This window comes from Nevskia sp., assembly GCF_051860985.1.
Lineage (GTDB): Bacteria > Pseudomonadota > Gammaproteobacteria > Nevskiales > Nevskiaceae > Nevskia.
The window spans coordinates 1-57,671 of sequence record NZ_JBIMKV010000020.1; the positions used below are offsets into that span (position 1 = coordinate 1).

The 57,671-nt window shown below is 64.9% G+C and carries 42 protein-coding genes (1 of these 42 running past the window's edge); 22 read left to right on the forward strand and 20 right to left on the reverse strand.

Going from position 1 to position 57,671, the window contains the following annotated elements:
- Nucleotides 1-1,709, forward strand: a 1,709-nt coding sequence (locus ACTIGJ_RS16750) for a TnsD family Tn7-like transposition protein (protein ID WP_439641464.1), incomplete at its 5' end; no start/stop codon positions are given.
- Here the strand turns inward: ACTIGJ_RS16750 and ACTIGJ_RS16755 are convergent.
- Nucleotides 1,698-2,669, reverse strand: a complete 972-nt coding sequence (locus ACTIGJ_RS16755; RefSeq protein WP_439641465.1) for a hypothetical protein — start codon at nucleotides 2,667-2,669, stop codon at nucleotides 1,698-1,700. The two genes, ACTIGJ_RS16750 and ACTIGJ_RS16755, sit on opposite strands and share 12 nt — an antisense overlap.
- A 948-nt stretch (nucleotides 2,670-3,617) precedes the next feature.
- On the opposite strand from ACTIGJ_RS16755, the gene ACTIGJ_RS16760 reads away from it, so the two are divergent.
- The 6 genes from ACTIGJ_RS16760 to ACTIGJ_RS16785 all read left to right on the forward strand — a co-directional run bounded on the left by ACTIGJ_RS16760 (nucleotide 3,618) and on the right by ACTIGJ_RS16785 (nucleotide 23,403).
- Nucleotides 3,618-6,701, forward strand: a complete 3,084-nt coding sequence (locus tag ACTIGJ_RS16760; protein ID WP_439641466.1) for a BPTD_3080 family restriction endonuclease — start codon at nucleotides 3,618-3,620, stop codon at nucleotides 6,699-6,701.
- Nucleotides 6,701-8,638: a GmrSD restriction endonuclease domain-containing protein gene (locus ACTIGJ_RS16765; RefSeq protein ID WP_439641467.1), complete on the forward strand. Its 1,938-nt coding sequence runs from the start codon at nucleotides 6,701-6,703 to the stop codon at nucleotides 8,636-8,638. The genes ACTIGJ_RS16760 and ACTIGJ_RS16765 overlap by 1 nt, the downstream gene beginning before the upstream one ends.
- A gap of 10 nt (nucleotides 8,639-8,648) precedes the next feature.
- Nucleotides 8,649-11,465, forward strand: a complete 2,817-nt coding sequence (locus ACTIGJ_RS16770) for a site-specific DNA-methyltransferase (protein WP_439641468.1) — start codon at nucleotides 8,649-8,651, stop codon at nucleotides 11,463-11,465.
- Between the two features lie 76 nt (nucleotides 11,466-11,541).
- A complete protein-coding gene (locus tag ACTIGJ_RS16775; RefSeq protein WP_439641469.1) occupies nucleotides 11,542-13,620 on the forward strand; it encodes a 3'-5' exonuclease in 2,079 nt (692 codons plus the stop codon).
- A 98-nt stretch (nucleotides 13,621-13,718) separates the two neighbouring features.
- Entirely contained in the window at nucleotides 13,719-17,132 is a 3,414-nt protein-coding gene (locus tag ACTIGJ_RS16780; RefSeq protein ID WP_439641470.1) for an STY4851/ECs_5259 family protein, read from the forward strand.
- Between the two features lie 31 nt (nucleotides 17,133-17,163).
- A complete protein-coding gene (locus tag ACTIGJ_RS16785) occupies nucleotides 17,164-23,403 on the forward strand; it encodes a DEAD/DEAH box helicase (RefSeq protein WP_439641471.1) in 6,240 nt (2,079 codons plus the stop codon).
- A gap of 340 nt (nucleotides 23,404-23,743) precedes the next feature.
- Here the strand turns inward: ACTIGJ_RS16785 and glmS are convergent, their stop codons facing one another.
- Nucleotides 23,744-25,579: a glutamine--fructose-6-phosphate transaminase (isomerizing) gene (gene glmS / locus ACTIGJ_RS16790; protein ID WP_439641472.1), complete on the reverse strand. Its 1,836-nt coding sequence runs from the start codon at nucleotides 25,577-25,579 to the stop codon at nucleotides 23,744-23,746.
- Between the two features lie 89 nt (nucleotides 25,580-25,668).
- On the opposite strand from glmS, the gene ACTIGJ_RS16795 reads away from it, so the two are divergent.
- Both ACTIGJ_RS16795 and ACTIGJ_RS16800 read left to right on the forward strand, forming a co-directional pair.
- Complete coding sequence (locus ACTIGJ_RS16795) at nucleotides 25,669-26,010, forward strand: hypothetical protein (protein WP_439641473.1); 342 nt, start codon at nucleotides 25,669-25,671, stop codon at nucleotides 26,008-26,010.
- Complete coding sequence (locus ACTIGJ_RS16800; protein ID WP_439641474.1) at nucleotides 26,000-26,533, forward strand: hypothetical protein; 534 nt, start codon at nucleotides 26,000-26,002, stop codon at nucleotides 26,531-26,533. The genes ACTIGJ_RS16795 and ACTIGJ_RS16800 overlap by 11 nt, the downstream gene beginning before the upstream one ends.
- 128 nt (nucleotides 26,534-26,661) lie before the next feature.
- Here the strand turns inward: ACTIGJ_RS16800 and ACTIGJ_RS16805 are convergent, their stop codons facing one another.
- The gene (locus tag ACTIGJ_RS16805) at nucleotides 26,662-26,970 is read right to left on the reverse strand and encodes a hypothetical protein (RefSeq protein WP_439641475.1); all 309 of its coding nucleotides are present in this window, start codon (nucleotides 26,968-26,970) and stop codon (nucleotides 26,662-26,664) included.
- 248 nt (nucleotides 26,971-27,218) lie between these two features.
- On the opposite strand from ACTIGJ_RS16805, the gene ACTIGJ_RS16810 reads away from it, so the two are divergent.
- Together ACTIGJ_RS16810 and ACTIGJ_RS16815 are read left to right on the forward strand one after the other, a co-directional pair.
- Nucleotides 27,219-27,470 (forward strand): GlsB/YeaQ/YmgE family stress response membrane protein, encoded by a 252-nt coding sequence (locus ACTIGJ_RS16810; RefSeq protein WP_439641476.1) that lies wholly within the window; start codon nucleotides 27,219-27,221, stop codon nucleotides 27,468-27,470.
- A gap of 81 nt (nucleotides 27,471-27,551) precedes the next feature.
- On the forward strand, nucleotides 27,552-28,928 hold the full coding sequence (locus ACTIGJ_RS16815) for a sodium:solute symporter family transporter (RefSeq protein ID WP_439641477.1): 1,377 nt from the start codon (nucleotides 27,552-27,554) through the stop codon (nucleotides 28,926-28,928).
- Here the strand turns inward: ACTIGJ_RS16815 and ACTIGJ_RS16820 are convergent.
- Both ACTIGJ_RS16820 and ACTIGJ_RS16825 read right to left on the reverse strand, forming a co-directional pair.
- Nucleotides 28,925-29,533 carry a thioredoxin family protein gene (locus ACTIGJ_RS16820; protein WP_439641478.1) on the reverse strand — a complete coding sequence of 203 codons (609 nt, stop codon included), beginning with the start codon at nucleotides 29,531-29,533 and terminating at the stop codon, nucleotides 28,925-28,927. The two genes, ACTIGJ_RS16815 and ACTIGJ_RS16820, sit on opposite strands and share 4 nt — an antisense overlap.
- A gap of 40 nt (nucleotides 29,534-29,573) precedes the next feature.
- The gene (locus ACTIGJ_RS16825; RefSeq protein ID WP_439641479.1) at nucleotides 29,574-31,703 is read right to left on the reverse strand and encodes a protein-disulfide reductase DsbD family protein; all 2,130 of its coding nucleotides are present in this window, start codon (nucleotides 31,701-31,703) and stop codon (nucleotides 29,574-29,576) included.
- 342 nt (nucleotides 31,704-32,045) lie between these two features.
- Here ACTIGJ_RS16825 and ACTIGJ_RS16830 point away from each other — a divergent pair, with 342 nt between their 5' ends.
- Both ACTIGJ_RS16830 and ACTIGJ_RS16835 read left to right on the forward strand, forming a co-directional pair.
- The gene (locus ACTIGJ_RS16830; protein WP_439641480.1) at nucleotides 32,046-32,417 is read left to right on the forward strand and encodes a DUF423 domain-containing protein; all 372 of its coding nucleotides are present in this window, start codon (nucleotides 32,046-32,048) and stop codon (nucleotides 32,415-32,417) included.
- Between the two features lie 51 nt (nucleotides 32,418-32,468).
- Nucleotides 32,469-32,768, forward strand: coding sequence for a YciI family protein (locus tag ACTIGJ_RS16835; protein ID WP_439641481.1), 300 nt, complete (start codon nucleotides 32,469-32,471; stop codon nucleotides 32,766-32,768).
- A gap of 19 nt (nucleotides 32,769-32,787) precedes the next feature.
- Here ACTIGJ_RS16835 and ACTIGJ_RS16840 read toward each other — a convergent pair whose 3' ends face one another.
- The 4 genes from ACTIGJ_RS16840 to ACTIGJ_RS16855 form a co-directional block, all read right to left on the reverse strand.
- Entirely contained in the window at nucleotides 32,788-33,426 is a 639-nt protein-coding gene (locus ACTIGJ_RS16840; protein WP_439641482.1) for a DUF6438 domain-containing protein, read from the reverse strand.
- 111 nt (nucleotides 33,427-33,537) lie between these two features.
- Nucleotides 33,538-37,971 carry a M36 family metallopeptidase gene (locus tag ACTIGJ_RS16845; protein ID WP_439641483.1) on the reverse strand — a complete coding sequence of 1,478 codons (4,434 nt, stop codon included), beginning with the start codon at nucleotides 37,969-37,971 and terminating at the stop codon, nucleotides 33,538-33,540.
- Between the two features lie 384 nt (nucleotides 37,972-38,355).
- On the reverse strand, nucleotides 38,356-39,363 hold the full coding sequence (locus ACTIGJ_RS16850; RefSeq protein ID WP_439641484.1) for a hypothetical protein: 1,008 nt from the start codon (nucleotides 39,361-39,363) through the stop codon (nucleotides 38,356-38,358).
- A 37-nt stretch (nucleotides 39,364-39,400) separates the two neighbouring features.
- The gene (locus tag ACTIGJ_RS16855; protein WP_439641485.1) at nucleotides 39,401-40,426 is read right to left on the reverse strand and encodes an AI-2E family transporter; all 1,026 of its coding nucleotides are present in this window, start codon (nucleotides 40,424-40,426) and stop codon (nucleotides 39,401-39,403) included.
- 71 nt (nucleotides 40,427-40,497) lie between these two features.
- On the opposite strand from ACTIGJ_RS16855, the gene dusB reads away from it, so the two are divergent.
- Nucleotides 40,498-41,487: a tRNA dihydrouridine synthase DusB gene (dusB, locus tag ACTIGJ_RS16860; RefSeq protein WP_439641486.1), complete on the forward strand. Its 990-nt coding sequence runs from the start codon at nucleotides 40,498-40,500 to the stop codon at nucleotides 41,485-41,487.
- A 63-nt stretch (nucleotides 41,488-41,550) separates the two neighbouring features.
- Here the strand turns inward: dusB and ACTIGJ_RS16865 are convergent, their stop codons facing one another.
- Nucleotides 41,551-41,817, reverse strand: a complete 267-nt coding sequence (locus tag ACTIGJ_RS16865) for a hypothetical protein (protein WP_439641487.1) — start codon at nucleotides 41,815-41,817, stop codon at nucleotides 41,551-41,553.
- A 737-nt stretch (nucleotides 41,818-42,554) separates the two neighbouring features.
- Between ACTIGJ_RS16865 and ACTIGJ_RS16870 the strand changes: the two genes are divergently transcribed.
- Both ACTIGJ_RS16870 and ACTIGJ_RS16875 read left to right on the forward strand, forming a co-directional pair.
- Nucleotides 42,555-42,764: a cold-shock protein gene (locus tag ACTIGJ_RS16870; protein ID WP_439641488.1), complete on the forward strand. Its 210-nt coding sequence runs from the start codon at nucleotides 42,555-42,557 to the stop codon at nucleotides 42,762-42,764.
- 102 nt (nucleotides 42,765-42,866) lie between these two features.
- Complete coding sequence (locus tag ACTIGJ_RS16875) at nucleotides 42,867-44,009, forward strand: fatty acid desaturase (RefSeq protein ID WP_439641489.1); 1,143 nt, start codon at nucleotides 42,867-42,869, stop codon at nucleotides 44,007-44,009.
- Nucleotides 44,010-44,089: 80 nt separating this feature from the next.
- On the opposite strand, the gene ACTIGJ_RS16880 is transcribed toward ACTIGJ_RS16875, so the two are convergent.
- Entirely contained in the window at nucleotides 44,090-45,079 is a 990-nt protein-coding gene (locus tag ACTIGJ_RS16880) for an NAD(P)H-quinone oxidoreductase (RefSeq protein ID WP_439641490.1), read from the reverse strand.
- A gap of 107 nt (nucleotides 45,080-45,186) precedes the next feature.
- Between ACTIGJ_RS16880 and ACTIGJ_RS16885 the strand changes: the two genes are divergently transcribed.
- Nucleotides 45,187-46,434, forward strand: a complete 1,248-nt coding sequence (locus ACTIGJ_RS16885; protein ID WP_439641491.1) for a serine hydrolase domain-containing protein — start codon at nucleotides 45,187-45,189, stop codon at nucleotides 46,432-46,434.
- Nucleotides 46,435-46,478: 44 nt separating this feature from the next.
- Here ACTIGJ_RS16885 and ACTIGJ_RS16890 read toward each other — a convergent pair whose 3' ends face one another.
- The 6 genes from ACTIGJ_RS16890 to ACTIGJ_RS16915 form a co-directional block, all read right to left on the reverse strand.
- The gene (locus ACTIGJ_RS16890; protein WP_439641492.1) at nucleotides 46,479-46,946 is read right to left on the reverse strand and encodes an SET domain-containing protein; all 468 of its coding nucleotides are present in this window, start codon (nucleotides 46,944-46,946) and stop codon (nucleotides 46,479-46,481) included.
- A gap of 106 nt (nucleotides 46,947-47,052) precedes the next feature.
- Complete coding sequence (arfB, locus tag ACTIGJ_RS16895; RefSeq protein ID WP_439641493.1) at nucleotides 47,053-47,466, reverse strand: alternative ribosome rescue aminoacyl-tRNA hydrolase ArfB; 414 nt, start codon at nucleotides 47,464-47,466, stop codon at nucleotides 47,053-47,055.
- An 11-nt stretch (nucleotides 47,467-47,477) separates the two neighbouring features.
- Entirely contained in the window at nucleotides 47,478-48,089 is a 612-nt protein-coding gene (locus ACTIGJ_RS16900) for a PqiC family protein (RefSeq protein WP_439641494.1), read from the reverse strand.
- A gap of 7 nt (nucleotides 48,090-48,096) precedes the next feature.
- Nucleotides 48,097-49,758, reverse strand: coding sequence for an intermembrane transport protein PqiB (locus ACTIGJ_RS16905; RefSeq protein WP_439641495.1), 1,662 nt, complete (start codon nucleotides 49,756-49,758; stop codon nucleotides 48,097-48,099).
- On the reverse strand, nucleotides 49,755-50,411 hold the full coding sequence (locus ACTIGJ_RS16910) for a paraquat-inducible protein A (RefSeq protein WP_439641496.1): 657 nt from the start codon (nucleotides 50,409-50,411) through the stop codon (nucleotides 49,755-49,757). The genes ACTIGJ_RS16905 and ACTIGJ_RS16910 overlap by 4 nt, the downstream gene beginning before the upstream one ends.
- The gene (locus ACTIGJ_RS16915) at nucleotides 50,401-51,036 is read right to left on the reverse strand and encodes a paraquat-inducible protein A (protein ID WP_439641497.1); all 636 of its coding nucleotides are present in this window, start codon (nucleotides 51,034-51,036) and stop codon (nucleotides 50,401-50,403) included. Before ACTIGJ_RS16915 ends, ACTIGJ_RS16910 begins: the two co-directional genes overlap by 11 nt.
- A gap of 60 nt (nucleotides 51,037-51,096) precedes the next feature.
- Between ACTIGJ_RS16915 and ACTIGJ_RS16920 the strand changes: the two genes are divergently transcribed.
- On the forward strand, nucleotides 51,097-51,336 hold the full coding sequence (locus tag ACTIGJ_RS16920) for a SlyX family protein (RefSeq protein ID WP_439641498.1): 240 nt from the start codon (nucleotides 51,097-51,099) through the stop codon (nucleotides 51,334-51,336).
- Between the two features lie 16 nt (nucleotides 51,337-51,352).
- Here the strand turns inward: ACTIGJ_RS16920 and ACTIGJ_RS16925 are convergent, their stop codons facing one another.
- Nucleotides 51,353-52,192 (reverse strand): NAD-dependent protein deacetylase, encoded by an 840-nt coding sequence (locus ACTIGJ_RS16925; protein ID WP_439641499.1) that lies wholly within the window; start codon nucleotides 52,190-52,192, stop codon nucleotides 51,353-51,355.
- A complete protein-coding gene (locus ACTIGJ_RS16930) occupies nucleotides 52,185-52,349 on the reverse strand; it encodes an oxidoreductase-like domain-containing protein (protein ID WP_439641500.1) in 165 nt (54 codons plus the stop codon). Before ACTIGJ_RS16930 ends, ACTIGJ_RS16925 begins: the two co-directional genes overlap by 8 nt.
- 98 nt (nucleotides 52,350-52,447) lie before the next feature.
- Here ACTIGJ_RS16930 and ACTIGJ_RS16935 point away from each other — a divergent pair, with 98 nt between their 5' ends.
- Together ACTIGJ_RS16935 and ACTIGJ_RS16940 are read left to right on the forward strand one after the other, a co-directional pair.
- Nucleotides 52,448-53,482 (forward strand): hypothetical protein, encoded by a 1,035-nt coding sequence (locus tag ACTIGJ_RS16935; RefSeq protein ID WP_439641501.1) that lies wholly within the window; start codon nucleotides 52,448-52,450, stop codon nucleotides 53,480-53,482.
- A gap of 93 nt (nucleotides 53,483-53,575) precedes the next feature.
- Nucleotides 53,576-54,262 (forward strand): hypothetical protein, encoded by a 687-nt coding sequence (locus ACTIGJ_RS16940; protein ID WP_439641502.1) that lies wholly within the window; start codon nucleotides 53,576-53,578, stop codon nucleotides 54,260-54,262.
- Here ACTIGJ_RS16940 and ACTIGJ_RS16945 read toward each other — a convergent pair.
- The gene (locus ACTIGJ_RS16945) at nucleotides 54,231-56,006 is read right to left on the reverse strand and encodes a DUF885 domain-containing protein (RefSeq protein WP_439641503.1); all 1,776 of its coding nucleotides are present in this window, start codon (nucleotides 56,004-56,006) and stop codon (nucleotides 54,231-54,233) included. The genes ACTIGJ_RS16940 and ACTIGJ_RS16945 overlap by 32 nt on opposite strands.
- A gap of 214 nt (nucleotides 56,007-56,220) precedes the next feature.
- Here ACTIGJ_RS16945 and ACTIGJ_RS16950 point away from each other — a divergent pair, with 214 nt between their 5' ends.
- Together ACTIGJ_RS16950 and ACTIGJ_RS16955 are read left to right on the forward strand one after the other, a co-directional pair.
- Complete coding sequence (locus ACTIGJ_RS16950; protein WP_439641504.1) at nucleotides 56,221-56,760, forward strand: hypothetical protein; 540 nt, start codon at nucleotides 56,221-56,223, stop codon at nucleotides 56,758-56,760.
- A 166-nt stretch (nucleotides 56,761-56,926) separates the two neighbouring features.
- Nucleotides 56,927-57,671, forward strand: the 5' portion of a protein-coding gene (locus ACTIGJ_RS16955; protein WP_439641505.1) for an LLM class flavin-dependent oxidoreductase. The gene runs 266 nt beyond the window's last position; only the first 745 of its 1,011 coding nucleotides appear in the window; the start codon lies at nucleotides 56,927-56,929; its stop codon lies beyond the right edge, outside the window.

Consider the following 57,671-nt stretch of genomic DNA (forward strand, 5'->3'; position numbering starts at 1 on the left):
CAGCCACCCATCTGAAGGGTTGGTTTGAAGGTGAAACCCTGTACAGCCTGTGCGCCCGGCACCATCACATTGCTGGGAACGCCGCCGCGTCTATGACGTCGCGCCAGCTCACCGGCAACCCTCGTGCGGCTGCGCACGACTTCCCATTTCATGCCCATGAAATCGCGGCGCGGCTCGGGCCCGCGTTCGGCACCGCTGAGGAGATCGCCGAGCGTCGCACGATCCTGCCGTTTTACCTTCACCTCCGTTCGGCAGCGGTACGTCGCGACGCACTCGCGACCGTGGGATATGGAGGCTGCGGAGGGCTCAAGGCGCGACTTGGTCTCCTCGCAGGTCGGTTCGGTGCGGCGCACCCGTTGAAGACCTGTCCGCACTGCAACGATGCGCAAAGCTTTGCTCCCGCCAAGGGTATATGGCGTATCGAGCATCAATGGCCAGGTATTTGGACGTGCTTCCGCTGCGGGAAGGCGCTGCACTGGACAACGGAGCGAACGAATGGCGGCAATCGATTCGCATGGCTACTACCTGCGGATTGCCAGTTCCGGCCGGGGGTTTCAGATGCTGCATCGGATTCCGACGTAGCGGTTCTGAGGTCGTTTTCCGCCAGCATCCTCGCGTACGCCAACCGAGGGCTTGATCGGGACATTGATCCTGAACGATTTTCTGATGTTTATCGCGAGCGACTCGCGGCAATGTCCTTGGTCAGTCGATCCGGTCGAATCGATGTTTTGGGCTTCACCTCGCACGTGGTCATGACGACACGCGCGCTTGCCAAAGCTCACGACTTGGCTGCATTGCCGATCACAACGGCGCAGGTCGAAGCTCAGCTGCTCAAGCTGGTTCGGAACACGTTCCGGCCGGTTCATGTGCTTCGCCACCTCGCATTGATTCAAGCGCTTTTCGGCGACTGGGAAGCTTGGTTGAAAGCGCTCGGCAACCCTTCGACGGTAAACACTTCGGAGGAGGGGGATGCCCGCGTGCAAGATGGCCGACCTGATCATCCGGACCCACGACGGCGAGAGCAGTTTCTACGTCTGCTGTCGGAAGGCGGCTCTGTGACGAGCGCTTCCCACGCAACGGGGATTGCGATCGGAACCGGCATTTCCTGGGCCGCCCAAGTAGGTGTTGCGGCGTCGCGGCGGCCGAGCTTGCTGACGCCCGGGCTCAGAGCGGCTGCCATCGAGGTACTTCGTGGCGGAGGGAGCAAGGAAACTGCATCCAAGACGTCCGGGGTGTCGATATCCACCATCAACATGCTGCTGAAATCGGACCCTGGCCTTCGGCGCAACTGGCATTCCTGCAAATTCGAGCAGGCGAGGCTCAGTAACCGGCAAGCCTGGGCGGGGACCGCCGGGCGCATGAGCCGTCCTGACCAGAAGCAACTGCGGAACTTACAGCCTGCTGTGTTCGCGTGGCTTTACCGGAACGACCGCGATTGGCTGGAGGCCTTTAATACAAACCTTGCGTTGGCCCCGAGGCAGGGCCGTAATCGTGTCGATTGGGACTGCCGCGATCACGAACTCGCTCATGCGATTCAGGTCGCGCGGGCCTCGATCGCGATTGAGCGACCGGATCGTGCCGTGCGCATCGCCGACCTTTGCAACAAGGTGCCGGGTTTGAAAGCGAGGCTCAGCCAACTCGATCAGCTTCCCTTGACCCGGAAAGCCATGAGACAGCGGCGTCGAGCGGCTGGACGTCTAAGCGATTGATTCTGAGGGGGCTATGCGGGTCGGTTCCTCAGGTACGCGGCCGTGGCCTGCAGACTGGTTCGCGCGCATCGACTTGGTCCAAGGGTCCCCTTGATCGAAGCACGCCCAGACAGCCGCATGCAGGATGGATGACCGCGCTGTCCAGGGATTGTCCCCGAAACCGTCAAAACGCGTGGCAAATGTTCCGTTCACCGCTTCACCACGGACGGGGAGGTTCTCGGCAATCCACCGAGTGCCGGCCTTGGCACTTAGCAGATCGCTGACAAGCGGCTTCGGTCTGCGGATACTGGTCGAGAAACCAGCCCCTTCCAACGCTATCAGGAGGGCCTTGTTGGCTTCCGCGCTCGATACTGGTTTGTCGGCACTCAACATCGCCATGCTGATGCTGGTGTAACGGTGCATCCATCGGGTATCTGGAACGTCCGCCTCGATATCCGTCACCAGATCGACCTTTTGGCGCGAAACCCATTCGTTCGGCCTTGCATTTAAGGGCAGTCGATCTCGAACCGCGTGGAGGCGACAGCCGTGCCACGGGCAGCGGCTAGTCCCGCGGATGTGGTGACGCCGCCGATACGATGAGACGGTTCCTTGAAGATCATCAAACCTGATGCATTCAACGCAGATCCGAACATCCTCAATAGGCCGATGTAGCCCCAAATGAAAGGATGAACACAGCCAATCGTTGATGGATGCCGTCGGCCGCGACAAATATGCAGGTACGGCCGCCATCAGCGGGAGCATGGTGTGTCGTCGCACGTACTCCTCAACAGGCTTGTCGCCTACGACGGCGAGCAGGTTCGTCGTTGGATACTTGCAGCCTAGTCCCTTCTCGATCCCGAACTGCCTGCGTAACGATCGGATCTGCTGGCTTTGGCTTTCATACCCTTCGATGTGCTGATGCCGAAAGGCATGCGCCTCGGCGAGTTCATCGTCCAGCGGCCGCACGATGATCATCGGCACCTCGTTGACAGGGCGAGGGGCAATCCCGAGCCGCAGTTGCGCTGGATCTGCGGGAAGTGAGTTACTCACGGCTCCTCAGCCGCCGAGGGCGGCCTTTGTTGGGAAGCGTGATCGAGATCGTTCACACCCTGAGATCGTCCCGCGCCTGTTGCGCGCTCTAGGGCCGAGACGACCTCGCGGGCACTCAGGAGCGCATCGGATAGATTGGGGAGACCGGGTGCGGCAGTGTGCAGTTGTTGCACAACTAGACGCAGGCACGCGGTGATCACCGACGGCGGCGCTCCGAGGACCTCGCGCTCGTAACGCGAGAGACACGAACGATCGACATCCAGCTCCCGGGCGAACTCGGCTTGGCTGCGGACACCCCGAGCTTTTCGAATGAGTTCCGCTTGAGAAGCTGGCAACGAGATCATGTGCTTTTATAGCACTATCTGTGCATCAGTTGCACAGTCGACTGACGCGAAATCAGCTTTGCTGGGCGCTACTGCGGGCTGTCGTCAAATGAAAGTTGGCCATCAGAATTCACGAAATTATTACTTTTTGCTGGTGATTTCTTTTGCATCACACAAGCGCGAGAAAGTCACCATGAATCACGGCGCACGGGCAACCAACAAGAGATCAATCCTGTTTGCGCCGCCAAATGACTCGCGATGGGCGAAGTCGGTGCGTTACATCACCAAACGAGTGGCAAACGCATCGTCTTCCAACTCGATATTGACCTCGAATGTGTTTAACTTTGAGTCGTTAGCGGACTAAGCGTGAAAACGCTCATGCAGATCTAAGTTGATGAATTTATTGATCGGGCTGCGCTTCTTCTGACGCGGAGGCACTGAGGAGTGCCCCGGCTTGCCTGATTCGTCGAGCCGAATAAAGCCTGCTCCAGACACATCGCTATCGCTGCGAATCTGGAAGCCGGCAACCATAAAAGAAACAGGAACGCGGGCCCACATGACAGATGCTTTTTTCGAACGGCCGATCCTGAACTCGCCGTATGACTATCCAGGGCGGCACTGGGAGCTCGACTCAAGCGGCCAGCCGACGCAGCAAGTCGTCGACCGTCGCCGGGCAGCCGAATTCATTACGCCGATCCCCGCGCCTCGAAAACAGAAGGGCAAGGCCAAGCAGTCGGATCTGATCTTTGATGAGGGGGAAGGGCTGTCCACCAAGGAACAGCAGTACGCCCATACCGCTGTCATCAACGGTGTTCGCCGCGAGGTCGATCGCTGGCGGCAAATCCCTAACGCTGCCGACTGGCGGGTTACGCCGGAGACCGCCCGCCTGTTGAAGCACTGGCGCCATCACGCGTTCAGCGGCGTGCGGCCGTTCTTCTGCCAGGTAGAAGCCGTCGAGACTGCCATCTGGCTTACCGAAGTTGCGCCTCAAATCGGCAAGGCGGGCGACAAATACATCGAGCATCTAGCCAATGCCAACGCCGCCGCCAATCCAGAATTGTCGCGCCTCGCGCTCAAGCTGGCCACCGGAGCCGGCAAGACCACGGTCATGGCCATGCTCATTGCCTGGCAGGCCATCAATGCTGTCCGGAGACCGACCAGCAAGCGGTTTACACGCGGCTTCCTCATCGTCGCTCCGGGCCTGACGATCAAGGATCGCCTTCGCGTTCTGCAGCCCAGCGATCCCGACAGCTATTTCACGAGCCGCGAGCTGATCCCGGCCGACATGCTGGACGATCTACGCAAGGCCAAGATCGTCATCACCAACTACCACGCCTTCAAGCTCCGCGAGAAGGTTGATCTGTCCAAGGGTGGACGGCGACTCCTGCAAGGCCGGGGTGGCGATGATCTGGAGACCACCGAAACCGAGGGGCAAATGCTCCAGCGCGTGATGCCCGAATTGATGGCGCTCAAGAACGTCATGGCCATCAACGACGAGGCGCACCACTGCTACCGGGAAAAACCCGGCGCCCCAGACGACGAAGACCTCACGGGCGACGACAAGAAGGAGGCGGAGAAGAACGCAGAAGCCGCCCGTCTCTGGATCACCGGCCTTGAGGCGGTCAACCGCAAGCTCGGCGTGGCGCGGGTGATGGATCTGTCCGCGACGCCGTTCTTCCTGAGCGGCTCCGGATACGCCGAGGGCACCTTGTTCCCGTGGACCATGAGCGACTTCTCGCTGATGGATGCCATCGAATGCGGCATCGTCAAGCTGCCGCGTGTGCCGGTGGCAGAGAACATCCCCGGCAATGAAATGCCGATGTTCCGCGAGCTTTGGAAGCACATCGGCAAAAAGATGCCCAAGAAGGGCCGCGGTGCCGGTGGCCCGCTCGATCCGCTCAGCATCCCGGTGGAGCTGCAGACCGCCCTCCAGGCCCTCTACGGCCACTACGAGAAAACCTTCAAGCTCTGGAAGGACGCCGGCATCAAGGTGCCGCCCTGCTTCATCGTGGTCTGCAACAACACCGCCACATCCAAACTCGTCTACGACTACATCTCTGGATTCATCCGCCAGAACGAGGACGGCACTTCCAACGTCGTCAACGGTCGGCTGGAGCTGTTCCGAAACTACGATGACAACGACAACCCGTACGCTCGTCCCAACACGCTCCTGATCGATAGCGAACAGCTCGAATCTGGAGAAGCTCTGGACGACAACTTCCGCGCCATGGCCGGCCCGGAGATCGAGCAGTTTCGCCAAGAGGTTCTCGAACGCGGTGGCGCGATGGCGGAGGAGATCCGCGACGGCAAAGCCTTCGATGATTCGCGCCTGCTGCGCGAGGTCATGAACACCGTCGGCAAGTCCGGGAAACTCGGCGAGTCCATCCGCTGCGTGGTCTCGGTGTCCATGCTCACCGAGGGTTGGGACGCCAACACCGTGACCCATGTGCTCGGCGTGCGTGCTTTCGGCACCCAGTTGCTCTGCGAGCAGGTGATCGGTCGCGCCCTGCGTCGGCAGTCGTACGAGCTGAACGAGGCCGGACTGTTCAACGTCGAGTACGCCGACGTGCTCGGCATCCCCTTCGACTTCACAGCCAAGCCCGTCATCTCGAAGCCGCAAGAGCCGCGCGAGACCATCCAGGTCAAGGCGATCAAGCCCGAGCGCGACCATCTGGAGATCCGCTTCCCTCGCGTCGCCGGCTACCGGGTCGAACTGCCTGCCGAGCGCCTTACCGCGAAGTTCACGCCTGAGCATGTCCTTGAGCTGACACCGGATCTGGTCGGCCCGTCCATCACCCGCAACGCCGGCATCATTGGCGAGGCGGTGGACCTCAGCCTCAAGCACCTCGGCGACCTGCGTCGATCAACGCTCCTATTCAACCTCACGCAGCGCCTGATCTATACGAAGTGGCGCGACCCCGGCGACGAACCCAAGCTGCACCTGTTCGGTCAGCTCAAGCGCATCACGCAGGAGTGGCTCGACACCTGCCTCGTTTGCAAGGGCGACACCTACCCAGCCCTGCTGATGTACCAGGCGCTGGCCGATATCGCCTGCGAGCGCATCACTGCGGCCATCACGCTTGCTGAGCAGGAGAAGTCACGCCCCATCAAGGCCGTGCTGGATCCTTACAACCCGGCCGGCAGCACACGGCATGTGAACTTCGCCACCTCCAAGACGGAGCGCTGGGAGACTCTCGGCCCGCCGCCGAAGTGCCACCTCAACTGGATCATCCTGGATAGCGACTGGGAGGCCGAGTTCTGCCGCGTGGCTGAGGCTCATCCGCGTGTTCGCGCCTACGTGAAGAATCACAACCTCGGGTTCGAAGCCCCTTATCGGTTCGGTTCCGAAACACGACGGTACCGGCCTGACTTCATCGTGCTGGTCGACGACGGCAAGGGCGACGAAGACCTCTTGCACCTTGTCGTCGAGATCAAGGGCTACCGCCGAGAGGACGCCAAGGAGAAGAAGTCCACCATGGACACCTACTGGGTGCCCGGCGTGAACACGCTCGGAGGCCACGGTCGCTGGGCCTTCGCGGAATTCACCGACGTATTCCGGATGCAGGACGACTTCAAGGACAAGGTCGCATCGGAGTTCAACAAGATGATTGAAGCAAAGCTGCACCCGGAGACAACCTGATGTCACGCAACACCTTCAAGACCAATCCGGTTCCTCTCGGGGAGCTTCTGCAGGCCTGCGCCAGCGGTAAGCTGCAACTGCCAGACTTTCAGCGTAGCTGGGTGTGGGGCGAAGACCGCATTCAGAGCCTTATCGCTTCGATTTCGCGCGCGTTCCCCATCGGCGCATTGATGACGCTGATGGCTAAGCCAGATGGCTCGGACCTGTTTGCCCGCCGGCCCATCGAGGGCACGCCGCAAGCCGCAAAGGATCAATCGCCAGATCAACTGCTGCTCGACGGCCAGCAGCGCATGACCTCGCTATATCACGCCTGCCTGAGCCGAGAGGTGGTCAAGACCATCACGCCCAAGAACAAGCTGGTCCACCGATGGTTCTATATCGACATCACGAAAGCTATCGATCCCTCCGCAGATCGTGACGAGGCCATCTTCGGTATGCCCGAGGACCGCCGGCTCAAGGCCTTCGACAGACCTACCATGCTTGATCTGTCTACCCAGGAGGCCGAGTACGCCAATCTAATGTTCCCGCTCAACCGGGTCTTTGACTGGGACTCCTGGCAGGACGGCTTTACGGATTACTGGCTGTCCAACAACGACCCTGACAAGCGTGCGGTCTTTCGGCAGTTCAAGAACGACGTGCTCGAGAACTTTAAGCACTACCAAGTGCCTGTCATTGCTCTGGATCACCAGACCTCACACGAGGCAGTCTGTCTCGTATTCGAGAAGGTCAACACCGGCGGAAAACCGCTGGACGCATTCGAGCTGCTAACAGCGATGTACGCCGCAAAGGGGCACCGTCTGCGCGACGACTGGTTGGGTGCCGGTACCGAACCCGGCATGCACCAGCGCCTGGCCACCTACGGTCGCGCCGCAGGGCAGAAGTTCGGTGCGCTGGAGAAGGTAGCGGCGACGGACGTGCTCCAGAGCATCGCGCTCCTTCACACCAAAAAGGTCCGGCTCGACAAGGTTGCGGCAGGCGTTCCCGAGAACGATCTGCCGGCAGTCCGCGCGACGCGCCAGTCCTTGCTGGACCTACCGCTGGACGCTTATCTGCACTACCGCGATGCGGTGGAAGAAGGATTCAAGCGGGCTGCCAAGTTCCTGCGCCAGCAGCACATCCACAGCGTGGTCGATCTTCCCTACCAGACACAGCTCGTCCCGCTCGCCGCGATCTTCGCGGAACTGGGCAAGGACAGCGATCACGCCGGCAATCTCAAGCAGATCGCGCGCTGGTACTGGTGCGGCATCTTCGGTGAACTCTATGGCTCTGCGGTTGAGAGCCGATTCGCCAAGGACATCCTGGAGGTGTCCGTCTGGCTCAAAGGCGGTGCCGAACCCACGACGGTGAAGGAAGGCCAGCTTCGCGCCGACCGTCTGGACACCATGCGCACCCGCCTCTCCGCGGCCTACAAGGGCATCCATGCCTTGCTCATGCGCGAAGGTGCGCGTGATTTCAGATCCGGCCAGGCCTTCGACCTCACCATCTTTTTCGATGAGGACGTGGATATCCACCACATCTTCCCGAAGGACTGGTGCGAGAAGCGGAAGATCCCGCCGAGCACCTACGACACCGTCATCAACAAGACACCGCTCGCGTACCGCACTAACCGAATCATCGGCGGCGTCTCACCTTCCGAGTACCTGTCCAAGCTGGAGACTGGTAAGAAGGCAGCGAACGGTCAGATCATCGATCCACCCATCGCACCAGACGCGCTCGACGGCTACTTGAAGTCGCATTGTATCGACCCCGTAAAGCTTAGGTCGGATGACTTCGACGCCTTCCTGGCAGCCCGTCGCAAGGCGCTGCTAAAGCTCGTCGCTGATGCAACCGGCCACGCCGTGAACCTTGAACACGCCTCACCCGACGAAGGTGAGGAACTCAGCGACGAGATGGCCCGCGACAGCGACCGCCTGATCGAAGCCGAGACGCTGGCATAACGAAAACAACATGGCCAAAGCCCCGAAAGCCCCGCTCAGCGTCGAAACCCTCAAGCACGAGGACGTTACGCGCAAGAACATTCCCACGGCCGAGCACCAGTCGGTGCTCGATGAAGCCACGCGCAATCCCTTGCGTGTTGCCTACGAACGCCGAAACAAGGACCTAGACCCACAACTGGTTTGGCGAGGCAAGGACCAGCAGGATTGGTCCGACCTCGTTGTGCATGCGCCGCCGCTCTACATCCAGGAGAAGGTGCATCCCAAGGTTTTGATCGACGACCTACGTCGTCAGTCCGAGGCGGGGACGCAGGCGCAGACCGGTGGAACGGCGGACCTGTTTGCTGACTTCAACGGCCTGCCGAATTCTGAGGCGAAGACCGAGTTCTACCAGCACGATGCCCATTGGGCGAACCGCATGATTCTGGGGGACTCACTACAGGTGATGGCGAGTCTGGCCGAACGTGAGGGCCTACGCGGGAAAGTGCAGTGCATCTACTTCGATCCGCCCTACGGCATCAAATTCAACAGCAACTTTCAGTGGAGCACGACCAGCCGAGACGTGAAGGACGGCAACGCTGAGCACATCACCCGTGAGCCAGAGCAGGTCAAAGCCTTCCGTGATACCTGGCGCGACGGCATCCATAGTTACCTCACCTATTTACGTGACCGGCTTACCGTCGCGCGGGATTTGTTGACCGACTCAGGCTCCATCTTTGTGCAAATCGGAGATGAGAATGTGCATCGAGTGCGGGCGTTGATGGACGAGGTCTTCGGGGAAGACAACTTTGTCGCTCAAATCTCGACAAAGACATCGGGTGGGTCGACAGGCGTTTACTTGTCAGGCGTGATGGATCACATCCTCTGGTTCGCAAGGGACATTAATCGAGCGAAGTTCCGTCCCATGTTTGGAACCAAGGGACTGGGCGAAGAGGGTGCAGACAAATACAGTCGCGTTCGCTTGCCTACCCTGGAAACTCGAAGCCTTACCGGAAGCGAGCGCAATTTGGAAATGGCGTTGCCGGACGGCGCGCGCGTGTATCGTCAAGACAACATCACCAGCCAAAGTGTTGGCAGAGACAAAGGTGAAGGCGCAGCATCATGGTTTCCGGTGAAGATCGATGGTCAGGAGATCCGTCCTTCCATCAAAGTCCGCTGGAAAACAAATGAACTTGGAATGCAACGTCTTCTATCAGCTGCCCGTGTTGAGCTCACAGGAAAGAGCCTATCTTACGTTCGCTTCCTAGACGACTTCAGCGCGGCGACGATCAACAACTTGTGGAGTGATATTGGCGGCATCCAAAGCCGTGCGGACCCAAAGGTCTATGTGGTGCAAACTCCAACGACGGTTATTCAGCGGTGCATCCTGATGACCACCGACCCCGGCGACTTGGTGCTCGACCCCACCTGTGGCTCCGGCACTACCGCCTTCGTCGCCGAGCAATGGGGCCGCCGCTGGATCACGCTAGACACTTCACGCGTGGCACTCGCTCTGGCCCGCGCCCGCATCATGGGTGCGCGCTATCCCTACTACCTGCTGGCCGACAGTCGCGAAGGGCAAATCAAGGAAGCCGAAGTCACCCGCAGCGCGCCGAGCAGCCAGCCCACGCGCAGCAACGTCCGGCAGGGCTTCGTCTACGAGCGCGTGCCGCACATCACGCTAAAAAGCATCGCCAACAACGCCGAGATCGACGTGATCTGGGAGAAGTACCAGCAGCGGCTGGAGCCACTGCGCTCGGCCTTGAACGCGGCAGCGGGCAAACAATGGCAGGAGTGGGAAATCCCCCGCGAGCCAGATACAAAGTGGCCCGATGCAGCTAAGAAGGCACACGCCGACTGGTGGCAACAACGCATCGCCCGCCAGAGGGAGATCGACGCCTCCATCGCAGCCAAAGCGGAATCCGAATTCCTCTACGACAAGCCTTACGAGGACAAGAAAAAAGTCCGGGTGGCAGGCCCCTTCACCGTGGAAAGCCTTTCGCCCCATCGCATGCTTGGCGTGGATGAGAATGACGAACTGATTGACGGCGTCGCCGAACCGGACGCGGAGTACGGCAAGAGCCGCGACTTCGTCTCCATCATTATCGATCAGCTTCGCACTGCTGGCGTACAGCAGGCGCACAAGGAGGATCGCATCACCTTCACGTCCCTGGAACCCTGGCCCGGCGATCTGGTGTGTGCCGAGGGCCGCTACCAGGAGAGCGGAACGGAGAAGCGAGCGGCCATCTTCATCGGCCCGGAATTCGGCACCGTGGCGAGGCCAGACCTCGTGGAAGGTGCGCGTGAGGCGGGCGACGCCGGCTTCGATGTGCTGATCGCTTGCGCCTTCAACTACGACGCCCACGCCAGTGAGTTTTCCAGGCTCGGCCGTATCCCGGTGCTCAAGGCGCGCATGAACGCCGACCTGCATATGGCCGAGGACCTCAAGAACACCGGCAAGGGCAACCTGTTCGTGATCTTCGGCGAGCCGGACATCACCATCCTGCCTGCCGATAACGGACAGGTTCGCGTGAAGGTCAACGGTGTGGACGTGTTCCACCCACAGACCGGCGAGGTCCGTAGTGACGGGGCGGACGGCATCGCCTGCTGGTTCATCGACACCGACTACAACGAAGAAAGCTTCTTCGTCCGCCACGCCTACTTCCTCGGCGCCAACGACCCGTACAAGTCCCTCAAGACCACCCTCAAGGCCGAAATCAACGAGGAAGCGTGGGCCACGCTCAACAGCGACACCTCACGCCCGTTCGACAAGCCTTCAAACGGACGTATCGCCGTGAAGGTGATCAATCATCTCGGGGACGAGGTCATGAAGGTGTTCAAGGTCGCGTGAAGATGACCGGCGCTGCGAGGTTTGTGATCGGCGTGCGGTCCTTGGCGATCGATGCCGCCTGGAGTCAGGCGACAAGATGAATTTCCTCATCGCGGACACCTTCACCGACAGCATGGCTCGGCTTACCGCCGAAGAGCAGAAGGCGGTCAAGACGACGGCCTTCGATCTGCAGGTGAACCCCGCTCATCCGGGACTGAGCTTCCACAAGCTGGACAAGGCGAGGGACAAACACTTCTGGTCCGTGCGAGTTGGCCGTGACGTGCGAATGATTGTTCACCGCACCGAGTCGAGCTTCTTGCTCTGCTACGCCGATCATCACGACAAGGCTTACCACTGGGCAGAGCGGCGACGGTTGGAGAGGCACCCGACCACGGGGGCTGCGCAGTTGGTCGAGATCCGCGAGCGCGTTCAGGAAGTGGTTGTTCCGAAAATCGTGGAGCAGGTTCAGGCCGTCCTGCCCCTGAAGCCCAAGCTGTTCCTGGGTGTCGAAGAGTCGGTTTTGCTCGCGTATGGCGTTCCGCAAGAGTGGATCGCCGATGTTCAGGCCGCCGATGAAGACAGTCTGCTCACCTTGGCAGACCACCTGCCGAGCGAAGCGGCTGAGGCTTTGCTGGAACTCGCGACCGGCGGAAAGCCGAAATCCGCGCCAGTTACAGGTGCGGGCAAAGATCCGTTCGAGCATCCCGACGCGCAGCGTCGCTTCCGCGCTATGGGGAATGCAGAGGAGCTGGAGCGCGCGCTTGCCGCACCTTGGGACAAGTGGATCGTCTTCCTGCACCCGGAACAGCGCGAGCTGGTGCAGCGCGATTACAACGGTCCGGCTCGCGTTTCGGGTTCGGCTGGAACAGGGAAGACCATCGTCGCGTTGCATCGCGCGGTACACCTCGCAAGGTCTCATGCTGAAGCGCGCGTCTTGCTCACCACGTTCTCTGATCCCTTGGCGCAGTCACTGAAGAACAAGCTGAGGAAGCTGATCGGGTCGGAGCCGCGGTTGGCGGAGCGGATCGAAGTGCAGGCCCTCAACGCCCTGGGTGCGCGTCTTTACGAGCGGCACGTTGCGCGGCCGACCATCGCCAATCGAGATCAGCTCCGCTCATTGCTGATTGCCGCCGCCCAGGCAGAGGGCGGGCTCAAGTTCAGTGAGCGGTTCCTGCTGGGCGAATGGGAGGATGTTGTCGACGCCTGGCAGCTTGCGAGCTGGGAGAGCTACCGAGATGTCCGTCGACTAGGCCGCAAGACCCGACTGCCCGAGGTCCAGAGGAAGTCCCTTTGGTTGGTCTTCGAGCGCGTCCGTGCGTTGCTCGCCACGGAAAAGCTCATCACGACGTCTCAGATGTTCCACCGATTGGCCGCGGAACTGGGCAAAGGCGGTCTGTCCCCATTTGATTTCGCTGTCGTGGACGAGTCGCAGGACATCGACATTGCCCAGCTGCGGTTCTTGGCAGCACTGGGCGCCCAACGCCCGGACGCTCTGTTCTTTGCTGGCGATCTTGGCCAGCGGATTTTTCAGCAGCCGTTTTCGTGGAAATCGGTCGGTGTCGATATTCGGGGAAGGTCGAAAACGCTGCACATCAACTATCGAACGTCGCACCAGATCCGCGCCCATGCTGATCGCTTACTCGGCCCTGAGGTCTCAGACGTCGACGGCAACGTCGAAGGACGTCGAGGCACCGTTTCGGTCTTCAACGGTGTGCCGCCACAGGTACTCGTGTCGGCCAGCGAGGCCGAAGAGATCACCGCCGTCGCGGATTGGTTGAAGGCCGGCATTGAACGCGGCCTTTCGCCACAGGAGATCGGCGTCATCGTCCGATCAGAGGCGCAGCTAGAACGCGCCGATAAGGCCGTCAGCCAGGCGGGACTGAAAGCAAGTGTTCTGGATCAGCGGATGGTCGTCGTAACTGGCGTTGTATCTGTCTGCACTATGCATCTCGCGAAGGGTCTCGAGTTCAGAGCCGTGGTCGTGATGGCCTGTGACGATGAAGTAATTCCGCTACAGGAGCGGATCGAGTCGGTCAGCGATGACGCAGATCTTGAAGAGGTCTACGACACAGAGAGGCATCTGCTATACGTCGCCTGCACGAGGGCGCGAGATTCGCTTCTTGTCACGGCCTTAGCGCCCGCCTCCGAATTTCTTCAGGACATGATTCGGCGATGACGTGCTGCTTCAGGATGCCGATGCCGGGGAGTAGATGAGAGCAACCCTCATGGCGAAACGAGTAAGCGTCGTATAACGGTAAGCACCAAGGAGGGCAAATGAGCGTCCCGATCAGACCCCAAAAGCAGAACATACTAACGGCATGGTATCTGGCATTTTTTGCTATCAGAGGGCTGGATCGTCCGACAGGAAAACATTTGTTCGCATACAGAGCGAGCGAAGAAGAATTCTTAGAATTGGAACGAGTGCTGAAGGTTCAGATAACGGGCGGCCTCAAACACTTGCCTTTTGACTTTCTTGCTGAACACACTATTAACTTTGCCGCCCTATTTGTTTTCTACGCTGCCGAGTGGTGGAAGCGACGTTATGATGGATCCAGATGGTCGTGGGATCCAATTGTAGAAGGAATTGGCGCTGACCCACATGCTTGGCCCCAGCAGCAAAGAACTACCTGCATCGTCAAAGGTTTGCGCGAATGGGGACTTCGACCTCAGGAAGGGCTGGGCTTTCGGTACCTCGGTAGCATCGCAACCAACGGTGGGCTGCCGCTGAAGCTCATTGCAGAAGCCAAAGGAAACGTCGGTCGGCTCCTTCGTAAGGTCCTGGGTCTGGCCTCAAGTGGGCGGAGCAGCCCCGTAGAGTTGTACGGATGGATCGAAAGCCTGAGCACCTTGCTGCCGCGGAGCTACAGGCAAGCCGATATCTATAACCTTCTCGCCACTATCATTACGGCAGCCTTGAAGCTGCGAGAGGATCTGCAGCTCAAGACTCACGACGGGTTGCTGGAGCTTCTGGACAGCAAAGAGCCGACCTGGAGAGATCGATTCCCGCTGGCCCTTGAGGACCAGCATGCGCGAGGGCTAATCGAGCAGCTCATTCAGGATGCGGTGGCAGCTCCTGCAACTGTCCGTACACCGCAGGCGCATGTTTGGCGAGGGATCGAGCTCGACCTCGGCGGCCGACCGACATTGCGCTCAGAGGTTGTCTTACCTGAGCGCATTGAATCCGCTGCATTGGCTTCATTGTTTGGCTCTGATGCTTCGAGCCTGCCACGGCTGGCGACGCTGCGCTGGACTAGCGGCAGCAAGACTCGGGATCTGATGGTTCGAAAGCTGTCTGGACACGAACGATACCGCTTGGACCTAAGTCCGCTGGAATGCCGTGGACTAGATGCCATTTGCGAGCAACGCTTAGAGCTATCGGGGGCGTCAGGAATTATTGGGAGGATCGCCGTTCCACGCGGGAGCAGTTTGTCCGACGACCTGCCCTGGGTGTTCGGAAAGACAGAGTCGAACGCGGATTCGTGGAGCTTCCTGCGTCAGGGTCCTGGCGCGGTTGTTCCTAGCGATATCTGCATCGCGGTGCCGCCCGACTGGAGCATCGAACCACAGGGCACGTCCGCGGTTACGTTCTTGGGTGAGCTGCTTGAGTGCAACAGGAACGTCTTTGCCGCCAGGGGCAACGTGAACATCGTTGATGAGCAAGGGGAGCACCACCCGATACGGACCCAACAAGCAGACGCATCCCATGACGTATTCGAATGGTCAGGCGTGCGCGTGTGGGACCTGTTCAATACGCCGACGTTCCGATCGCGGCCGCAGGTGTTCAGCCGGACCCCAGACGGATTGAGGGCTAACACGGCGGAGAAGGTGCTCTGGTGCGTGCCGGGCGCGATCTCCTCGAGAGATCCCGGGGTAGGACCTTTTGAGGCGAGGTGGCCACGTGACGGAAGGACCCGATGGAAATCCCGGGTCATCGTTCTTACGTCCAGCGCGGGAATTCAGTTCATTCCCGGTGAAGCGCCCAACGAAGGGGCGGTTCGCCTCTGCGGATGGGGCGTCTCCTCGGTTGCTTGCCTGAATGGCGGAGTCGAATGTCGAAGCCACCACGAAGGCGAAGCGGTCGTTCTGCAACTGCGCATTGCGGCGGGTGCGGCGATTCCTAAAAGCCTCGATTTCGAAGCTCGCTGGGCGCATACGACGACGACCGCACCGTTCAGTGTCCCGTTCCCCTCGTGGGGAGTCGCATCACGCGACGCCGCTGGCGCCGAGCTAAGGGACTATTCGAGCATCAACGTCTCGGCAATCCACGGGGTCCGGCTCGCGGTCATGTTCGGCAACGACCGCAAAGCAACCTTGTCACTAACCCTCAACGACTCGCGTCCCAAGAAGCTCATGGTTAGTTCGGTGCTTCATCCGGCTGACTTCGGACAGCGTGTAGAGATCCGCCCCCTAGATTACCGCGCTGCCATCGATGAGCTTTTATCGAGCACCGCAGAACTCGACTCGAATGTAGACCTGACGATTTCAATCGGGATGCGCCGAGCCTTCACGCTGCATATCAAGCGATTCGATGCCGAGCTTCGGCGGAACGAGCATGAGGGACACGTGTTCGTGGAGCACACGAAAGGTTTTGAACTCGAGAGAATCGAGTCTACGAATGTCTCAGCTTTGCTATTGAGCGACCTGGAGACCGTGCCGGCGCATCTCCCTGCTTTGGTCTCCCAGGATGTGTCGATCGGCGCATGGCGATTCGATCCGCCAGGACGATCTCCTGGGCCATGGCTGATCTATCCCGATGCGGAAAGTAGCATACGGTTCCGGCCTCAGCTTTGGCCGGTTTCGAACGGATTGAGCCGCCAAGCGCGCGGAGGTCTAGCTGGCGCGCTAGAGATATCCAGATCCGACGAGCGTTATGCGGCCCTCACGGAAGCGATCACCGCGCTGACAGACGATTTCTCTGCTCCAGACTGGGCACTGGTGGAGCGGCTCGCGACACAGCTCGGACACCTTCCGCTTGCGACGCTCGACCTCTGGCGAGTATTCGCGCAGTCAGGGCTGGCGATGGCGAGCCTCGCATGCCGTATGAGCGTTCCCATTACCCGGCTGGTGAATCGATTCACCGTTGAGCTCCCATTTCTATGGGAACTGGTGTCGTTCTCGGACTGGTGTCGAAGCATGAGCAAGGCTTTCGCCCAAGCTGAGCAATGGCTCGGCCCTGCACATCGACCGATTGCACTGAATCACTTGAAGCAGCGATGTGAATCGGTCGGGGAGCAGGCTCCGGCGCTCCATGCTTTACTGGGGGCGGCCTACGCATGCGCTACCGGCGAACAGCCGCAGGACATTCAGTTTGCCCGCAAGCCGAGTGTCGACGAGATATTCAGGGCGCAATTGTACGAGGCAGATGATTGCCACCTGCAGAGGCTAATGCGAGACAAAGCCGACGATGAATGGCCAACGATGTCACTCGCGAATGTCCGGTGCCTCCAGGAGCCACAGCTACGCTCGCTCTTGCATCGACGCCTTCCCGGGGATTATCGCGACGCTGCGATCATCGTTCCGGTGGAGCTCGCGGTACAGGCGGCGCTCTCTCATTCGGGGCAATGGCTAAGCAATCCCGAACACTTCTACAAGCTCAAGAGCTTCAGGGCATTCGATTCCGATTGGTTCTCCGAAGCCTTCCACCTGACGGTTGTCCGGTGTCTATCTCAAAAAATAATCCAATGGTGATCTGTCAGTGAGTACGTCTTATTTTTCCGAGATGCTGCCCAACCTGTCGGAGCGGGCGGCGCGGGCTACCGTCAATCTGCTGGGGTACTCGGACAAGCCGCTTCGTCGATACCTCACGGAGACGTTTCGGAAGCCGTACGGGTCGGACGGCAGCTTTATAGGGGATCCCGCTTTCGAGGCCGTGTTTGGCTGGAAAACCGGGAATCGAACTATGCATGAGCTTGCCGACGGAGTCGGTCAAGCGCTGCTGACCAAAGATCTTGTTGAAGCGATGGATGCCCCGCCGAGGTCTTTGGCATCCGAGTATCGCTTCGCGAAATCGCAGAAGCCCTACGCTCATCAAGTTGAAGCTTGGGAGATTTTGCGGAAACCTCAAGCGCAGTCGCTGGTGGTCAGCAGTGGCACCGGCTCCGGCAAGACTGAATGCTTTCTTGTTCCAATTCTCGACGCCCTCGCGCGCGAGCACGCTGCGGTGGGCAGCCCGCTGGTTGGGGTAAGAGCTATCTTCCTGTACCCGCTCAATGCGCTGATCAATAGCCAGCGCGACCGGTTACGCGCGTGGACTCATGGCTTTGGCAAGGATGTCCGATTCTGCCTATACAACGGCAATACGCCGGATCAAAGGCGATCAACGGAGGGCGCGAACTTTCCCAGCGAGGTCGGCGACCGCAGCACTCTCCGATCATCGCCGCCACCGATTCTCGTTACGAACTCGACAATGCTCGAGTTCATGCTCGTTCGCGCTCAAGACGCGCCGATCATCGAACAATCAAAAGGTAAGCTGAGCTGGATTGTGCTCGATGAAGCTCATTCATACATCGGGTCGCAGGCAGCGGAACTCGCCTTGATGCTTCGCCGTGTGCTGCATGCATTTGGTGTGTCACCCGATCAGGTTCGATTTGTGGCGACATCCGCAACGATCGGTGATCCCAACGGTGAGGCTGGCGTAAAACTCAAGAGGTTCCTTGCAGACGTTGCTGGCGTGGACGAAAGCCGGGTTCATCTCGTTGCGGGCCAGCGCGAGGTACCTCGCCTGCCTTCAGCAACCGCGCTCGGTGATGATGGTCTCGACGACCTCGCCCTGATCGGTGGCCCGGATGAAGTAAGTGCCGAGCGCTTCAGGGCACTCTTGAAGAACAAAGCTGCGCGTGCGGTTCGCGAGCTCTTCGTGGGGGACCTGAGCAAGCCATCCGTTGCTCGGTTAAGTGACGTTACAGCGGTTCTCCGTAAATGCGGTATGTCCGCAACCTCTGAAGCGGTGGCCTTGAGATGGCTAGATCTGCTGTCAGGCGTTCGAGATGAGAACGAGACTCCGTTTCTCCCGCTTCGCGGACATATCTTTCATCAAACGCTTCCAGGTTTATGGGCGTGCTCCGACCGCGCCTGTACGAAGCGTATATCTACGGCGCTCGACGATTCGTCTTGGCCGTTTGGGGCTGTATATCTCGCAATAAGGCAGCACTGCGAATGCGGAGCACCCTGCTATCAGGTCGTCGCGTGTGATGACTGCGGTACAGTTTACTTGGAGGCGGAGCACTCGCAGGATGGTCGTCTTGTTCAGCCAGAGGACGTGTCACAAGTCGACGAGTTTCAACTTGACGTCGAGTCGGCCACTGAAGAACCAGAAGCTGAGGAAGATCACGAACCCCCGGCTAAGCGCGGAACCCCCGCGCTTGTGGTCAATCGAGAACTGCGAGGCACAGAGCGATGGCACGTCAACAGAGGCACTCGGCTGATTTGTGATACTGCGGACAATCACACAGTCGTCACGTCCTTGCATGAGGACGGTGGGGACGGCCTGGAGTGCCCGGCCTGTGGATCTACATCGGGTCCGCGCTCGAACTTGTTCCGCAAGGCGCGGATCAGTGCTCCATTTCTGCTGAGCGGAATTCTTCCGACCCTTCTGGAGTTCGCTCCGGACGGAGCCAACCCGGCTGACCTACCGTACCGGGGCAGGCGGTTGCTCACATTCAGCGACAGCCGACAGGGTACGGCCAGGCTGGCTACCCGATTGCAGCAAGATGCAGAACGCGCGAGGGTACGTGGTCTGGTTTATCACCACACCATCGGGTTTGGAATCGGTGCATCCAGCGCCATGAGTAAGAAGCTGATTGATGAGATCGAGGCATTAAGGGCGGTCATCTCGCCGGCTATTCCCGAATCCGTCAGAGGCTCACTTGAGGAGCAGCTTGCAAGTAAGGTTGCAGAACTTGAATCGTTAGCAGTACCGCAGTCCATTTCCTTCACGGAACTGCGGCAGCGCCTCGTCAGCGAGGGGAACGACTTCAATCGCATTCTGACGACCTATCGAAACTATTCGTTCAGTTGTTTTGGAGGCGACACTGGCCCGCTGACATTGGCGGGCATGCTGCTAGTTCGAGAGTTTGGCCGAAGGCCAAAGCGTCAGAACAATCTCGAAACAATGGGGCTGGTTTCGGTGCAGTACCCCGCGATTCAATCCGTGAGTGGCACCCCGGCAGCTTGGGCAAGGAGAGGCCTAACGCTCTCGGAGTGGCGATCCTTCCTGAAGATGAGCGTCGATCACATGGTGAGAGGCAGCGGCGCACTCGACGTTCCAACAGAGTGGCTGCAATGGCTTGGCATTGCCATACCTAGAACACGGCTGATTCCTGCTGACCGGCCTGAAGTGGGACGGAATCAGCGCCGGTGGCCCTCGGTTCGTCGCAGTGGCCCCCGGAGCATGCTCGTACGCCTGGCTGCGAATCTACTGTCGGTCAGCATCGAGGAGCCCTCCGGGCAGGACATGGTCGACGAATGTCTAAGTCGAGCGTGGTCTGACCTAACCTCATGCTCATTGCTTCAGCATACGGGAGATGGGCACGTCCTCCGGTTGGACTCATTGGCGTTTTGCGTCATTCAGAAGGCCTGGCTGTGCCCGGTCACACGCAGATTTCTTGACACGACAGTACGATCAATCACGCCTTACATCCCGCGAAGCGCTACGAAGGAGACCTCGCAATGCGAGACCTTTGATATTCCCGTCTACGGTAAGCCATTCGGTGGGGATTCCTCGCCCCAGGAACACCTGGCCGAGGCGCGCCTATGGATGGAGGATAACGTGCAGCTACAACGTCTTCGTGACGAGGGGATCTGGTCGGATCTGCACGATCGGGTGGTCGAGCTTTCTCCTTATTTCGCAGCGGCCGAGCATTCCGCTCAGCAACCCGCGGAGGTTCTTGACCGTTACGAAAAACACTTCAAAGAGGGACGGCTGAACCTACTGTCTTGTTCGACGACGATGGAGATGGGAATCGACATCGGCGGCGTGCGGCTTGTAGCCATGAACAATGTTCCTCCGCATCCGGCGAACTACCTCCAACGTGCGGGTCGCGCTGGCAGGCGCAGGGAGCTTCGGTCCTGCGCGGTAACACTTTGCAAGAGCAATCCCCACGATCAGGCTGTGTTTGCGAATAGCCGATGGCCGTTCGACATGATGCTGCCGGCACCCGTTGTCTCGCTCAATAGCCCTGTAATAGTTCAGCGTCATATCAACGCTCTGATACTTGGAGTGGCGCTCCGCGAGTTGTCAGCTGCCAGCGATAGTGACTTGCATAAGCTCACATGCGGATGGTTTTTCGCTGACAACGACAACTCGCCGCTATCTCGTTTCGAGGACTTCTGCGAAAGCTTTGATGCCAGGCGAGACAACTCGCTTAGCGGAGGACTTGCGAGTGTGGTGCGTAACAGTGTTTTCGCAGGGCGTGAGCCAAGGTCATTCGTGATCCGTGCAGCGGAAATGATGACTTCGATCGCGACACGATGGCGAAATGAGCTGACGGGACTACAGGTCGATCAGCCCGGCTCAAACGAGCCAGCCGCCAAAGCTATTGCATTTCAGAAGCGGAGACTTGAGGACGAGTATTTGCTTCGAGAACTCGCGACCCAAGGGTTCCTTCCCGCTCACGGCTTTCCGACATCAATCGCCGCCTTCGACACCCTCACGATTGAGGATTTAAAACGTTTGCCATCGACGCCCACTCAAGGTAGAGACGACAACCGGATGCGGCGGCGCGATCTTGCGAGCCGCGATTTAACGACAGCGCTACGAGAGTATGCGCCTGGCGCCGACGTGGTAATGGACGGCCGGGTGTATCGATCCGCGGGCATTACGCTTAACTGGCACGTGCCGGTTTCTCAATCCGATGCAAGCGAGGTGCAGTCCATTCGTTATGCGTGGCGCTGCAGCGCATGCGGTGCCAGTGGATCTAGTGTTTCGATCGCCATCGCCATGCAATGTGAAGTATGCGGGGCGCTCCAGCCGACCTCGCCCAGGGCATTCTTGTCCCCATCCGGCTTCGCCGTTGATTTTGGCAGCCGCCCTCACAATGACATCAGTGCCCAAGGGTTTGTGCCTGTAGAGCTCCCATGGGTCAGCGCAACCGGAGAATGGTCGCCGCTCCCCAATCCTGGATTGGGTCGATACCGAAGCACCGAGAGAGGGCATGTCTACCATTACTCCGCCGGTCAGGCACGACGCGGTTATGCGCTGTGTCTCGGATGCGGCCGAGCTGAGCCAATGTCGTCAGACGGAACCATGCCGAAAGTGTTCCAGGAGCCACACTCGCGCCTCCGTGGCGGAAAAGGTACGGACCGAATTTGCACCGGCAGCTTCAACGCATGGAGCGTAAAGCCCAATCTCGACCTTGGACATGAGGCGTTCACCGACGTATTGGAGATCCAGCTTTGCGATGGCGCTGGAAGGTGGCTGAGCGACGCCACCGCGGCCCAGACAATCGCCGTCGCGACGAGAAATGCTCTCGCTCGTCGCCTTGGAGTTCAGGTGGCTGAGCTCGCCTGCGCCTACAAGGCTGCGCGAGTTGATTCGCAGACGACCACGCATTCGATCATTATTTTTGATAAGCACGCGGCCGGTTATGCATCCGGTGCCGACGGATTTATCGCGGAACTGTTGGACGCCGCTTACGCCGCGCTCCACTGCCCAAAGGACTGCGACTCTGCTTGTCCCCACTGCGTTCTCGACTTTGATCAGCGGTTCCAGACGGATCGCTTGGACCGAAAAGCTGCATTGAAGTGGCTATCAAGGGATTGGCTCAATGCCCTTAGGCTTCCCGAACCCCTCCAATACTTCGGCGACGCGTCTCGAGTAGAAACCATTGCATTGAGACCTGCTGTCTTGAGATCGGCCAGTGCCGCCAGCACGCGCGTTGTTCGCTTAATTGCCCATGGCGCTCCTGCTGAATGGGATTTAGGTGCTTCCGAGATGCGGCAACTCGCGTTCGACCTTTCCGCCAGGGGGATTCAGGTCGAGGTTGCGTTGGCGGCGTGGTCGCACAACCAGGCTTCTGATGAGAACAAGTACCTGCTTGCGAGCCTTGCCGATCACCCTCGCGTGTCGGTAGTCGCCTTGACCTCAGCGCTCGTCGCGGGTGCGGCCGTGGTACTGGCAGAGGTAGTCCGTCTCGACGGGGTCATACGTTGGGCTACTGCCGACGCATCCGCGGGCGCGTTCTCGGAGAAATGGGGCCGATCCGAAGAACCCGTTATCACCGCGCGGCAAGCATCGGGATCAATTCCAGCAATGGATCGTCTAGTGGGCGATCAGATAAGACCTGCAACGAGGGTTGCCGGGGACGTTGAGGTTGTCATTCATAGAGAAGTGGACGGTCCGCTTCTCGGGTTTGGTGAGCGCCTCTGGAGACTGCTGGCTGCCTCTCATCCAGATCTGCTGCGCCTGCTTGAGAGCGCCGAGTGTTCGGTGAGCTCCATTGCTTATAGTGATCGATATCTTTTTTCGCCTTTGTCAGTGGCTCTCCTGAAGCAGCTGCTGGTGGGCCTCCGAATGCGCGTCGGGGGTGATAGATGGGGCCGTCCAGAGATCGAAATCGCGACTCTGGATTGTCGGCTGGGCGCTGATTCGAGAGCGCAATATTTGATTTTCCATGACTGGAATGACGTGCGGACTCGTAACGCGGTCCTCGAGGCCTCGCTTAAGAGCGTGCCCGCTGTGCCACAAGTGCTGACCTCCGAGCGAAATACCCTTCAGCACGGCCGTTCGTTGGTAGTGAAGTTCACGAACGGAGCGAAAGCGACGGTCCGATTCGATCAGGGCGTCTCGTATTGGCGGTCCGGTGCCATGCCGTCGGCTCGCGGTGAGAGTCAACTCCGCTTTCCGTTTTCCGCAGACGGCGCCCGCCAGTGGGAATCTCTTTCACGGCTCGCAATACCCATAGAGGGCGGGGCGCACCCAACGGAGATTTTTGTGAAGGTTCGGAACGGCTCAAACCTATAGGTTTCTAGCTGGCGGTGGGTCGTTTAGTGTCGGAAATACTCATCCCGTAGACCTTTGTCCGTCAGTTGTAGTACGCGGCGGATGAATCCGTGACGCTGGCGCAGGTCTTCCACAGGACAGCTGGCGTCCGCCGCCGTCAAGAAACCGATGATCGGTCCTTCGCTGAGCCACTCTTCATGTCCGTTCCTGCTTTCAAAGCGGACACTAGCTTTATACCTACTGGCACTGCTTCAGGGGAGTAAGTCACCCGCCACCCGCGGCTGGAAGTCTTTACTTGTTTTACTAAAACTTACCGTTTTTACTAAATACATCAAGCCGGAGCAATCGCTTCTGCAGCGCGCTACTCGACCGTCACGCTCTTCGCCAGGTTGCGCGGCTGATCGACATCGGTCCCGCGCAGCAGCGCGACGTGATACGCCAGCATCTGCAGCGGCAGCGTGTAGACGATCGGCGCCTGCAGCGGGGTGATGTGCTCGGGCATCGTGATCACTTCCACGCCTTCGCTGGCGGTGAAGCCGGACTCGGGGTCGGCGAAGACGAACAGCTGGCCGCCGCGGGCGCGAACTTCTTCGAGGTTGGACTTGAGCTTTTCGAGCAGCGCGTTGTTCGGGGCGACGGCGATCACCGGCATGTCGGCGTCGATCAGCGCCAGCGGGCCGTGCTTGAGTTCGCCGGCCGGGTAGGCCTCGGCGTGGATGTAGGAGATTTCCTTCAGCTTCAGTGCGCCTTCCAGCGCCACCGGCCAGGTCGGGCCGCGGCCGAGAAACAGCGCGTGGCGCTTGTCGGCGAAGTGCTGTGCCAGCGCCTTGATCTGCGGCTCCAGCTTCAGCGTGCGCTCGATCATTTCCGGCACATGGGCGATCTGCCGCACGTACTGCGCTTCCACCGCCGCACTCATGCCGTTGTGGCGGGCCAGCGCCACGCCGAGGATGCCGAGTGCGGCGAGCTGCGTCGTGAACGCCTTGGTCGAGGCGACGCCGATCTCCGGGCCGGCGCGGGTCATCAGCACCAGGTTGGCTTCACGTACCAGCGAGGATTCCGGCACGTTGCAGATCGCCGCCGTTGCCAGATAGCCGAGCTTCTTCGCTTCGCGCAGCGCGGCCAGCGTGTCGGCGGTTTCGCCGGACTGCGAGATCGCCAGGAACAGCGTGTCCGGCGGCACCACCGGGTTGCGGTAGCGATACTCGCTGGCGACCTCGACGGTGCACGGCAGCTTGGCGCCCTGTTCGATGTAGTACCGGGCGATCAGGCCGGCGTGGTAGCTGGTGCCACAGGCCACGATGTGGACATTGCGGATGTTCGGGAGCAGGGCTTCGGCCAGCGGGCCGAGCGCGGCGGTCAGCACCCGCTTGCCGGTGATGCGTTCGGCCAGCGTGTCGGCGATCGCGCGCGGCTGCTCGTGGATTTCCTTCTGCATGTAGTGGGCGTAATCGCCACGCTCCACGGCTTCCGCAGACAGGCTCGATTCACGCACCGGGCGTTCGACTGACTGACCGTCGCGGTCGACGATGTGGACGCCGCGCTCGCGGATCTCGGCGACATCGCCTTCTTCCAGGAAGCTGAACTGGCGGGTCACCGGCAGCAGCGCCTGGACATCGGAGGCGACGTAGTGCTCGCCTTGCCCGTAGCCGACCACCACGGGACAGCCGGCGCGCGCCGCGACGATGCAATCCGGGTCCAGCGGCGACAGCACCACGATCGCGTAGGCGCCGTGCAGGCGCCGGATCGCGGCCTGCACGGCCGCCCGCAAGGAGCCGCTGGTGGCCAGTTCGTCCGCCACCAGATGGGCGACGACTTCGGTATCGGTTTCGCTGCTGAACACGTAGCCGCGGCCGCGCAGCTCCTCGCGCAGCTCATCGTGATTTTCGATGATGCCGTTGTGTACCAGGCCGACGACATCGCCGCTGAAATGCGGATGCGCGTTGCGCTCGCTGGGCACGCCGTGAGTGGCCCAGCGGGTGTGCGAGATGCCGCGATGGCCGGCGATCGGGTGGGCGGCGATGTCGTTCGCCAGCTGCTGCACCTTGCCCTGGGCGCGACGCCGGGCCAGCGCGCCGGCGGATGTCAGCAGCGCCACGCCGGCCGAGTCGTAGCCGCGGTATTCCAGCCGGCGCAGGCCTTCGACGAGGATCGGCGTGACATCACGAGGCGCGACGGCGCCGACGATTCCGCACATGGCATGGAGGACGGTTGGGGGGCCGCGTTATTGTATCGGCAACGGTCTGCGTGCCTGCGGACACCTGCATTCGGTTCCCGGAGTCGCCCTTGAGCATGCTGCTGGCTGCGCTGTCGATGTTGATCGCCCTGTTGACCGCCGGGCTCGGCTGGGCGTTGCTGCGGCTGCAGCGGCGGGTCGATGCGCTGCATGGCCAGCTGGTCGGCGATCCCGCTGCGGCGCTGGCGCCGGGGCGGGTCGGCCCGGTGATCGAGATCCGCATCCTCAACCCGTTCGATCTGGCGGTGAAGGAAACGCCGCTCGCCGGCCCGGCGGCCAAGGTGGCGCCGAGGATGATCGAGCGGATCGTCTACTCGCGCGCCGCCCAGCAGATCGCCGAACAGCTGAAGGCGCAGGGCGTCGAGGCGCAGGTGACCACCCATGGCGCTTGAATGGCTGCTGGGTACGGCGCTGCTGCTGACCATCGTCCTTCTGGCATTTGCCGCGTTGCGGCTGCTGAAGCTGAAGGCCGAACTGCAGCGGCTCGACGCAGACCTGCAGCGGGCGCTTGCCGATGGCCGCCACCAGGCCGAGCGGCTGGCGGGCCTGGAGACGCTGCGCGAGGCGCAGGCGACGGCCGAGGAAGTGATCGCCGCCGGCGGGTCGGTGGTGCGTGACGTGCATCGCAATATCGCCAGCATTCCGTTCGACGTTCTGGAGTCGATCCCGGCGACCCGTGAGCGAGCGAAGGCTGTGCGCGATGTCCACGACACCATCACCAACGGCGTCTACGGCGCACTGGCCGGGCTCAACCGGGCAGTGGGACGCGAGCTGCGCAAGGGCCTGAAGGCCGGCGAGCGGCCGGCGGGCGAGGTGATCGGCCCGGACGCTCCGGCGCCATCGCTGCCACCGGCAGTCGATCTGGATCGCGATGCTGGCGCCGGCCGGTCGGATCGCCCGCCGCCGAAGCGCTGAGCGCGCGCAAAAAAAGCGCGAGAACGGCGTTTGGCCGTCTCGCGCAGTGCTTGCAGGATGCGGGCCGTTGCGTTCGACGGGGACGAACGACAGCCGGAGGAGAATCCCGTCCTGCGACAGCGAAATGTTCAGGCGGCGGGCTGGCTCGCCGGCGGCGGGGCGCCGCCACCCGGCAGCGTCGGAACCGCACGCAGCCGGGCGCTGATGTTGTCGATCTGCATCAGGCTCAGGGCCTGAAGCAGGGAAATCCGTTCCAGCGTCTCGCCGTCGATCAGCACGGTGACCACCCAGACGCCGCTGCCATCGTCCCGCCGAAGCTGGCGCAGCGAGCCTTCGGCCGGCAGTGCGTACGCCTGCAGCGTCTGGCTCAACGCATCGAGCCGGCCGGCGCCCAGCATCACCCGGTAGACGTCGGCGGCAACGAAGGTGCTGAGCATGGCGGCGGGCTCCCGTGTCGGGGTGGATCGGCCGCTGGCGGCGCGGCGAGTGCGTTGGTGGCGACATGGTGCGGCGCAGGTGTGCCGGCGTCGTTGACGCAGTTCGCATCGCGGCGGATACCAGAAGGTGGCCTGTGCGCTGGCGCACAGTGCAGCGCCTCGACGGCGCGGAACACAGCGGCCATCGGCCGGCGACGAGCCCTTGCCGACATCCGCTACAGTGCAGCTCCCTTCCAGCGGAGACGTGCATGGGCATCATCGGAACGCTGTTCATCGGTCTGATCGTCGGCCTGCTGGCCCGCTGGCTGAAGCCTGGCTCGGACAGCATGGGCATGATCCTGACCATCGTCCTCGGCATCGCCGGCTCGTTCTTCGCCACCTACGTCGGCAGCCTGCTCGGGCTGTACCAGCCGGGCGAGCCGGCCGGCTTCATTGGTGCGGTGATCGGCGCCATCGTGCTGCTGTACCTGGTTGCTGCCATCAAGGGCCGCCAGGGCTGAAAGCCTGCGCGACGTGCCGGCATGCGACGCGTGCCGGCCGTCGCCATACCGTGACGCCGACGCGCCGCACCTGACCTCCCCATGAACGGAACCCTGCTGGCGCTGCTCGGCTATGTGCTGCTGCAACTCGCCGTGGTGTTCCTGCTGGCGCGCCGGCCGCAGACCGAAAGCGACTACCTGCTGGCCGGGCGCAGCCTCGGACCGTGGCTGGCGGTGTTCTCGGTGTTCGCGACCTGGTTCGGTGCCGAAACCTGCATCGGCGCGACCGCCGAGGCCTACGCCGGCGGGCTCGGCGCCGTGGCGGCCGATCCGTTCGGCTATGCGCTCGGCATCGTCGCGATGGGCCTGGTGTTCGCGGCGGCCCTGCGCCGTCGTGGCCTGCTGACCCTGGCCGACCTGTTCCGCCATCGCTGGGGGCCGGGCATCGAGCGGCTGGCGGCGCTGGTGATGATTCCCTCGTCGCTGCTGTGGGCGGCAGCGCAGGTGCGCGCCTTCGGCCAGGTGATCGCATCGGTCAGCGAACTGAGCCTGATCGCGGCGACCGGCCTCGCCGCGCTGGTGGTGATCATCTATACCGCCGTCGGCGGCATGTGGGCCGATGCCTGGACCGATCTGGTGCAGGGCCTGGTGCTGATCCTCGGCCTGGTGCTGCTGCTCACGGTGTTCGCGCTGGCCGGTGGTTTCGAGACGTTGCCGGAAACCGCGGCGGCCGCTGCCGCCCGAGCCCCGGGGCGCGACCGGCCGCTGATCGAAGTGCTGGCGGTGCCGGTGTTCGGCACCATCGCTGCACAGGAACTGACCTCCCGAGTGCTGTCGATGCGCGACGTCACGCTGGCTCGCTCGGCCACCGTCGCGGCCGGCGTCGTGTACCTCGCCGTCGGCCTGATTCCGGTCGTCGTCGGGCTCGGTGCCGCTGCCACGCTGGGCGCCGATCTCGAGCCGGAGCAGGTGCTGTCGCGCTATGCGCAGACCCAGTTGCCGCCGGTGCTGTATGTGGTGTTCCTCGGTGCGCTGCTGTCCGCCATCCTGTCGACGCTGTCCGGCGCGCTGCTGGTGGCCGGTTCGCTGGCCGCCCGCAACCTGATCGCGCCGCTGGCCGGCGAACAGATCACCGAACGCGGACGGCTACGCCTGAACCGGGCTGCCGTCGTGGTGTTCGGAGTGATCGCCTACCTGATCTCGCTGGGCAGCGAAAGCTTGTACGCACTGGTCGAGCAGGCGTCCGGCCTCGCTTCGGCCGGCGTGCTGGTGCTGATGGTGGTCGCGATCTTCATTCCGGCGCTGGGCGGGATCGCCAGCGCCGCAGCGGCGCTGCTGGCCAGCGTCGTGGTCTACGCGCTGGCCTCGGCGCTGGACTGGACGATGCCTTACCTCGCCTCGCTGGCCGCCGCTGCGCTGGCCTACGCCGTGCTGGCGCCGTTCGGCCCGCGCAGCGGTGACACGGTGCCGGCGCTTTAGCCGTACTTGATCGAGCAGCCGTACGGCGGCGTCGCTGGCTGCGCGACTGGCTTGCCGGCCAGCACCGCATCGAGCGCCTGCTGCAGGTACGGCGTCGCCTTGGTCACGTCATCGGCATCCGCACTCGGAATGCTGTCGATCGCGCCGGCATAGGCCAGGACGCCGTTGCCGTCGATGACGAACAGGTGCGGTGTGGTCTTGGCGTCGTAGCGCTTGCCGAGCGCGCCGCTGGCATCAAGCAGGACCGCCGTCGGCGCCGCGCCGCGCTCGCTGGACAGCCGGTCGGCGCCGGCTCCGTCGACATGGCCCTGCTTGCCGGGCGCCGACGACAGCACCGTCAACCAGGCGACGTTGCGCGCCGTGTAGGCCTTCTGCAGCGCCTGCATGTTACCGCTCTTGTAGTGCTTCTGGACGAACGGGCAGCCGTCGTTGCTCCACTCCAGCACCACCGGGCGGCCTTTGAAATCGGCCAGCGAAACGGTCTTGCCACGGCTGTCGACGGCCGTGAAGGCTGGCGCAGGCTGGCCGACGGTCGGGCCGGCGAGGGCGGTGGCGGCGATCAGCAGGCCGGCGGCGATGCCAGCCAGACGGGCTTTCAGGTGCATGCGCGAGTCTCTCAGGGCGGAGGAAGGGGTCAGGGTCCGGTCATGGCGCCGCTGGCGGCAGCGCGTCGATGACGATCGATGGCGTCAGCAGCTGCGGCAGCACGGTGGCCTCGGCGGCGCCGTGGTAGACCAGATACAGCGGCACGCCGTTGCGGCCGAAGCGTTCCAGGGTGCGGGTGATCAGCGGGTCCTCGCGGGTCCAGTCGCCGACCAGCCAGACGACCTTGCGTTCGGCAAACGCCTGGCGGACGTCGGCAGCGGCCAGCGCCACGCGTTCGTTGACCTTGCAGGTGATGCACCAGTCGGCGGTGAAGTCGACGAACACGGTGCGGCCTTCGGCGCGCAGCTCGGCCAGTCGCGCTTCGGAATACGGCTCGTGCGCAACATCAGCGATCGCGCCCGCCGGACCAGCCACCTGCTTGGCCAGCAGCGGGCTGGCCAGCAGCGCCAGTGCCGCACCGAGCGCTGCCAGCTTCAGCACGGCCGGCAGCCGGCCGCTGCGGTTCCACAGCCACAGCGCGAAGGCGATCAGGGTCAGGCCGAGCAGCGCCACGGTCATGCCGTTGCGGTCGGTCAGGCCGCCGAGCACCCAGAGCAGCCAGACGGTGGTCAGGTACAGCGGAAAGGCCATGAACTGCTTGAAGTGCTCCATCCATTTGCCCGGTCGCGGCAGGGCTTTCGCCAGCGATGGCACGAAGCCGATGGCGAGAAACGGCAACGCCAGGCCCAGGCCGAGCGCGGTGAACACGGTCAGCGCGACATAGGCCGGCTGCGACAGCGCATAGCCGAGCGCAGTGCCCATGAACGGCGCGGTGCAGGGGCTGGCGACCGCCACCGCCAGCACGCCGGTGAAGAACGAGCCGCGATAGCCCTCGGCGCTGGCCAGCGACTGGCCGACGCCCATCATCCGGGTGCCGAATTCGACGACGCCAGACAGCGACAGGCCCATTGCGAAGAACAGGTAGGCGAGTGCTGCGACGAAGCCCGGATGCTGCAGCTGAAAGCCCCAGCCGATCGCCGCGCCGGAGCTGCGCAGCGCGATCAGCAGACCGGCCAGGCCGACGAAGGTGAGCAGCACGCCGGCGGTGTAGGCCAGCGCATGGCTGCGTTGCTTGGCCCGCGTGGCGCCACGGGTATCGACCAGGCTCATCGCCTTGATCGACAGCACCGGGAACACGCAGGGCATCAGGTTCAGCACCAGGCCGCCGAGCAGCGCGAACAGCAGCACCAGCAGATAGGCCGGCGGCGCTTCGGCGGCCGGCGCGTCCAGCGCTGCGGCCGGCGGCGTGTCGGCAGTCGGCGGCACCACCTTGACCGCGCCCGGCGTGGCGCTGATTTCCCAGGCCTTGTCGCCGCCGCTGCCGTGGATCACCAGCACGCCGTCGACGGTGGCGGGCGCTTTCACGTAGTAGTCGCTCAGCGTCTGCGACAGGCGCAGGTTGCCGTCGCCATCAAGCACCCGGCGCGCGGTGGCCGAGTGGTTGAGCAGGTCGCTGGCGTACGGGAAGAACGCCAGCTGGTCGGCACTGCCGATGCCGGTGCCGCGAATCGCCAGCGCCAAGGCCTTGTCGGCGCCCTTGTCGTGGATCTGGAAACGCAGCTGCCAGTCGGCCGGCGCCGGCTGCGGCAGCTCGCTGCGCGCCTTGGCGAAGGCGTCGCGCCAGCGCTCGTCGCTGCCGGCGGCGCCGGCATCGCTGGCCAGTGGCAGCTGCAGTTCCAGATCGGCGCTGCCGGGAATGCAGATGTCCTTGCAGACCAGCCACTTGGCCTTGGCCTGCAGCAGCAGCGGCTCCGGGGTCTGGACATCGGCGGCCACCGTCAGCGTCACCGGCATCAGCACCTGCTCGGCGTAGCCGTAGTTGACGATCGGCCCGAGCGTTTCCCGGTGCGGATACGGCCATTGCAGCGCGCCGGCGCTCAGGCCGTCGGGCAGCGTCCAGCTGATCGACGTGGCCAGCCCGGAATCACCGGGATTGCGCCAGTAGACGTGCCAGCCGGCTTCCGGCTGCAGGCGCAGGGCCAGCGTCTGCTCGGCACCGGCGCGCAGCGCGGTGCTCTCCGCCACCAGCTCGGCTTCGACGTGATCGGTCTTGACTGCCGCAGCATGGGCAAACGGCATCTGCAGCAGCAGGGCTGCGGCGCAGGTCAGAAGGGGCGAAGCAGGACGCATGTCGGAATCCGGAACCAGGAGGTGCGCGGCAGTGTATGCAATCAGCCGCCGCTGCAAGGCTGCCGGCAGCGCCAAGGGTCTGGTTGTCCGGATGCACGGCAGGATGATGATTTCATTAAAATTTATCCATTCTTGACGGCGCGCCGTCGAGGACCCCGCGCAACGGCCGGCGAGGCGCCCCGGCCAAGGCGTTGCTGCCGTTCGACCGGCACCTGCCGTGCGCGTTCCATGCCGACGGGATATGCGCTTACAACTTCGGTGCGCACTGCAGTCCGGCCACTGGCGGCCGCCGTCGCGGCTACGATGGGTGCGTCACGGTTCCAACTGATTGCCGATCGAACGATGAATCCGAAACTGATGTTGATGCTGGGTGCGGCCTACGGCTTTGTCGGCGTCGCCTTCGGCGCCTTCGGCGCGCATGCGCTGCGCAGCCGGCTGACGCCGGATCAGCTGGCGGTCTGGCGCACGGGGGTGGAGTACCAGTTCTGGCACGCGCTGGCGCTGCTGGCGGTCGGCCTGCTGGCGCTGTCGCGGCCCGGGCCGCTGCTGAATGCGGCCGGCTGGAGCTTCGCGATTGGCGTGCTGCTGTTCTCCGGCAGCCTGTACCTGCTGACCCTGAGCGGCGTGCGGGTGCTGGGCGCAGTGACGCCGTTCGGCGGGCTGCTGTTCCTGGTCGGCTGGGCCCTGCTGCTGGTGCACGCCGCGCGGAGCTGAAGCCGGCGGCCGGTACACTGCGCGGCCGTTCTGCCCACGAGTCGTCCGCCCATGAAGCATTTTCTCGTCGAAAGCACCTATCTCGTTCCGCTGGCCACGCTGGAAGCCGTGCGCGGCGCGCATCGCGCTTACCTGCAGGCCGGCATCGACCAGGGCATCGTGCTGTGCGCCGGGCCGCAGGCTTCGGGTGCCGGTGGCGTGGTCCTGGTGCGCGGCGATTCGCAGGCCACCATCGAAGCCTTTTTCGCGTCCGATCCGTTCGTCCGCGAAGGCTGCGCCCGCTATCGCTACGTCGAGTTCCGGCCGGTGCTGCATGCGCCGCTGCTGGCCGACTGGACCGGCCCGGCCTGAGTGAATCAGCGGCGCGGCGCTACTCGCGCGGCGCTTCCACCCAGCGGTGGCTGCCGGCGGCGTCGTCGATTGCCGCCGCCAATGCCCGCAGCGCCGGCGGCGCATCGCTGCAACCGAGATCGTGGTCGATCTGGCGCTGCTGGCCGGCGTCGGTAATGGTGATGCGTACCGATGCCATGTCGGTCGCCGCCGCGCCGCAGCGCGGGTCATCCGGCGTGTAGCGACCGCGCAGCGCCGCATACGGCGGCTGCCGGAACTGCGCCCGCAGTTCGGCCACCACCTCTGGCGATACCGTGCCCCGCTGCTCGCCGGGCACGGCGACGAAGCGCTCGCCGAAGTAGCGCACGGTGCCGTCGCCATCGAGCCGCAGGCGGTACGACGGGCAGCGGCCGTGGCAGCCGCTGCGCTGCAGTTCCACTGCGAAGCTGGCCGGGTCGAGGTTCGGCACCGGCATTGCGCCCGCTGACCGCTTCGCCGCCGGCCGCTGAGCCACGTCGGGCTGGGCCGCCGTCGCGGTGATGGCGGTTGCAGGCGCGGGGTCGGGCGCCGCTGCGGGATCGCCGGCCGGCGAGGTCGCGGCGCAGGCGGACAGACCCCCGGACAGCAGGCCTCCGAACAGGCTGACGCTCAGACCGGACAGCAGGCAGATCTTCATCATCGCCGCAGCCTAGCCGGCGCCGGGCCGTCGCGCATAAAAAATCCCGGGGCGCCGAAGCGCCCCGGGATGTTCAGTCAGTCACCTCCGGCGACCGACCCGCTGCTCTGCATGTCAGTCGAGGCGGCGCCGGCGGCGCAGCCACACGGCCAGCAGACCCGGCAGCAGCATCAGATAGCCGAACGAACCGCCGGCCGGGATCGTCGCGTTGACGGTGACCAGGTCGTCCGACGTTGCGCCGGTCTGCGTATCGGTGACCCGCAGCCGGAACACGTACGCCCCGGTCTTGCCGGTCTTGAAGCTCGGCGTCGCGGTGTTGGCCGCATTCAGCGTCACCGCAGCGCCGCCGGTCTGCACCCAGGCGTAGCTCAGCGCGCCGCCCGGCGCGGAAGCGGTGGAACCGCGACCGTCGAGCAGTACGTCGCGGAACGGCCGGGTGGTCTGGTCCGGACCGGCATTGGCCACCGGCGGCGGCAGCACCGTGATGGTCACCGAATCGGTACCGGTTGCACCGCGATCGTCGCCAACGGTCAGCGTGAAGCGGTACTCGCCTGGCGTGGCCGGCGTGAACGTGGCCGTCGCGGTGTCAGCACCGGTCAGTGCGACCTCCGGCCCGCTGGTCTGCGACCAGGTGTAGCGGGTGACCTCGACATCGTCGCTGGAACCGCTGCCGTCGAGCGTCACCGTGCTGCCGGCCGCGACCGTACGATCGTCACCGGCGGCCGCCACCGGGGCGACGTTGTCGGGCACGCCATCCTCGGCCACCACGGCGCTGAACGGCGCCACCGTGACGCCGGTGAACGACACGTTGTCGATCGACCAGCCGAACTCGCCGGTGCTGACATCCGACAGCAGCCGGAAGCGCAGGCGCACGGTCTTGCCGGCGAAGCTGGCCGGCAGCGTCAGCGTGACCGGTTCGAGGAAGCCGCTGTTGGCGTCGAAGTTGTTGCCGACGAAGCCGGTGGCGGGCGCGTCTGCACCGAACGGGGCGAAGGTTCCGTCTTCCGACAGCGCCAGCACCAGGCCGTTGTAGCCGCCGCCGGAGGTGAAGCTGCCGCCGGCTGCCACCACGTCCTGCCAGGTTTCGCCGCCGTCGCTGGTGATTTCGATGACGCCGCCGTCGTAGCCGACCGGCGTGCCGTCCTCGGCGAAGCCGGCGAACTCGAACTGGAAGTAGTGCTCGAAGCTCATCGTGAAGGCGCCCTCGGCGGTCGCCGTCGGGGCGCCGCTGTCGGCAACCAGCAGCGGCGGCGTGGTCAGGCGGGCGTCAGTCGGCGAGCCGTTGTCCGGGATCGACCAGATGTTGCCGGACTCGAACAGGAACGGCGCCGGATCGCCATCGACGATCTGCCAGTTCTCGCCGCTGCCGATCAGCGTGCGGCCCCAGTCGACACTCGAGGCCTGCGGCTGCTCGATATCGTCGGTTCCGCGCTGGTTGGCGGCGACGTCGTAGTTGACGTCCAGCGTGAGGGTCTGCGCGCCGGGTTCGAACACCGAGGTCGGCGAAGGGCCGGCTTCGGGGAAGTCGAGCGTCAGCGTCACGCGCTGCGCGGTGCTGGTCGCCGACACCAGCTTCACCTCGATGGTGCCGGTGACCGTCGCGCCGATGGCGATCGGGCCCGGGAAGGTGATGGTGCCGGTGGCCGTCGGCGGCACCGGCGTCGCCGCCGTGCGATCCGCCGTGGTCTGGAACAGCAGGTCGCCGTCGGCGCTGACGGTGGCGGTCACCGCATCGGTGATTGCCGACGTGCCGTTGTTGACCAGCGTCACCGACAGCAGTGCCGTTTCACCCGGATCGAGGATGCCGTCGTTGTCGATGAAGCCGACGGCGCCATCGACGTACGCGAAGTCCAGCGAGGCATCGGTCACCGACAGGTTGCCGGCGAACACGGTGAAGTCCTCGACCGCGCGCGGGTTCTGGTTGGTGGCGCTGTTGCGATCGGGGGCGATGGCACCGGCACCCATGCCGCGCTTGGCGAAGGCGGCCGCCGCGTGGGCGTAGTCGCCGGCATCGGTCGCCATGGCAGCCGCGAGGATGGCGTCACGCGCTTCCAGCAGGGTCGGCGCGTTGGGCGTCATCTTCAGGCCCGCGATCACGTAGTCCTTCATCCGCTCCTGGGCCTGGACGAAGCTGTAGCGTGGATCGTTCAGCAGGCGGGCGTAGAACTCCCACAGCGTGTTGGCCCAGATCGAGCCGGTGTTATGCACCTGCGAGTTGTCGCCGAAGACCAGGATCGGCGCATTGGTCGGCAGGGCGACGCCATCGGAGATGTGCTTGAAGGTGAACGGGAAGATGTCAAGGTTGGTCGAGTACGGCGCGCGACGGATGCCGTAGTAGGAGTCCCGCGTGGCGTAGACCGCCATCGGATACGCCCCTTCGAAATTCGCGTTGCCGGTGACATTGCGGTCTTCCGGACGGACCGTGAGCATCAGCGACGAGAAGTCCGACCAGCCTTCACCCATGCCGCGACCCTGCTGGTTCGACAGGCCCGAGGCGTTGCCGACCAGACGGTTCGAGGTGTAGTGGAACCATTCGTGGGCAATGATCTGGGTGTCGAGCGTGCCGTCGACATCGATCGACGCACCGCGCCGCAGCCGTGCCGTGACCGGCCCATCGGCCAGCGCCGAGCGGATCGCCGCGCCAGACACATTGGAAACCGACAGCGTGCCGATGGTGGGCGACGGCTGGCTGGTGTCGCCGCCCAGCCCCGGCGGGGCACCGGCGGCATTGTTGGCAAGGATCACGCCGAGCGCACCGGCGTTCTGCGCCTGCACGGTCTTGGTCTGGAAGCTGCAGGTGCCGCGGTCGATCAGCACGATCTTGCCGCTGACGTCGGCAGCATTGCTCAGCGCCGTGCAGCCATTGGCGGGCAGTGCGGCCGCCACCGTACCGCTGACGTCGAAGAGCTGCGGCCCGAACGAGGCGGTGTTGAACGGCAGCGAGCCGACCGGTGCAGAGACCGTGACTTCGCCGTTGACCGCGCCATCGAACAGGTACATCTGCTGGCGCGGCGAACCGCCGTCTGCCGGGGTGCGCTGGTTGGCATTGTTGCGGCCGCTGAAGTCCTGGCCTTCGGCAAGCAGCACGTCGCCTTCCTCGCCACCGCGGCCGTAGTTGACCGACTGGGCGTTGCCTGCGGCTTCGTTGAAGCCGTTGTCGTACCACCAGTCGTGCAGCCAGTTGTTGATGTAGAACAGGTGGGTGACCGCATGCTGACGCTGGCTGGCGGTGCTGGGATCGCTGTCCGGGGTGTACGGGTAGGCGAAGGTGTTGGCGCCGGTCAGCGCGCCGCGCTGGTCGGCGCTGTCCGGCGTGAAGCCGTCGACTCTATCGGCCGGATCGGTGCCGGGCGGGCGCACGCCGCCGTCGACGAGATCGAGGTAGGCGTCGACATTGTTGCCGAGCGTCGATGTGGCGTCGGGCGCCAGCCACGGATCACCGGTGGAGATCGGGCCGCTTTCCAGGGTCACCAGACTGAGCGCCGCCGGAACGCGCGGCAGGTTCTGGTTCTGCGTGCCGGGCACCGGGTACGGGGAGGTGTCGTTGCCGATCGGCGTGTCGTACGGCTGGTGGATGCCGTTGGCATCGGCATAGACCTGGTAGCTGAACGCCACGTCTTCCGACAGGTTCTTGCGGAACAGCACGGCACCGTCGACCGCCGACACCACATAGCCGTAGCCGTAGTCGTCGGCGCGATCGACCGAGCGGCCGCTGATCTCGAGGTACCAGCCGGCGATCGGCTTGCCGTTGCTGTAGTACCAGACCTTCTTCGCGCGCGGCGTGCCGTAGGCGCGGATCTCGCCGGTCTGGCCATCGCCGATCGCGTACTGCGCGTAATCGCCTTTCTGGCCACGGCCGAGGAACAGCGACGGCGAGGTGCGTTGGCCGGTGAAATCGGCGAAGGCACGCGCCAGCGCCTGTTCGGCGGTCAGGGAGAATGCACCCCGAGCCGAGGTGGCGACACCGGTCCGGGTCGGCTTCTCGAAGGCGCTCGACGGTGCGAAGTAGCCGGAGGTCGCGACCAGCTTCAGGTCGCGACCCATCATCACGCTGAGGTTCTGGCCGAACACCTCGACGCCGTCGTAGTACTGGCGGAAGCGGGTGATGATCGGCCCCCGGCCGACGTCATGGATGTCGACCATGCGGGCATCGGCCACGCTGGCCTTCGACAGCTTCAGCGGGCCGGCCTGCTTCAGCAGGTACTCGCGAGCAGCCGTTTCGGCCAGCTTCTGGCGCTTGATCGGCGCAAGGGTAGCGGTCGGCGTGCGGGCATCGGCCCACAGGAAGGTGGTGGCGTCGAGCTTGGCGTCGTAGTTCGACGGCACGCCGGCGCGGGTCGGCCGGGCCTGGCCCGATACCGTCACCGAGCCCTTGCGTGCTGCCGCATGCCCGCGCAATGCCGCTGATTTGCGTTTGACGAGGTTGCCGTTGCTGCTGTCGCGCGACGCGGCGCTGAGCGCGGCGTCGTAGTTGGCGGGCGCCTGGGCCGCGAGTGCGCTGGACGCACCGAGTGCCGCAGCGATCAGCCCGATCGCATATTTCTTCATGATTGAACCCACTCCCGGTAAGTGCTGCCGATGTCCCCGACCGTTGCGCCGGCCGCCGCTGGACGGCGGCCTGGAGCACGGACTTCGATGGGTCGTCGACGCAGGAGAACAGCCGGCATCGCGCCGTTCTCCGGGTCGTTGACGGTCACTGCTGACCCGAGAATAGGCCGCAGGTCTGTGTCGCGCAAACGCTTGATTCAGGATGGATTTCTGTTGCGTTGCAACAGCGAAAACTGACCGATGCGTCAGGAATGTCGCGGCGCTTCCGCGTGACGCGCCATCGCCGGATGCAGCGACCGGCATCAATCGGCAGCATTTCGCGGGGCTTGTCGAAACCGGCCCCGGCGGCGCATCGGCCGGCCCATTGCGGGCCGGCCGTTTCCTTCAGTGGGCGGGGCCGGTGACGGCGGCCGCGCCGCGCAGCAGATGCTGGTTGTAGCGGGCGATCTGGGCGATCGCCGGAAAGCGGAAGCCGCTCGAGGCGGCCAGCGGTGCGGTGGCGGCGGCAAGCACCAGGCTCAGGTGCACGGTGTCGTCCTGGATGGCATCGCCGAGCAGCGGGTTGGGCGAGCGGCGCAGGCCGTCGAGCACGTCGAGCAGCGCGCGGATGCGGGCCAGCGCGTGGTCTCGTGTGGTGTCGTCACCGTGAATGGTGGCGCGCACGGCGGCGGCGGCGGCCTCCAGTGGGTGGGTGTCTTCGGTGATGACGGCGGTGATCCGGCCCCCTTCGGTGAGCGTCGCCACCGGCTTTTCGCCGCGCGCGTTTTCCGGCGTGCGGGCGAGGCTGGCGTAGTGCATGAAGTAGTCGTGGAAGCGGTCCGGGCGAATGACCCGGATCGGTTCGGGGGCCGATTCCGTCTGGTCGAGCATCACCGCGCAGGCGTCGAGGTGCAGGATGATCGAGCGCATCTCGATCAGGGCCCGGCTGCCAGCCGAGGCGTTCTCCTCGCCGAGCGCGACATAGAAGCGCTGGATCGCCTGTGACAGCGGCACGTGGATGGCGTCCGGCGACTGCTCGGCGATCGCCATCTGCCGGGTCAGACGTTCGGCGTGGTTCTTCAGTGCCGGCAATTGCGGCCGCGCTTCCGGCAGGAAGCTGGCAATGGCCTCGGCTGCGGCATCGAGCGCCAGCGCCTCATCGGGCGGCGCCTCGTCGTAGACCAGGCGGTGATGCGCGGCCAGCGTGGCGCGGGCGAACACCAGCAGCACGGCGCCGCGGATACGGGCGGCCTGCACGGCGTCGATCACCAGCGGCCAGGCGTTGTCGACGGCGTCGCTGCCATCGAACAGGAAGCCATCGAGGTCCTCGTACAACTGGCGGATCAGCTGTTCGGAAAAATCGTGCGGGTGGGGAGGTTCGCCGGCGGCAGCCGGATCGTGGGCGCTGACCATGTCGATCGGGGGATTGAAGGGAATTCGGGAGGCGGCGTCAGATCAGCCGCAGGCGCGACAGCTCTTCCTTGTAATAGGCGTAGAAGATCGGCGCCGCGATCAGTCCGCTGATGCCGAACGCCGCCTCCATCGCCATCATCGCGATCAGTAGCTCCCAGGCGCGGGACCGGATCTGCGAACCGATGATGCGGGCGTTCAGGAAGTATTCGAGCTTGTGGATGACCACCAGATAGGCGAGCGAAACGAACGCCAGTTCCAGCGAATGGCTGATGCTGACGGCGACGATCACGGTGTTCGAGATCAGGTTGCCAAGGATCGGCAGCAGGCCGGCGAGCAGCGTGACCAGCACCAGCGTCTTGACTTGCGGCAGGTCGACGCCGAACAGCGGCAGCGCGACGCCAAGGTAGATCCACGTGAACAGCGCGTTGATCGAGGCGATCCAGGTCTGCGCGAAGACCACGCGGCGGAACGATTCGGACAGCCGCGCGCCGCGTTCGACGATCGCCCGCGACAGCGGTCCGCGGGTGCCGTTCGGTGTTGCCTCGCGCAGCGCCAGCATCGCGCCGACGATCATGCCGATCAGGATGTGCGCAAGGCTGCGGCCGAAGGACTTGCCAAAACCCTGGACGGCTGCGCCGTGCTCGCGCAGCCAGCCGACCAGATCACGGCGCAGCGCTTCGGCATCGCTGGGCAGCGAACTGACAATCCACTCCGGCAGCCGGTCGCGGGAGTTGTCGATGGCCTCCGCCAGCCGCACCAGCAGTGCCGGCAGGCTGTCGGAACCATTGCGCAGCACATTGCTGACGGCGAACACCGCTGCGGTCAGCAAGCCGACGACGATGACCGCCAGCAGCGCCACCGCCACCACCTTGGCGGATTCCCGCCCCAGCGCGGCCACCCGCAGCCGTGCAGCGAGCACATGCACCAGTTCGTAGACGAGCAGGCCGCCGATCAGGGCCGACAGCAGGTGCAGGTACAGCACCGCGACCATCACGACGGCGGCAGCGACGAGCGACAGGGCGTCGGCCCGGAGCAGGCGGGCACCGTTGGCAGTGGGGTTCATCCGGGCATCTTAATGGAGCGCTCCCGGGCTCGTCCGAACCGCAATGCCCGGGGATCGGTGAAAATGCTGGCATGCAAATCGGAACGCATCTGATCGAACCCGCGCTGGTGCTGGCGCCGATGGCCGGCGTCACCGACCGGCCGTTCCGCATGCTGTGCCGGCGGCTGGGTGCCGGCCTGGCGGTGTCGGAGATGACGATTTCCGATTCGCGCATGTGGAAGACCGAGAAGTCGCGCACCCGCATGGATCACGCTGGCGAGTCCGGCCCGGTGTCGGTGCAGATCGCCGGCCATGATCCGCAGCTGCTCGCGGATGCGGCCCGGCACAACGTCGGCCACGGCGCCGACATCATCGACATCAACATGGGCTGCCCGGCCAAGAAGGTCTGCAAGGTGGACGCCGGCTCGGCTCTGCTGCGCGACGAGGCGCTGGTCGCGCGCATCTGCGCTGCGGTGGTAGCCGCCGTCCCGGTGCCGGTGACGCTGAAGATCCGTACCGGCTGGTCGCGCGCCGAGCGCAACGGCGTCGCGATTGCCCGGATCGCGGAAGCCTGTGGAATCGCCGCACTTGCCGTGCACGGGCGCAGCCGGGAGGACCGCTTTGAAGGCTCGGCCGAATACGACACCATTGCTGCCATCAAGCAGGCAGTGCGGATTCCGGTGATCGCCAACGGCGACATCCGCACGCCGGAGCAGGCCCGCCACGTACTCGCCGCCACCGGCGCCGATGCGCTGATGATCGGCCGCGCCGCCCAGGGGCGGCCGTGGATATTCCGCGAGATCCACCACTTCCTCGCCACTGGCCAGCACCTGCCACCGCCGTCGCGCGCGTGGATCGGCGCCTTGCTGGTCGAGCACCTGACAGCCATGGCCGGCCTGTATGGCGAGGCTCAGGGCGTGCGGATCGGACGCAAGCACATCCGCTGGTACTGCGACGACCATCCGGATGCCGAGATTTTCTGGCGCTCGATCAGCACCGAGACCTGTGGCGAGACGCAGCGGCGGGCGGTGGCGCATTTCTTCGGCGTCGAACCGATGGACCGCTGGGCCGCAGCCGCCTGAGTAGACGCCCACAAAAAAGGCCCGGCAGCTGCAGTGCCGAGCCTTGCGACGTCCCGCGCCGGGTCAGGGCGTCGACGTCTTCTTCGCAGCGGCCTTCTTCGCCGGGGCCTTCTTCACGGCAGCCTTCTTTGCCGGCGCAGCAGCGGCCTTCTTGACGGGAGCAGCGACCGCTTTCTTGACCGGTGCAGCGGCCTTCTTGGCAACAGCCTTGGTGGCAACAGCCTTCTTCGCGGGCGCCTTCTTGGTGGCGACTGCTTTCTTCGCAACAGCCTTCTTCGCAACCGCTTTCTTTGCGACGGCTTTCTTGGCAGCAGCTTTCTTCACAGCCATGGGAACCTCCCAACTTTCAGGGTAATGACCCGATCGATCAGCGCCTTTCGCCGAGGATTCCAAGGTCACAGCCAATGGTGTCATCGCTGGACAGCAAACACAATATCTAGTAGCGCGCGACGCTCGAACCGGCCTGCAAGGTGCACAACGACCGCTGGTGGCCGGTCGCCGCAGTTGTGAAAGCCCCCGCTATCGAACGCCATCGGTTCAGGGGCTTGGCGGCGATGCTGCAGTGCGGCGAGGATTTCGCAGTCTTCCCGGCCTGTTCGCCCCTGCGAACAAGATTTTCAGATTCGCGGGCCATCCGTTCTACCCCGATGGCAGTGCCGACGAAGACGGTCGTCGCCAGCCTCGGGCCGCCACCAGACCACAGCCAATCTTCCGGAACAGGGATCAAAAGCGATGCACGGCCGGCCGGTAGTGGGCCGGCGGACACCGAGGAAAGACCGCGTACGACGGCCCTCCGGCCGGTCTCGGCAAGCCCGACTTGATGTTGCGGCGCGATAGGAAAACCGCAGCGTGACGGGCTTCTCGGCGACTGTTCTGTCGGTTAGACAGCGGCAAAATTAGCGCGTACAGTGCAGATGCAGTCGTTTCAAGCAAGGTATTCACCGTGGTCAGTTTCCCCGCGACAAACGGGTTCTGTCGTTTCCCCGGCTACATTTCTTGATCGTCCGCAAATGCGATGCAGCACGCACCGCGAACATATCGTCAATTATCGTTAAAGGAATGTAGCAATGTCAGATTCGACCGGCACCGTTAAGTGGTTCAATGACGCCAAGGGCTTCGGGTTCATCACCCCGGCCGACGGCGGCGAAGACCTTTTCGCCCACTTCAAGGAAATTCAGGGCACCGGCTTCAAGACCCTGAAGGAAGGCCAGCGCGTTGAGTACAAGGCGCAGCGCGGCCCGAAGGGCATGCAGGCGACGCAGATCCGCCCGCTCTAATCGAGCTCGCGTATTGAAGAACCGCAGCTCCGGCTGCGGTTTTTTTATGTTCGGCGTTCTGATGCCGATATTGTTTACAAGCCTTTCCTCGAGCGACCCGAGATGACCGCTGCAAAGTCTCAAAGCCGTCCGCCGTACAACATGCCGGCGCTGATCATGTTCACCGTCAGCACCGGGCTGCTGTTGACCGTGTTCCCCTGGTATCTGATGACGTATTCGATCGGCATTGGCGCCTGGATCGCCGGGCTGGTCCTGCTTTACGCCTGCGGCCTGTCGATCACCGGTGGCTACCACCGCTTGTGGGCGCACCGTGCGTACCAGGCGCACTGGAGCCTGAAGCTGTTCTATCTGCTGTTCGGTGCGATGGCGTTCCAGAATTCGGTGCTGATCTGGGCCTCGACGCACCGGATCCACCACGCCAACGTCGATGACGTCGACCACGATCCGTACTCGATCAATCGCGGCCTCTGGTACGCGCACATCGGCTGGATGCTCCGCGACTACCCGAGCGCCAAGACCGATTTCTCGAATGCCCGCGATCTGCTCGACGACCGGCTGGTGATGCTGCAGCACCGCTACTACCTGCCTCTGGCGCTGTTCATGAACATCGGCCTGCCGATGCTGATCGGACTGGCTGCCGGGGACGTCTGGGGTTACCTGATGATCGCCGGCCTGCTGCGGCTGGTGGTCAACCATCACGTGACCTTCCTGATCAATTCGCTGGCGCATTACTGGGGCCGTCGCCCGTACACGGTCGAGAACACGGCCCGCGACAATGACCTGCTGGCCTTCCTGACCTACGGCGAGGGCTACCACAACTATCACCACCTGTTTCAGTGGGACTACCGGAACGGTGTCCGCTGGTGGCAGTACGACCCGACGAAGTGGCTGATCGCCGGCCTTTCATGGGTCGGCATCACGCGGGAATTGCGCCGCGTGCCGGAGTTCCGCATCCAGCGCGCGATGCTGCAGCGCCAGTTCGAAGCCGTGCGCGAGCGCATGACGCGCTGCAAGCACGAAGGCCGTCTGGCGGCACTGCGCCAGCAGTTCGAGCACGAGATGGAAACCTTCCGGGCGACGGTCGATGCCTGGAGCCAGTTGCAGAGCCAGCGCATCGAGGCCGCGCGCGACAAGCTGGCCGACCAGTGGCAGCACAGCGACATGCGCCAGCAGTTGCTGGTGCTCGAGGATCGCCTGCGCGAGCAGCGGGAGCGGATGCGCTCGATGCACCTGCAGATCGCCTGATCAACTGCAGGCGGCACGAAAAAGCGCAGCTCCGGCTGCGCTTTTTTGTTGGGTGGTCGGCCGATACCGGCCGCGCATGCCTATACGGTCAGCACGATCTTGCCGATGTGCTGGCTGGATTCCATCAGCCGATGGGCATCGGCCGCCTGCGCCAGCGGAAAGCAGGCGGCGATCGGCAGCCGGATCCGGCCGGATTCGATCAGCGGCCAGACCTGCGCCCGCAGCGCTTGCGCCAGCGCCGCCTTCTCGTCATGTGTCTGCGGCCGCAGCATCGAACCGGTAATGACGATCCGCTTGCGCATGATCGCCGTCAGGTCGATGGTCGCCGTCGTGCCACGCTGGAAGCCGACCAGCAGCAGGCGTCCATCGACGCCCAGCGCTGCCAGATTGCGGGCGGTGTAATCGCCGCCGACGATGTCGAGCACCACGTCGACGCCGCGTCCTGCCGTCAATCGCAGCACCTCGTCGACAAAATCCTGGCGGGCATAGTCGATCGCCGCATCGGCGCCGAGTGCCAGGCAGGCCGCGCACTTGTCGGCACCCCGGGCCGTCGCCAAAGCCCGCGCGCCAAAGGCTTTCGCGAACTGGATCGCGGTACTGCCGATGCCGCTGGTGCCGCCGTGGATCAGCACCGTTTCGCCAGCGGCCAGCCGGCCGCGCCGGAACAGGTTGCCCCACACGGTGAACGCGGTTTCCGGCAGCGCGGCGGCCTCGATCATCGAATATCCGGCTGGCACCGGCAGGCAGTGGGCGGCCGGCGTCACGCAGTATTCGGCGTAGCCGCCTCCCGGCGTCAGCGCACAGACTGCGTCGCCGACCCGCCACTGCTCGACGTCGCGACCGATCGCGATCACCGAGCCGGCAACCTCAAGCCCGAGAATCGGCGAGGCGCCCGGCGGCGGCGGATAGACGCCCATCCGCTGCAGCACGTCCGGGCGATTGACGCCGGCCGCCGCGACGGCAATCAGCACTTCATTCGGGCCCGGCTCCGGACGTGGGCCCTCGGCAAGCTGCAGGACATCCGGCGCGCCTGGGCGGTCGATGCGAACATGGCGGTGAAGGGTATTCATGACGCCACTGTAGCGGCGAAAAAACGGAACAACTGTTCTGTTAAGGTTTTGCGACAGCCGGCCTAACCGCGACGCCGGTGCCCTCCGCTTCCCGATCCCCGAACCTCATGCCCGTATTCCAGCCGATGAAGGTGCGCGTGCCGCGCGACCTCCACACCGTCACCACCGTGGCCGACGACGTCGAGCGCGACGGGCCCTGCGCCGGCCTGTCGGCCGCCGACACCAAGGCGATCTGGTCGGCGCTGAAGGGCCTCTACCGGACCGGCGCCTATCCCGGCATCGCGTTTACCCTGCGCCGGCATGGCCAGCGGGTTTTCGACCGGACTCTCGGTCATGCCGAAGGCAATGGCCCGGCCGATTCCACGAGTACGCCGAAGCGCCTGCTGACGCCGGTCACGCCGATCTGCCTGTTCTCGGCTTCCAAAGCTGTCACCGCGGTGCTGGTCCACAAGCTGGCCGAGGACGGCGGCATCCGCCTCGACGAGCGGGTCAGCCACTACCTGCCGGCGTTCGGGCAGGCCGGCAAGCAGGACACCACGATCAGCGACGTGCTCGCCCATCGCGGCGGCTTCCCGATGATGAAGATCCGGGCCGCCGACAAGAAGGTCGAGCTGATGGAGGACTGGGACCGGGTGATCGAGCTGATCTGCGCCTCGCCGCCGACTGCCAGCCGCCAGCAGGCCTATCACGCGATGACCGGCGGCTTCATCCTCGGCGAGATCATCAAGCGGGTCACCGGCACGCCGATCACCGCCTACCTCGATGCCGAGATCCGCAAGCCGCTGAAGTTCCGCCACTTCACCTACGGCATCGCGAAGAAGCACTGGCCGGAGGTGGCACTGAACTACGAGGCTGGCGCGCCGGTGCGTTTCCCGCTGTCCACGGTCGCCGAGCGCGCGCTGTTCGTGCCGTTCCCGGAAGTGGTGCGCGCCTCCAACACGCCCAGCTTCAAGCAGGCGGTGATCCCGGCCGGCAACATCTATGCGACCGCCGACGAACTGAGCCGCTTCTTCCAGATGCTGCTCGACGGCGGCAGCGTCAACGGCAGGCAGATCCTGAAGCCGGCGACCGTGGCGCGGCTGCGCAAGCCGGTCGGCCGCATCGGTCTCGACCGGATGCTGATGATTCCGCTGCAGTACAGCGAGGGCATGATGCTCGGCGCCCGTCCCGCAGGCCTCTTCGGACCGGACACGCCGGAGGCCTATGGCCACCTCGGCTTCATGAACATCCTGGGCTGGGCCGATCCCTCGCGGCATCTGTCGGCGGCGCTGCTGACCACCGGCAAGGCCATTCTCGGCACCCACCTGATCGCCCTGAGCCGCCTGCTGGCGACGATCAACGCGCGCTGCGCCTGATCGCACCCGGACGGCGTGCCCGCCGTGATCCGGCGGGCCGTTCGTCAGCGCTTCGGCTTCAGCATCGTACCGGTGCAGTTCGGCGCGCCGCAGCGGCATTCCCAGATCTTCTTCATCCGGGCCGTGTGGCGGCATTCCAGCTTGATGCCGTAGTCGAAGGTCAGTTCCTCGCCGGCCTCGATCTCGCGAATCGTCTCGATGATGATGCGGTCGCGCTTCGGGTCCTGGTCCGGCGATTCGATGACGTACGGCTTGCAGTTCGGATCGCAGCTGTGATTGATCCAGCGGGCGTCATTGGCGTCGAAGTTGCCGTCGATGACGTAGCGATCGTTCAGCGTGAACAGGAAGGTGTGGCCGGATTCGACGGTGTTGGCGTAGGCCTTGTCGATCCAGGCGTGGGTTCGCAGGCGGCCGGCGTAATCCATCACCTCCAGCCCTGCCGGCAGCTTCTGTGCCGCGAAAACGCCATTGCCGTGAATCGCCGAACGACGGGTGACGGTGTAGCCAGACATGCGGGAACAACCGGGAAGGGATCGTTCCGCATTGTGAGCCAGAAGCGGCGCGCTGCGCATGTCGGGCCGTGCCGAAGTCGGCGCTGCGCGCGTCGGTGGGAAGGCCTCAGTCGTCCAGCGAGCGGCGCAGCGCCTTGATGCCGCCGCGTCGGGTCTTGTCGTCGACCCGGCGCTGCTTCGCCGCCCGGCTCGGCCGGGTTGCCCGACGCGTCACCGGCACGTGCAGCGCGCGCGCCAGCAGGTCGGCAAGACGGGCAAGGGCGGCTTCGCGGTTGGCTTCCTGGCTCCGGTGCTGCTGCGCCTTGATGACCACCACGCCGTCGCGGGTGATCCGCTGATCGGCCTTCAGCAGCACGCGCGCCTTCAGGTCCTCGGCAAGGCTGGACGCGCGGATGTCGAAGCGCAGGTGGATTGCCGTCGAGGTCTTGTTGACGTGCTGGCCGCCGTTGCCTTGCGCGCGGATCGCGTTCAGTTCGATTTCCTCGAGCGGAATGCTGAGGCGCGCATTGATCACCAGCACGTCCGTGACACTCAGCCGCTGTTGGCGGCGACGCAGACGTCGGCGGTCTTGCCGGCCTGCAGTGTGTCGAGGCCGGTGCTGATCCGGTGGGCGAGATCGGCCATCGCCCGCTGATGGCCATCGGCCAGCGCCGGGAAGCCGTCGGCGATGCTGGCCGCCACCTGGCTGTCGCAGGTGGCCGCGCGGGCAGGGTCGTGCAGGCTTTCGACCGTCCAGCCGGCATCGACCAGCGCCTGCCGCCCGAGCACCGAATCGAAGCGCCGCAGCACCACGCGCAGCCGGTACAGCGGCAGCGTGCTGTCGGCGGCGCTGCCCGGGCCGGTGGCCGTCGCGCCGAGGCCGTCGATCAGCGCCGCCCGCACCTCGTCGGCCAGCGGTGCCGCCCAGCGCTGCTCCTCGGCTGGCTGCAACTGGCTGCGCCCTTCGCGCACGATCAGGTAGGGGGTGTCGACCTGCGCCGGAATGCTGACCGTTTCGACGATCACCCGGTACGCCGGGTCCTGGGCGGCAGCCACGGCCTCGCCGGACTTCGGCGGCACCAGCGTGTAGTAGCGGATCGGCGGGGCGCTCTGGCAGGCCGCCAGCAGCAGGCTCAGCGCGACAACGGTCAGGGGCTTTTGCATCGGGACTTCAGTCATGGGTCTGGGCATCGGTTTTCTCCGGCGGTGCGGCGGTCGGCTCGGCTGCCGCCGGCCGGCCACGCAACAGCGACTCCGGATGCTTTTCGAGATAGTCGGCAAGCACCCGGAACGAGGCAGCGGTCCGGTTCAGCTGTTCCAGCATCCGCCGGGTGTCCTGCTGCAGCGGGGCTTCCGGCGAGGTGAGGTTCTGTTCCAGCGAACGGATCGCGGTCGCGGCATTGTCCAGCGTGCGCCGAGCCTGCGGCGCGATGTCCTGATCGAAGGTACGCAGCAGCGTATTGGCGCTGTTGACCATGGTCCGCAGATCGGCGCCCAGTTCGGCGAACGGAATCTTGTCGAGCTTGGTGACGATGCTCTCGATCTGCGTCTGGATTTCCTCGAGGCTGCCGGCGGCGGTCGGGATCTCCGGCATCGTGTCGCCGTCCGTCACCCGCCGGGCCTTGGCGCCCGGCTTGAAGAACAGGGCCACGTACTGCTGGCCGGTCAGCAGGTTGCCGGCGCGCAGCTGTGCGGTCAGCCCCTGGTCGATCAGCTTGTTCAGCACCGCCAGCGCCGGCCGCTCGCTGTCCGCCGCCACGCCTTTCAGCGCCAACCAGGCCGGGCCCAGCCGCTCCAGGTACAGCTCAACCATCACCTTCGAGTAGAAGCTCTGCTGGCGCACGTCGTACTGCGGCTCGATCGAGCGGATCGCGCCGATCACGAGGCCGTTGAAGTCGACCGGTGTGCCGGCGGTCAGGCCGCGCGTCGACTGGCGCAGCACCAGCAGCGCGCGCACCGACGGGCCATCCGGCGGGGCGAGCGCGCTGGCGATGCCGTCATAGAGTTCGAAGCGGCTGTCCTCGCGGGCCGGCTCGCCCGGGTTGCGCTCGTCCAGCGGCTGGAAGGCAATGCCGCCAGCCACCACCGTGGCCAGCGACTGGGTGTTCAGCCGCAGGCCCTCGGACGACACGGCCAGATCGATACCGCCGGCGTTCCAGAAGCGGACGCCGCCGGTCACGAAGCGGTCGTATGGCGCGTCGATGAACACCCGCACGGTGATGCGCTTGCCGTCCTCGTCGAGCGTGGCGTCGACCACGCGGCCGACCGCCACCCGCCGGTAGTAGACCGGCGCGCCGATGGTGATCGAGCCGGCATCGAGCGTGGTCAGCGTGAACTGCTTGCCCTTCTGGTCGTGGGTGACCGCAGGCGGCTTCTCGAGGCCGACGAAGTCGCGCTGCTGCTCGCCCGAGCGGCCGACGTCGACGCCGATGTAGGCGCCGGACAGCAGCGTATTGATGCCGGACACGCCGCCGATGCCGATCCGCGGCCGGACCACCCAGAAGCGGCTGTCCTTGACGGCGATGCGCTTGGCGTCCGGCGTCAGCTCCACTTCGACGGTGACGCCGCTGTCGTCCTCGCGCAGCTGGATGCTCGACACCTTGCCGACCACCACGTCCTTGTAGCGGACTTCGGTGGTGCCGTTCTGCAGGCTTTCGGCAGTGTCGAAGCGGATGGTGATCGTCGGCCCGGTCTGCAGCCAGGTGCGGATCACCAGCGCCAGCCCGATCAGCGCCGCCACCAGCGGGACCAGCCAGATCAGCGACAGCCGCTTGCGGCCATCACGGCGCGGCTCCGGTGCAGGCAGCGCGGACATCGGAGAGGTTTCGCTCATGTCGGGAGACGGTCGGTGGCGCGGCGGGCGGGGATCCGGGTGCTGTCCCAGATCAGGCGGGGATCGAAGCTCATGGTGGCCAGCATGGTCAGCACCACGACCGCCCCGAAGGCCACGATGCCGGCACCGGGCTCGGCATTGGCAAGGCTGCCGAAGTGTACCAACGCGATCAGCAGCGCCACCGCGAAGACGTCGAGCATCGACCAGTGACCGATGAATTCGAGAATCCGGTACAGCCGCGCCCGCTCGCGCGGCAGCTGTGCGGAACCGCGCTGCACCTGCACCAGCAGCAGTGCCAGCGCGCCCATCTTCAGCAGCGGCACCACCACCGAGGCGGTGAAGACGACGATCGCGAGGTCGTAGGCGCCGTCGTTCCACAGCGCCACCACGCCGGACATGATGGTGTCCGACCAGCTGCGGAACAGCTTGGTCGAGCGCAGCACCGGCAGCAGGTTGGCCGGCAGATACAGGATGAACGCCGCCACCAGGAAGGCCCAGCTGCGGGTCAGCGAATCCGGCTTGCGGGCGTGCAGCGGATGGCCACAGCGCGGGCAGGGCGCGCCTTCCGGCGGCTGTTCGACGACCACCCCGCAGGCTTCGCAGCCGATCAGCCCGAGTGCCGCGCCGCGCGGGATCAGCGGCTCATCGGCCATCGTGGATCTCCCACAGCGCGCGCAGCTCGAAGGTGCTCAGTGCGGTCAGCAGGATGGTCAGCACGCCGAAGCCCCAGAGCCCGGCCTCGGCGGTGACCCGCGCCAGCGACGACATCTTGATGATCGACACCAGGATGCCGATCAGGAACACCTCGACCATGCTCCACGGCCGCAGCCAGCGCAGGCCGTGCATCGCGGCGACGAAGCCTTTCGGCCGCGCTGGCAGCCGTGCCGCGTGCAGCACGAACAGGTACAGGGCCAGCTGCGCCAGCGGGAACAGGAACACGGTGCCAGCGGCGATCGCCGCCACCGGCCCGACGCCGTGCGACCAGGCGCTGGCGACCATCGTCATCAGCCAGCCGCGGGTGGTGACGCCGGCCGACTGCATGGTGACGATCGGCGCCGCATTGGCCAGCACGAAGACGATCAGCGCCGCCACCGTCAGCGCCAGCATCGCGTCGATGTCCAGCCGCGAGCGGCGGTACAGCGTTGCGCCGCAGACGCGGCAGTCGGCCGCTTCGCCGGGCGCCAGCGGGCCGCGCTGGTGCACGCTGTCGCAGTGTTCGCAGATCGCCAGCTCGGGCCGGAGCCGCAGGGGCGGGGGCGCGCCGTCCTTCATGTCCATGCGGCAAGCATAGCCTGTGCCTGCCGCTACACTGCCGCGCCCGCACTGCCCGCCGCCGCCATGACCGCCAGCTCTCCCGCCGATCCGCAAGCTGTTCTCGAAGCCCGCGTGGTCGAGCTGGAAGCGCGGCTGGCCTGGGCCGATGACACGCTGTCGACCCTGGGCGGCGAGCTGGCCCGCCAGCAGAAGGCCATCGAGGCGCTGGAACTGAAGCTGAGGTCGCTGAACGAGCGGCTGGCCAGTGCCGACGAACCGGTGTTCCGCGGCACCGCACGGGACGAGATCCCGCCGCACTGGTAGGCGGCGGGCCGCGATCTCAGGCGGCGGCCGGCGCGTCGAAGGATTGCAGCGCCTCGGTCAGCGTCTCGGCGCAGGGCGCGTCGATCTTCAGGGGCTGCAGGTCGTCGGCGCGGCTGCGGCCGCGGGTCAGCACTGCGATCGGCAGGCCGCGTTCGCGGGCAGCCAGCGCGAAGCGATAGCCGGAATAGACCATCAGCGACGAACCGACCACCAGCAGCCCGTCCGACGCGGCCAGTGCCGCGAACGTCGCGTCGACCCGTTCGCGCGGCACGTTCTCGCCGAAGAACACCACGTCCGGTTTCAGCAGCCCGCCGCAGCGGGCGCACGGCGGCACCACGAAGCGGCTGAAATCGAGGTTGTCGAGATCGGCATCGCCGTCTGGCAGCGCTGCGGCGCTGTGATGCGCCCAGTCCGGATTGGCGTCGAGCAGGCGCTGCTGGAACGGGCTGCGCGGGGTGCGGTCGCCGCAGCCGAGGCAGACCAGCTGGTCGAGCCGGCCGTGCAGGTCGACCACTTCGCGGCTGCCGGCGGCCTGGTGCAGGCCGTCGACGTTCTGGGTCACCAGCTGGCGAACTCGGCCGGCGTCCTGCAGCCGCGCCAGCGCCCGGTGCGCGGCGTTCGGCCGGGCCGCTGCCAGATGCGGCCAGCCGATCAGGTTGCGTGCCCAGTAGCGGGCGCGCTGCAGCGGATCGCCGCGAAAGATCTGGCCGGTGATCGGCGGCCGCCGCTTCCACTGGCCGTCGGCATCGCGGTAGTCGGGAATGCCGCTGTCGGTCGACACGCCAGCCCCGGTCAGCACCAGCAGGTTCGGGCTTGCCTGCAGGAAGCCGGCGAGCGCTGCGGCTGCCTCAGTCATCGATCGGGATGCCCAGCTGCCGCGCCTGCTTCTGCCAGCGCTGCAATTCGCGCAGGTAGATGCGCAGTTCGCAGTCGGCGCAGCCGCCGCCGCAGCAGTCGTAGTCGACCGGGGCTTGCGGCTTGGGTGGCAGGGCGGACGGTGGATCGGGGTTCATGGCGGCGGCAGGATAACGGCTCGCGGCTGCCGATCGGCGATCGCCTGTGCCAAGCTTGCGAACGAGTGTTTACCTGAACCGGACGAAGGACAATCACGATGGCCGAGAAGAAGACGGGTCTGGCGGCAGCGCTGCTCGACGCCCATGTCGAGTACCTGATCGACGAGCTGACCGGCAACGGCCTGCAGGCGCTGATCGACGAGGAAGTCGACGCCGCGCTGGCACTGGCCGGCAAGCTGACCTTGGGCGCGGTCGTCACCCGCAAGCAGATCAAGGACACCGCACGGATCTTCGCCGCGAAGATCGAGTTCGGACCGGGCCTGCCGGAAATGGTCGGCGACATCGCCCGCAAGCTGTTCGCCCACGCGATCCACGACAAGACCGAGATCGGCAGCCTGCTGACCGATCAGCACTTCGAGGACTTCACCACCCAGGCGCTGGAACTCGACACGCTGCGCGAAAAGATCATCCGCGGCGTGGTCACCAGCCCGCTGTATGCGGAGTTCGCTTCGGATCTGCTGTACAGCGGCATCACCGGCTATCTGGCGCAGAGCAACGTCACCAAGAACATCCCCGGCGCCAGTTCGATGCTCAAGCTGGGCCGGGCGGCGCTGAATGTCGCCAAGCCCAGCTTGGAAGCCTCGATCGAGGAAGGCCTGCGCAAGTACATCGCCAAGGCCGTGCAGGCCTCGACCGCCCGCAGCGCCGAGTTCCTGATCCACCACGCCGATGCCGAGGCGCTGAAGGAACTGGCGCTCGACACCTGGGACCGGATCAAGGAACAGCCGATCGGCGCGCTGCGCGAGGACATCGACGCGCGCCATGTCGAGGAACTGTTCGTCACCGGCTTCGAAGCCTGGCGGCACCTGCGCCAGCAGGACTGGTACACGGTGATCATCGACGCCGGCATCGACGGCTTCTTCGACAAGTACGAGGACGCCACGCTGGCCGCACTGCTCGATGACCTCGGCGTCGGCCGCCCGCAGATCGTCGACGAGGCGCGCCGCTACGCGCCCAGCGTGATCAAGGTGCTGAAGAAGAAAAAGCTGCTCGAGCCGATCGTCCGCCGTCGCCTGGCCGGCTTCTACAGCTCGCCGGCACTGCAGGCGGCGCTCGACAAGGCCGGCGGCTAAACCCGGCGCCGGCGTCGCGCATCGAAGCCGGGATGGCGGCCGCCGTGCCGGCATCGCTACCATCGCGCCCATTCCCGTCCCGCCAGCCCTGCCATGTCGAGCGCGCCCGATCCGGCCGAACCGACGCCTGCCGCCGCTTCCGCCGTCACCGCCCCGTCGGTGGCGCGGACGCGGCTGATCGAACGGCATGGCTGGCAGCGGGCGGTGTTCGAGGTGGCGCTGCTGATCGCCTCGGCGATGCTGGCGCTGGCCGTCAACGACTGGACCGAGGAGCGCGAGCGCACCCGGCTGGCCCAGCGCGTGCTGCTGGAGCTGAAGCTGGAGATCGAGCAGAACCAGCAGGCGATCGTCGAAGCGCTGCCGTATCACGAGAAGATGTATGACGGCTTCCGCGCGTCCCGGCAGGCCCTGAACAAGGGCGAGGCCTGGGAGTATCCGGCGGCATTCGATGGCCTCAACCAGATCCTGTTCCAGCGCGCCGCCTATGACGCCGCACTGCTCAGCCAGACCCTGCCGCACCTCGAATCCCGCACGTTGTCGGCGATCTCCGCGCTGTACACGCAGCAGGAGGAATACACGCAAAACCTGCGCATGTTCGCCGCTGCCACCTTGCAGACCGACGACAAGGACAGCCGCCGCGACCTGCGGCTGACCGAAAACTGCTTCAAGCAGATGGCGGCCAGCGAGCGGCGGCTGACCACGCTGCTGGAGAAGGCGAAGGCGGCGATCGGCAGCGAGCTGGGCGGCCCTAGCGACGCTGCGCGTCGATCCAGCGGCTGATCTTCAGCTCCAGCACGTCGAGCGGCAGCGAGCCGTCCTTCAGCACCTCGGTGTGGAAGGCCTTGATGTCGAAGCGGCTGCCGAGCGCAGCTTCGGCGCGGCGGCGCAGTTCGATGATCTTCAGCTCGCCGATCTTGTAGGCCAGCGCCTGGCCGGGAATGGCCATGTAGCGCTCGGTTTCCGAGATCGACTGCGTCAGCCCCTGCGCGGAGTTGGCCAGCATGTAGTCGATGACCTGCTGGCGGCTCCAGCCCTTGGCATGCAGGCCGGTATCGACCACCAGCCGGATCGCCCGGAACAGCTCGGCCTGCAGCCGCCCGAACCAGGCGTAAGGATCTCGGTAGACGCCCAGCTCGCGGCCGAGCGACTCGGCGTATAGGCCCCAACCTTCGATGTAGGCGGTAAAGCTGCCGAAGCGGCGGAACGCCGGCACGCCCGCAAGTTCCTGCTGGATGCCGATCTGGAAATGATGGCCGGGGATCGCCTCGTGCAGGAACAGCGATTCCGCCGCCCAGGTCTTGCGCGACGGCAGATCGTAGGTGTTCAGGTAGAAGATGCCGGGCCGCGAGCCGTCCTCGCTCGGCCGCTGGTAGCTGCCGCCGGCCGCGCTCTGGGCGCGGAAGGCCTCGACCGGCCGAATCTCGAAACCGGCCCTCGGGCGCTCGGCGAACAGCCGGCTCGCCGCCTGGTCGATCACGCCCGACAGGTCGTTGTAAGCCTTCAGCGCGGCCGCCTCGTCGGCGTAGGTGAAGCGCGGATCGCGGGACACGAAGGCGAAGAATGCGGCCAGATCGCCGCGGAAGCCGACCTGCTGCATCACCGCGCGGATCTCGCCGTGGATGCGCGCCACCTCGGCCAGGCCGATGTCGTGGATTTCCGCCGGCGTCAGCGCGGTGGTGGTGATCGCCCGCACCTTGGCCGCATACCAGGCCGCGCCATCCGGCAGCGCCCCGAGGCCGGCGCTGGTCCGGCAGGCCGGCAGGTAGTCATCACGAAGGTAGTCGCGCAGCCGCACGTAGGCCGGCAGCACGGTAGCGGCGATCAGCTGGCGATAGTCGGCGCTGAGGCGCTGGCGGTCGGCCGCGCTGAAATCGTCCGGAAAGTTCGCGACCGGCTTCCAGAACAGGCTGTCCTCCGGCCGCGCCACGGCCAGTGCGTCGAGCTGCGACAGTGCCTTGGTCATCAGCTCGTCCGGCTGCACGACGCCCTGGGCGACGCCGTCGCGCAGGTTGGCGATCGCCTGGTCGAACAGCGCCGGGATCTGCGCCGCGCGGCGCGCCCAGCGGTCGTAGTCGGCCACCGTCCTGAATGGCTGCGCGCCGGTGCCGGTGCCGAGCTGCGCCAGTTGGGCGGCCAGGTTGTAGAACTGATTGACCGGCAGCAGATGCTCCGGAAAGCGCGCCGCCTCGATCGAACGCTCCAGCTGCCGGCGCAGGATGTCGAGGCTCAGGCCATCGGCCGCCGACACGCGGGCCGGGTCGATCGACCGGACCGTGGCCAGCCAGCGCGCATCGAAGGCGGCGCTGCGGGCGCGGGCATCGGCCGACAGCGTGTTCGGCAGCTGGTCGTCGTAGCGGTGGTCGCCGACATAGGTCGCGCGCAGCGGGTCCATTGCCAGCGTTTCCTGCCAGTAGCGCTCGAACAGCGGTGCGAGATCGCTGCCGGCCGGCGGGGCCTGCAGCGGCGCCGGCGCGCAGGCGCTCAGGGACAACAGGGCAAGGGCGCTGACCGTACGACGGAACATCGGGCACTCCGGGCGGGGTTCGTGGTCAACAATGCCGCAGTTGTCCGGCCAGCGGTGTCGCGCGTCTTCAGATTCCGTTCAGCCGGACCATTGCATTGTCCGCCCGCGCCGTCACCGGCCCGGTCGGCAATGACGCGCAGTTCGCGGCCCGCTGGACGCATGCCTGCATCCGGCGGATCGCGCCAACCAAGAAAAAGACAGGAGAGTCACCCCCGTGAAACTTGCAAAGACCGTTCGCATCGCTTCGCTCGCCCTGGCGCTGACCGGCGCCTCCGGCATCGCTTCGGCGGCCAATTACAACTACCTGGAAGGCGGCTTTCTGTTCCGCGACAACTACGGCAACGACGATGCCGGCTTCCGCGTCGGGGGCTCGGTGGCGCTGACCGGCCCGCTGGCGGCCTATGGCGAATTCACCAGCAACGATCGGGTCGACCAGTTCAGCGCCGGTGCGCTGTTCCACCAGCCGATCAACAGCGAGCTCGACTGGTTTGCCGGCGGTGGCCTCGAATACGTCGATATCGGTCCGGAAGACGACCTCGGCTTCGGCCTGCGCGGCGGTCTGCGCTGGACCCCGCTGAAGGCCTTCGAAGTGACGCCGGAACTGCGTTACTACGACGCCGTTGGTGACGGCCAGCTGTCGTTCCGGGTCGGCGGCGTCTACGCGTTCTCGCCGCCGTTCGCGCTGACGGCAGCGCTGCAGGGCGGCGACGATGACCGCGTCGAGGTCGGCCTGCGCTGGAACTTCGGCAGCTAAGCCCCGCGTGCCGGCGTTCGCCGGGACTGACCGGAAGGGCCGCGCAAGCGGCCCTTCCGCGTTGTGCGCCAGGGGCCTGCCCGAGGCGGAAGCGGCGGCGCTTTTCGGTATTCTCCGGCCATCCCCCATTGCCGCTGCGCGCCGAACCGCGCCCTGGAGATCGCCGATGAACGTCGCCCTGTCCGTCCTCGATCTGGTGCCGAACTGCACCGGCTCGAATCCCGCCGAAGCGCTGCGCCGCACGGTCGATCTGGCGCGGCTCGCCGAACGCCTCGGCTACGCCCGCTACTGGTTCGCCGAGCACCATTCGCTGGCCAGTGTCGCCAGCAGTGCGCCGGAAATCCTGATCGGCCACATCGCCTCGGCCACCACGTCGATCCGGGTCGGCTCCGGCGGCATGATGCTGCCGAACCACATTCCGTACCGGATGGCGGAAATCTTCCGCACGCTGGAAGCGCTGCATCCCGGCCGCATCGATCTCGGCATCGGTCGGGCGCCGGGTACCAATGGCGCCGCTACCCGGGCGCTGCGAGCAGCAGGCAGCGAACACTTCTCGGCGATGATGAACGAGCTGGTCCGCTTCGGCGGCGACCAGCCCTACGGCCCCGGCCATCCGTACGCCAAGGTCACCGCGATGCCGACCGGCGTGCCGCTGCCGCCGGTCTGGATTCTCGGCTCCTCCGGAGCCAGCGCTGCGGCGGCCGGCGCCGCCGGCTTCGGCTACAGCTTCGCCAGCCATTTCTCGACCGAGCCACCAGCGCCGGCGTTTCGCGCCTACCGCGAGGCGTTCAAGCCGTCGGCGAACTTCCCGAAGCCGCACGCGATCCTGGGCGTGCAGGTGGTCTGCGCGGAAACCGATGCCCGGGCCGACGAGCTGGCGCAGTCGATGGACCTGACCTGGCTGCGCATCA

Bases quoted from the DNA above. Each gene is read 5' to 3' on its own strand.
- ACTIGJ_RS16760 (WP_439641466.1), top strand. From the start codon at position 3,618: ATGACAGATGCTTTTTTCGAACGGCCGATCCTGAACTCGCCGTATGAC.
- ACTIGJ_RS16765 (WP_439641467.1), top strand. From the start codon at position 6,701: ATGTCACGCAACACCTTCAAGACCAATCCGGTTCCTCTCGGGGAGCTT.
- ACTIGJ_RS16770 (WP_439641468.1), top strand. From the start codon at position 8,649: ATGGCCAAAGCCCCGAAAGCCCCGCTCAGCGTCGAAACCCTCAAGCAC.
- ACTIGJ_RS16775 (WP_439641469.1), top strand. From the start codon at position 11,542: ATGAATTTCCTCATCGCGGACACCTTCACCGACAGCATGGCTCGGCTT.
- ACTIGJ_RS16780 (WP_439641470.1), top strand. From the start codon at position 13,719: ATGAGCGTCCCGATCAGACCCCAAAAGCAGAACATACTAACGGCATGG.
- ACTIGJ_RS16785 (WP_439641471.1), top strand. From the start codon at position 17,164: ATGCTGCCCAACCTGTCGGAGCGGGCGGCGCGGGCTACCGTCAATCTG.
- glmS (WP_439641472.1), bottom strand. From the start codon at position 25,579: ATGTGCGGAATCGTCGGCGCCGTCGCGCCTCGTGATGTCACGCCGATC.
- ACTIGJ_RS16800 (WP_439641474.1), top strand. From the start codon at position 26,000: ATGGCGCTTGAATGGCTGCTGGGTACGGCGCTGCTGCTGACCATCGTC.
- ACTIGJ_RS16805 (WP_439641475.1), bottom strand. From the start codon at position 26,970: ATGCTCAGCACCTTCGTTGCCGCCGACGTCTACCGGGTGATGCTGGGC.
- ACTIGJ_RS16810 (WP_439641476.1), top strand. From the start codon at position 27,219: ATGGGCATCATCGGAACGCTGTTCATCGGTCTGATCGTCGGCCTGCTG.
- ACTIGJ_RS16815 (WP_439641477.1), top strand. From the start codon at position 27,552: ATGAACGGAACCCTGCTGGCGCTGCTCGGCTATGTGCTGCTGCAACTC.
- ACTIGJ_RS16820 (WP_439641478.1), bottom strand. From the start codon at position 29,533: ATGCACCTGAAAGCCCGTCTGGCTGGCATCGCCGCCGGCCTGCTGATC.
- ACTIGJ_RS16825 (WP_439641479.1), bottom strand. From the start codon at position 31,703: ATGCGTCCTGCTTCGCCCCTTCTGACCTGCGCCGCAGCCCTGCTGCTG.
- ACTIGJ_RS16830 (WP_439641480.1), top strand. From the start codon at position 32,046: ATGAATCCGAAACTGATGTTGATGCTGGGTGCGGCCTACGGCTTTGTC.
- ACTIGJ_RS16835 (WP_439641481.1), top strand. From the start codon at position 32,469: ATGAAGCATTTTCTCGTCGAAAGCACCTATCTCGTTCCGCTGGCCACG.
- ACTIGJ_RS16840 (WP_439641482.1), bottom strand. From the start codon at position 33,426: ATGATGAAGATCTGCCTGCTGTCCGGTCTGAGCGTCAGCCTGTTCGGA.
- ACTIGJ_RS16845 (WP_439641483.1), bottom strand. From the start codon at position 37,971: ATGAAGAAATATGCGATCGGGCTGATCGCTGCGGCACTCGGTGCGTCC.
- ACTIGJ_RS16850 (WP_439641484.1), bottom strand. From the start codon at position 39,363: ATGGTCAGCGCCCACGATCCGGCTGCCGCCGGCGAACCTCCCCACCCG.
- ACTIGJ_RS16855 (WP_439641485.1), bottom strand. From the start codon at position 40,426: ATGAACCCCACTGCCAACGGTGCCCGCCTGCTCCGGGCCGACGCCCTG.
- dusB (WP_439641486.1), top strand. From the start codon at position 40,498: ATGCAAATCGGAACGCATCTGATCGAACCCGCGCTGGTGCTGGCGCCG.
- ACTIGJ_RS16865 (WP_439641487.1), bottom strand. From the start codon at position 41,817: ATGGCTGTGAAGAAAGCTGCTGCCAAGAAAGCCGTCGCAAAGAAAGCG.
- ACTIGJ_RS16870 (WP_439641488.1), top strand. From the start codon at position 42,555: ATGTCAGATTCGACCGGCACCGTTAAGTGGTTCAATGACGCCAAGGGC.
- ACTIGJ_RS16875 (WP_439641489.1), top strand. From the start codon at position 42,867: ATGACCGCTGCAAAGTCTCAAAGCCGTCCGCCGTACAACATGCCGGCG.
- ACTIGJ_RS16880 (WP_439641490.1), bottom strand. From the start codon at position 45,079: ATGAATACCCTTCACCGCCATGTTCGCATCGACCGCCCAGGCGCGCCG.
- ACTIGJ_RS16885 (WP_439641491.1), top strand. From the start codon at position 45,187: ATGCCCGTATTCCAGCCGATGAAGGTGCGCGTGCCGCGCGACCTCCAC.
- ACTIGJ_RS16890 (WP_439641492.1), bottom strand. From the start codon at position 46,946: ATGTCTGGCTACACCGTCACCCGTCGTTCGGCGATTCACGGCAATGGC.
- ACTIGJ_RS16900 (WP_439641494.1), bottom strand. From the start codon at position 48,089: ATGCAAAAGCCCCTGACCGTTGTCGCGCTGAGCCTGCTGCTGGCGGCC.
- ACTIGJ_RS16905 (WP_439641495.1), bottom strand. From the start codon at position 49,758: ATGAGCGAAACCTCTCCGATGTCCGCGCTGCCTGCACCGGAGCCGCGC.
- ACTIGJ_RS16910 (WP_439641496.1), bottom strand. From the start codon at position 50,411: ATGGCCGATGAGCCGCTGATCCCGCGCGGCGCGGCACTCGGGCTGATC.
- ACTIGJ_RS16915 (WP_439641497.1), bottom strand. From the start codon at position 51,036: ATGGACATGAAGGACGGCGCGCCCCCGCCCCTGCGGCTCCGGCCCGAG.
- ACTIGJ_RS16920 (WP_439641498.1), top strand. From the start codon at position 51,097: ATGACCGCCAGCTCTCCCGCCGATCCGCAAGCTGTTCTCGAAGCCCGC.
- ACTIGJ_RS16925 (WP_439641499.1), bottom strand. From the start codon at position 52,192: ATGACTGAGGCAGCCGCAGCGCTCGCCGGCTTCCTGCAGGCAAGCCCG.
- ACTIGJ_RS16930 (WP_439641500.1), bottom strand. From the start codon at position 52,349: ATGAACCCCGATCCACCGTCCGCCCTGCCACCCAAGCCGCAAGCCCCG.
- ACTIGJ_RS16935 (WP_439641501.1), top strand. From the start codon at position 52,448: ATGGCCGAGAAGAAGACGGGTCTGGCGGCAGCGCTGCTCGACGCCCAT.
- ACTIGJ_RS16940 (WP_439641502.1), top strand. From the start codon at position 53,576: ATGTCGAGCGCGCCCGATCCGGCCGAACCGACGCCTGCCGCCGCTTCC.
- ACTIGJ_RS16945 (WP_439641503.1), bottom strand. From the start codon at position 56,006: ATGTTCCGTCGTACGGTCAGCGCCCTTGCCCTGTTGTCCCTGAGCGCC.